Annotated in this window: 61 protein-coding genes (2 of these 61 cut by a window edge); 25 read left to right on the forward strand and 36 right to left on the reverse strand. The window is 46.6% G+C overall.

Annotated features, from left to right (window positions below; translation table 11 throughout):
- A protein-coding gene (locus tag AZH43_RS03820) for a TetR/AcrR family transcriptional regulator (protein ID WP_067666781.1) crosses the window boundary here: on the reverse strand, window positions 1-659 show its 5' portion. It extends 49 nt beyond the left edge of the window; the window shows 659 of its 708 coding nt (coding positions 1-659); it begins with the start codon at window positions 657-659; its stop codon lies beyond the left edge, outside the window.
- Between the two features lie 115 nt (window positions 660-774).
- Between AZH43_RS03820 and AZH43_RS03825 the strand changes: the two genes are divergently transcribed.
- The 5 genes from AZH43_RS03825 (at window position 775) to AZH43_RS03845 (ending at window position 5085) form a co-directional block, all read left to right on the forward strand.
- On the forward strand, window positions 775-2223 hold the full coding sequence (locus AZH43_RS03825; RefSeq protein ID WP_067666783.1) for a coniferyl aldehyde dehydrogenase: 1449 nt from the start codon (window positions 775-777) through the stop codon (window positions 2221-2223).
- 163 nt (window positions 2224-2386) lie between these two features.
- Window positions 2387-2623, forward strand: a complete 237-nt coding sequence (gene rpmB / locus AZH43_RS03830; protein ID WP_000048256.1) for a 50S ribosomal protein L28 — start codon at window positions 2387-2389, stop codon at window positions 2621-2623.
- 12 nt (window positions 2624-2635) lie between these two features.
- Entirely contained in the window at window positions 2636-2791 is a 156-nt protein-coding gene (gene rpmG, locus AZH43_RS03835) for a 50S ribosomal protein L33 (RefSeq protein WP_003654787.1), read from the forward strand.
- Between the two features lie 140 nt (window positions 2792-2931).
- Window positions 2932-4650: a cation:proton antiporter gene (locus tag AZH43_RS03840; protein ID WP_067666785.1), complete on the forward strand. Its 1719-nt coding sequence runs from the start codon at window positions 2932-2934 to the stop codon at window positions 4648-4650.
- A 192-nt stretch (window positions 4651-4842) separates the two neighbouring features.
- The gene (locus AZH43_RS03845; RefSeq protein WP_067666787.1) at window positions 4843-5085 is read left to right on the forward strand and encodes a hypothetical protein; all 243 of its coding nucleotides are present in this window, start codon (window positions 4843-4845) and stop codon (window positions 5083-5085) included.
- Between the two features lie 63 nt (window positions 5086-5148).
- Here AZH43_RS03845 and AZH43_RS03850 read toward each other — a convergent pair whose 3' ends face one another.
- From AZH43_RS03850 to AZH43_RS03880, 7 genes are all read right to left on the reverse strand, one after another.
- The gene (locus AZH43_RS03850; protein ID WP_067666789.1) at window positions 5149-5427 is read right to left on the reverse strand and encodes a hypothetical protein; all 279 of its coding nucleotides are present in this window, start codon (window positions 5425-5427) and stop codon (window positions 5149-5151) included.
- A gap of 104 nt (window positions 5428-5531) precedes the next feature.
- Window positions 5532-6035 carry a DUF6586 family protein gene (locus AZH43_RS03855; protein ID WP_067666791.1) on the reverse strand — a complete coding sequence of 168 codons (504 nt, stop codon included), beginning with the start codon at window positions 6033-6035 and terminating at the stop codon, window positions 5532-5534.
- Window positions 6036-6110: 75 nt separating this feature from the next.
- A complete protein-coding gene (locus AZH43_RS03860) occupies window positions 6111-6473 on the reverse strand; it encodes an ASCH domain-containing protein (RefSeq protein ID WP_067666960.1) in 363 nt (120 codons plus the stop codon).
- 103 nt (window positions 6474-6576) lie between these two features.
- Window positions 6577-6828: an RNA recognition motif domain-containing protein gene (locus AZH43_RS03865; protein ID WP_067666962.1), complete on the reverse strand. Its 252-nt coding sequence runs from the start codon at window positions 6826-6828 to the stop codon at window positions 6577-6579.
- 92 nt (window positions 6829-6920) lie between these two features.
- Window positions 6921-8909, reverse strand: coding sequence for an ATP-dependent helicase (locus tag AZH43_RS03870; RefSeq protein WP_067666793.1), 1989 nt, complete (start codon window positions 8907-8909; stop codon window positions 6921-6923).
- Window positions 8910-9259: 350 nt separating this feature from the next.
- Entirely contained in the window at window positions 9260-9589 is a 330-nt protein-coding gene (locus AZH43_RS03875; protein ID WP_067666795.1) for a hypothetical protein, read from the reverse strand.
- An 18-nt stretch (window positions 9590-9607) separates the two neighbouring features.
- A complete protein-coding gene (locus AZH43_RS03880; RefSeq protein WP_067666964.1) occupies window positions 9608-10738 on the reverse strand; it encodes a glycerate kinase family protein in 1131 nt (376 codons plus the stop codon).
- A gap of 92 nt (window positions 10739-10830) precedes the next feature.
- Between AZH43_RS03880 and AZH43_RS03885 the strand changes: the two genes are divergently transcribed.
- A complete protein-coding gene (locus AZH43_RS03885; protein ID WP_067666796.1) occupies window positions 10831-11280 on the forward strand; it encodes a carboxymuconolactone decarboxylase family protein in 450 nt (149 codons plus the stop codon).
- Window positions 11281-11334: 54 nt separating this feature from the next.
- Here the strand turns inward: AZH43_RS03885 and AZH43_RS03890 are convergent, their stop codons facing one another.
- The 7 genes from AZH43_RS03890 to AZH43_RS03920 all read right to left on the reverse strand — a co-directional run bounded on the left by AZH43_RS03890 (window position 11335) and on the right by AZH43_RS03920 (window position 17930).
- Window positions 11335-11904: an HdeD family acid-resistance protein gene (locus AZH43_RS03890; RefSeq protein WP_067666798.1), complete on the reverse strand. Its 570-nt coding sequence runs from the start codon at window positions 11902-11904 to the stop codon at window positions 11335-11337.
- Between the two features lie 126 nt (window positions 11905-12030).
- Window positions 12031-12789, reverse strand: coding sequence for a hypothetical protein (locus AZH43_RS03895; RefSeq protein ID WP_067666800.1), 759 nt, complete (start codon window positions 12787-12789; stop codon window positions 12031-12033).
- Between the two features lie 23 nt (window positions 12790-12812).
- Window positions 12813-13265, reverse strand: coding sequence for an NUDIX hydrolase (locus tag AZH43_RS03900; protein ID WP_067666802.1), 453 nt, complete (start codon window positions 13263-13265; stop codon window positions 12813-12815).
- 94 nt (window positions 13266-13359) lie between these two features.
- The gene (topA, locus tag AZH43_RS03905) at window positions 13360-15999 is read right to left on the reverse strand and encodes a type I DNA topoisomerase (RefSeq protein WP_067666804.1); all 2640 of its coding nucleotides are present in this window, start codon (window positions 15997-15999) and stop codon (window positions 13360-13362) included.
- Between the two features lie 37 nt (window positions 16000-16036).
- On the reverse strand, window positions 16037-16486 hold the full coding sequence (locus AZH43_RS03910; RefSeq protein WP_067666806.1) for an ammonium transporter: 450 nt from the start codon (window positions 16484-16486) through the stop codon (window positions 16037-16039).
- A 71-nt stretch (window positions 16487-16557) separates the two neighbouring features.
- Window positions 16558-17553: a hypothetical protein gene (locus AZH43_RS03915; protein ID WP_067666808.1), complete on the reverse strand. Its 996-nt coding sequence runs from the start codon at window positions 17551-17553 to the stop codon at window positions 16558-16560.
- 131 nt (window positions 17554-17684) lie between these two features.
- The gene (locus AZH43_RS03920) at window positions 17685-17930 is read right to left on the reverse strand and encodes a SlyX family protein (protein ID WP_067666810.1); all 246 of its coding nucleotides are present in this window, start codon (window positions 17928-17930) and stop codon (window positions 17685-17687) included.
- Window positions 17931-17965: 35 nt separating this feature from the next.
- On the opposite strand from AZH43_RS03920, the gene AZH43_RS03925 reads away from it, so the two are divergent.
- From AZH43_RS03925 to AZH43_RS03940, 4 genes are all read left to right on the forward strand, one after another.
- Entirely contained in the window at window positions 17966-19870 is a 1905-nt protein-coding gene (locus AZH43_RS03925; RefSeq protein ID WP_067666812.1) for an ATP-binding cassette domain-containing protein, read from the forward strand.
- Window positions 19871-20083: 213 nt separating this feature from the next.
- Complete coding sequence (locus tag AZH43_RS03930; protein ID WP_067666966.1) at window positions 20084-20845, forward strand: 3-oxoacyl-ACP reductase; 762 nt, start codon at window positions 20084-20086, stop codon at window positions 20843-20845.
- A gap of 98 nt (window positions 20846-20943) precedes the next feature.
- Entirely contained in the window at window positions 20944-21879 is a 936-nt protein-coding gene (gene lpxL / locus AZH43_RS03935; RefSeq protein ID WP_067666813.1) for an LpxL/LpxP family Kdo(2)-lipid IV(A) lauroyl/palmitoleoyl acyltransferase, read from the forward strand.
- A gap of 51 nt (window positions 21880-21930) precedes the next feature.
- On the forward strand, window positions 21931-23031 hold the full coding sequence (locus tag AZH43_RS03940; RefSeq protein ID WP_067666816.1) for a glycosyltransferase family 4 protein: 1101 nt from the start codon (window positions 21931-21933) through the stop codon (window positions 23029-23031).
- 321 nt (window positions 23032-23352) lie between these two features.
- On the opposite strand, the gene AZH43_RS18530 is transcribed toward AZH43_RS03940, so the two are convergent.
- The 3 genes from AZH43_RS18530 to AZH43_RS03955 form a co-directional block, all read right to left on the reverse strand.
- A complete protein-coding gene (locus AZH43_RS18530; RefSeq protein WP_161485905.1) occupies window positions 23353-23502 on the reverse strand; it encodes a hypothetical protein in 150 nt (49 codons plus the stop codon).
- Window positions 23502-23819, reverse strand: a complete 318-nt coding sequence (locus tag AZH43_RS03945; protein WP_067666819.1) for a hypothetical protein — start codon at window positions 23817-23819, stop codon at window positions 23502-23504. The genes AZH43_RS18530 and AZH43_RS03945 overlap by 1 nt, the downstream gene beginning before the upstream one ends.
- Before the next feature lie 359 nt (window positions 23820-24178).
- Window positions 24179-25306 carry an endonuclease/exonuclease/phosphatase family protein gene (locus AZH43_RS03955; protein WP_067666822.1) on the reverse strand — a complete coding sequence of 376 codons (1128 nt, stop codon included), beginning with the start codon at window positions 25304-25306 and terminating at the stop codon, window positions 24179-24181.
- Between the two features lie 187 nt (window positions 25307-25493).
- Here AZH43_RS03955 and asd point away from each other — a divergent pair, with 187 nt between their 5' ends.
- From asd to truA, 5 genes are all read left to right on the forward strand, one after another.
- Entirely contained in the window at window positions 25494-26612 is a 1119-nt protein-coding gene (asd, locus tag AZH43_RS03960) for an aspartate-semialdehyde dehydrogenase (RefSeq protein ID WP_067666824.1), read from the forward strand.
- A gap of 161 nt (window positions 26613-26773) precedes the next feature.
- The gene (locus AZH43_RS03965; protein WP_067666968.1) at window positions 26774-28168 is read left to right on the forward strand and encodes a FimV/HubP-related protein; all 1395 of its coding nucleotides are present in this window, start codon (window positions 26774-26776) and stop codon (window positions 28166-28168) included.
- 70 nt (window positions 28169-28238) lie between these two features.
- A complete protein-coding gene (locus AZH43_RS03970; protein WP_067666826.1) occupies window positions 28239-29555 on the forward strand; it encodes a fimbrial protein FimV in 1317 nt (438 codons plus the stop codon).
- A 46-nt stretch (window positions 29556-29601) separates the two neighbouring features.
- Window positions 29602-30567 carry an asparaginase domain-containing protein gene (locus AZH43_RS03975; RefSeq protein WP_067666828.1) on the forward strand — a complete coding sequence of 322 codons (966 nt, stop codon included), beginning with the start codon at window positions 29602-29604 and terminating at the stop codon, window positions 30565-30567.
- A gap of 16 nt (window positions 30568-30583) precedes the next feature.
- On the forward strand, window positions 30584-31381 hold the full coding sequence (gene truA / locus AZH43_RS03980) for a tRNA pseudouridine(38-40) synthase TruA (RefSeq protein ID WP_067666970.1): 798 nt from the start codon (window positions 30584-30586) through the stop codon (window positions 31379-31381).
- Window positions 31382-31504: 123 nt separating this feature from the next.
- Here the strand turns inward: truA and AZH43_RS03985 are convergent, their stop codons facing one another.
- Window positions 31505-32512: an AraC family transcriptional regulator gene (locus tag AZH43_RS03985; protein WP_067666830.1), complete on the reverse strand. Its 1008-nt coding sequence runs from the start codon at window positions 32510-32512 to the stop codon at window positions 31505-31507.
- Between the two features lie 231 nt (window positions 32513-32743).
- On the opposite strand from AZH43_RS03985, the gene infA reads away from it, so the two are divergent.
- The 3 genes from infA to AZH43_RS04000 all read left to right on the forward strand — a co-directional run bounded on the left by infA (window position 32744) and on the right by AZH43_RS04000 (window position 34036).
- Complete coding sequence (infA, locus tag AZH43_RS03990) at window positions 32744-32965, forward strand: translation initiation factor IF-1 (protein WP_001284370.1); 222 nt, start codon at window positions 32744-32746, stop codon at window positions 32963-32965.
- Window positions 32966-33106: 141 nt separating this feature from the next.
- Window positions 33107-33466, forward strand: coding sequence for a hypothetical protein (locus AZH43_RS03995; RefSeq protein ID WP_227509781.1), 360 nt, complete (start codon window positions 33107-33109; stop codon window positions 33464-33466).
- Window positions 33467-33613: 147 nt separating this feature from the next.
- Window positions 33614-34036 (forward strand): hypothetical protein, encoded by a 423-nt coding sequence (locus AZH43_RS04000; RefSeq protein WP_227509782.1) that lies wholly within the window; start codon window positions 33614-33616, stop codon window positions 34034-34036.
- A 74-nt stretch (window positions 34037-34110) separates the two neighbouring features.
- Here AZH43_RS04000 and leuB read toward each other — a convergent pair whose 3' ends face one another.
- The 5 genes from leuB to AZH43_RS04025 form a co-directional block, all read right to left on the reverse strand.
- Entirely contained in the window at window positions 34111-35190 is a 1080-nt protein-coding gene (gene leuB / locus AZH43_RS04005; RefSeq protein WP_067666832.1) for a 3-isopropylmalate dehydrogenase, read from the reverse strand.
- A gap of 46 nt (window positions 35191-35236) precedes the next feature.
- Entirely contained in the window at window positions 35237-35800 is a 564-nt protein-coding gene (locus tag AZH43_RS04010) for a hypothetical protein (protein WP_067666834.1), read from the reverse strand.
- 103 nt (window positions 35801-35903) lie between these two features.
- Window positions 35904-36554: a 3-isopropylmalate dehydratase small subunit gene (leuD, locus tag AZH43_RS04015; protein ID WP_067666836.1), complete on the reverse strand. Its 651-nt coding sequence runs from the start codon at window positions 36552-36554 to the stop codon at window positions 35904-35906.
- 99 nt (window positions 36555-36653) lie between these two features.
- Complete coding sequence (gene leuC / locus AZH43_RS04020) at window positions 36654-38102, reverse strand: 3-isopropylmalate dehydratase large subunit (protein ID WP_067666838.1); 1449 nt, start codon at window positions 38100-38102, stop codon at window positions 36654-36656.
- A gap of 512 nt (window positions 38103-38614) precedes the next feature.
- Window positions 38615-38806: a hypothetical protein gene (locus AZH43_RS04025; RefSeq protein WP_067666840.1), complete on the reverse strand. Its 192-nt coding sequence runs from the start codon at window positions 38804-38806 to the stop codon at window positions 38615-38617.
- Window positions 38807-38980: 174 nt separating this feature from the next.
- On the opposite strand from AZH43_RS04025, the gene AZH43_RS04030 reads away from it, so the two are divergent.
- Window positions 38981-39196 (forward strand): DUF2061 domain-containing protein, encoded by a 216-nt coding sequence (locus tag AZH43_RS04030; protein ID WP_067666842.1) that lies wholly within the window; start codon window positions 38981-38983, stop codon window positions 39194-39196.
- A gap of 371 nt (window positions 39197-39567) precedes the next feature.
- Window positions 39568-40434 (forward strand): LysR family transcriptional regulator, encoded by an 867-nt coding sequence (locus tag AZH43_RS04040; RefSeq protein WP_067666846.1) that lies wholly within the window; start codon window positions 39568-39570, stop codon window positions 40432-40434.
- Window positions 40435-40544: 110 nt separating this feature from the next.
- Here the strand turns inward: AZH43_RS04040 and AZH43_RS04045 are convergent, their stop codons facing one another.
- From AZH43_RS04045 to AZH43_RS04055, 3 genes are all read right to left on the reverse strand, one after another.
- The gene (locus tag AZH43_RS04045) at window positions 40545-40787 is read right to left on the reverse strand and encodes a DUF2789 domain-containing protein (RefSeq protein WP_067666848.1); all 243 of its coding nucleotides are present in this window, start codon (window positions 40785-40787) and stop codon (window positions 40545-40547) included.
- A 101-nt stretch (window positions 40788-40888) separates the two neighbouring features.
- Entirely contained in the window at window positions 40889-41359 is a 471-nt protein-coding gene (locus tag AZH43_RS04050) for a DUF2628 domain-containing protein (RefSeq protein ID WP_067666850.1), read from the reverse strand.
- 91 nt (window positions 41360-41450) lie between these two features.
- The gene (locus AZH43_RS04055; RefSeq protein WP_067666851.1) at window positions 41451-42101 is read right to left on the reverse strand and encodes an HAD family hydrolase; all 651 of its coding nucleotides are present in this window, start codon (window positions 42099-42101) and stop codon (window positions 41451-41453) included.
- Window positions 42102-42284: 183 nt separating this feature from the next.
- Between AZH43_RS04055 and AZH43_RS04060 the strand changes: the two genes are divergently transcribed.
- The 3 genes from AZH43_RS04060 (at window position 42285) to AZH43_RS04070 (ending at window position 45679) form a co-directional block, all read left to right on the forward strand.
- Window positions 42285-42764 (forward strand): RNA pyrophosphohydrolase, encoded by a 480-nt coding sequence (locus AZH43_RS04060; protein WP_067666852.1) that lies wholly within the window; start codon window positions 42285-42287, stop codon window positions 42762-42764.
- An 86-nt stretch (window positions 42765-42850) separates the two neighbouring features.
- Complete coding sequence (gene ptsP, locus AZH43_RS04065; protein WP_067666853.1) at window positions 42851-45148, forward strand: phosphoenolpyruvate--protein phosphotransferase; 2298 nt, start codon at window positions 42851-42853, stop codon at window positions 45146-45148.
- A 117-nt stretch (window positions 45149-45265) separates the two neighbouring features.
- Entirely contained in the window at window positions 45266-45679 is a 414-nt protein-coding gene (locus AZH43_RS04070; RefSeq protein ID WP_067666855.1) for a hypothetical protein, read from the forward strand.
- Window positions 45680-45691: 12 nt separating this feature from the next.
- On the opposite strand, the gene AZH43_RS04075 is transcribed toward AZH43_RS04070, so the two are convergent.
- Window positions 45692-45871, reverse strand: coding sequence for a DUF7230 family protein (locus AZH43_RS04075; RefSeq protein WP_067666974.1), 180 nt, complete (start codon window positions 45869-45871; stop codon window positions 45692-45694).
- Between the two features lie 146 nt (window positions 45872-46017).
- Window positions 46018-46155, reverse strand: coding sequence for a hypothetical protein (locus tag AZH43_RS18645; RefSeq protein ID WP_162840075.1), 138 nt, complete (start codon window positions 46153-46155; stop codon window positions 46018-46020).
- Between the two features lie 101 nt (window positions 46156-46256).
- On the opposite strand from AZH43_RS18645, the gene AZH43_RS04080 reads away from it, so the two are divergent.
- Window positions 46257-47162, forward strand: coding sequence for a LysR family transcriptional regulator (locus AZH43_RS04080; RefSeq protein ID WP_067666857.1), 906 nt, complete (start codon window positions 46257-46259; stop codon window positions 47160-47162).
- A 9-nt stretch (window positions 47163-47171) separates the two neighbouring features.
- Here AZH43_RS04080 and AZH43_RS04085 read toward each other — a convergent pair whose 3' ends face one another.
- Window positions 47172-48824: an acyl-CoA dehydrogenase family protein gene (locus AZH43_RS04085; protein ID WP_067666859.1), complete on the reverse strand. Its 1653-nt coding sequence runs from the start codon at window positions 48822-48824 to the stop codon at window positions 47172-47174.
- Between the two features lie 90 nt (window positions 48825-48914).
- On the opposite strand from AZH43_RS04085, the gene AZH43_RS04090 reads away from it, so the two are divergent.
- Window positions 48915-49535: a TetR/AcrR family transcriptional regulator gene (locus AZH43_RS04090; protein WP_067666976.1), complete on the forward strand. Its 621-nt coding sequence runs from the start codon at window positions 48915-48917 to the stop codon at window positions 49533-49535.
- A gap of 217 nt (window positions 49536-49752) precedes the next feature.
- Here the strand turns inward: AZH43_RS04090 and AZH43_RS04095 are convergent, their stop codons facing one another.
- The 6 genes from AZH43_RS04095 to hcaD form a co-directional block, all read right to left on the reverse strand.
- The gene (locus AZH43_RS04095; protein ID WP_067666861.1) at window positions 49753-50085 is read right to left on the reverse strand and encodes a hypothetical protein; all 333 of its coding nucleotides are present in this window, start codon (window positions 50083-50085) and stop codon (window positions 49753-49755) included.
- A gap of 534 nt (window positions 50086-50619) precedes the next feature.
- The gene (gene katG / locus AZH43_RS04100) at window positions 50620-52809 is read right to left on the reverse strand and encodes a catalase/peroxidase HPI (RefSeq protein WP_067666863.1); all 2190 of its coding nucleotides are present in this window, start codon (window positions 52807-52809) and stop codon (window positions 50620-50622) included.
- A gap of 492 nt (window positions 52810-53301) precedes the next feature.
- Window positions 53302-54357 (reverse strand): MBL fold metallo-hydrolase, encoded by a 1056-nt coding sequence (locus tag AZH43_RS04105; RefSeq protein ID WP_067666865.1) that lies wholly within the window; start codon window positions 54355-54357, stop codon window positions 53302-53304.
- Window positions 54358-54419: 62 nt separating this feature from the next.
- A complete protein-coding gene (locus AZH43_RS04110) occupies window positions 54420-55358 on the reverse strand; it encodes a cation diffusion facilitator family transporter (RefSeq protein ID WP_067666867.1) in 939 nt (312 codons plus the stop codon).
- A 336-nt stretch (window positions 55359-55694) separates the two neighbouring features.
- A complete protein-coding gene (locus tag AZH43_RS04115; RefSeq protein ID WP_067666869.1) occupies window positions 55695-56609 on the reverse strand; it encodes a DMT family transporter in 915 nt (304 codons plus the stop codon).
- 283 nt (window positions 56610-56892) lie between these two features.
- A protein-coding gene (gene hcaD, locus AZH43_RS04120) for a 3-phenylpropionate/cinnamic acid dioxygenase ferredoxin--NAD(+) reductase subunit (protein WP_067666871.1) crosses the window boundary here: on the reverse strand, window positions 56893-56951 show its end. Its footprint extends 1171 nt past the window's final position; the window shows 59 of its 1230 coding nt (coding positions 1172-1230); the start codon falls outside the window, past its right edge — the gene reads right to left on this strand; its stop codon occupies window positions 56893-56895.

Genomic DNA, 56951 nt, shown 5'->3' on the forward strand with positions numbered 1-56951 from the left:
AGCTCTGACTCTCCCATCGTTTCCAGCAAGTGCTCATAGGTCTGGCGGCTTTCACCCCGCAGATAAGCCCCTTCCAAAAACACCATTTGACGCAGCGCCTGCCAAACCCATTTCTCTTCCAAATGGTTAGAGTCAGTAATATGGCCGGACATATACAGGAAGTTCGTCCAGTTGGTCAGCACAATCCATAAGTTGATCGTCAAGGCTTCAATTTCAGAATTGGTCATTTCCATTAAGCCTGCGCTGACAAAGGCTTTATAGATTTTTTGCCCCTGCTGCATCACCTGCCCTGCAAAACGCGGATACATTTTGCGGAAATCGATATTATTTTCAACTAAATGATAAACATCACGGTGCAAGAAACGGTATGCCCAAAGCTGGCTACTCAGGACTTGGAAATAACGGATTTTATCATTGGCATCCAGCTGGCGGTCATCCGGCAGCGCAAGCATTTCCAAAGTTTCCTTTTGGTACTGCTCCATCAGCTCTTTAATAATTTCGTTCTTATTTCTAAAATGATAATACAGATTCCCAGGGCTCATCCCCAATTCAGCTGCAATATGATTGGTTGTAACAGAACGCTCTCCGCGCTCATTGAACAGCTGGAGGCTGAGCTGCAAAATGCGTTCTTTTGTTTTCAGCGTCTTTGTCTGGGACATCCTAAAATAACCATGATTTTAATGTGATAAATGATTAACACATAAAGTAACTTGACTATTTAGAGTAAATACTCTAAAAATTATTTAATCGCTTATTCAACAATGGCAGCGCGGCATGAATAGTCAAACAAAAACAAATTCGATGACACCTCATACTTTTGAAATTCAGCACTTGAATGAAATGCTGGAACAGCAAAAACACGCTTACTTGCGCTACCCTTTGCCAACTGCAAAAGAGCGCATTGACCGTTTAGCGCGACTTAAGCGTATCTTAGTTAAGTACCAAGATCAATTTGCCGAAGCAATTAATCAAGATTACGGCAATCGTTCCATCAGTGAAACCAAAATTGGTGAACTGCTGACCTGTTTAGAACACATTAAATATTATAGCAAGCATTTAACCGGATGGATGAAGCCGTCCAAGCGCCATGTCGGCATTATTCACCAGCCGGCAAAAGCCTGGGTGCAATACCAGCCGCTTGGAGTCGTCGGCATTATTACCCCTTGGAATTATCCGCTGCTACTGTCCATTGGGCCGCTGATTTGCGCATTGGCCGCCGGAAATCACGCCATGATTAAAATTTCCAGCGCATCTGCCGCATTTGGCGCTGTGCTGGAAAAAGCCTTAGCTGAGGCTTTCCCTCAGGAACTGGTGGCCGTGGTCAATGGCGGCGGCGCAATTTCTGACGCATTCAGCCATTTGGCTTTTGATAAAATGATTTTTACAGGCTCTACCAATGTCGGCAAAACCGTCATGGCGGCAGCCTCTGAAAATCTGGTGCCGGTTATTTTAGAGCTGGGCGGAAAATCTCCTGCGCTAGTGCACCCTTCTATAGACCTGCAGGATGTCGCAGAGCGTTTGGCGGTCGGCAAGCTCTGGAACGCAGGTCAAACCTGTGTCGCGCCAGACTATCTGTTCCTGCCGCGCGGAAAAACAGCAGAATTTATTGACCGCTTCAAGGAATGCGCTGAGAGCATGTATCCACGCTTTGCTGACAATCAAGACTACACCTCTATTATTAATGATAAGCAATACAACCGCCTGCAAGGCTATTTAGATGATGCCCGCGAACAGGGCGCGCAAATCATCGAAATTAATCCTCAGCATGAAGATATGGCATCTGTACGTAAAATTGCGCCAACACTGCTGACCGGCGTCCGTCCAGAAATGCAGATTATGCAGCATGAAATCTTTGGTCCGATCCTGCCCATCATGGAATATGATCAAATTGACGATGTTATTGAGTTTATTAATAGCCGTCCGCGTCCACTTGCTTTATACTATTTCGACTTTGATCAGGCGCGTGCAGATTATGTCGCACAGCGTACCCATTCAGGGCATTTTGGACAAAATACTGTACTCACCCACGTTGCACAGGACGATCTGCCGTTTGGCGGTGTCGGAGCATCCGGGATGGGGAAATATCATGGTCCCGAAGGTTTCTTCAGTTTATCGCATGAACGTTCAGTCATGTCGAATCCAAAGCTGTACAGCTTGAGATTCATTCTGCCGCCGTTCAATAAGCCGATTCATAAGCTGATTTCAAAGACTCTTCTTCGTTAAATGATCAAGGCATGAGCGATCACACTTATTGATGCTTCGTTTTAGATTAAATCGCTTGTCTTTTAAGCGTATTTTTGATATAAAACGCCCCTTGAATGAATTCATCCGTTTATTTTGACTGGCCATACAGGTTTGCTGTTGGCTAAATCAATGGAGTTACACCATGTCTAAGGTTTGCCAAGTTACCGGCAAGCGTCCAGTCGTTGGTAACAACGTCTCACACGCCAACAACAAAACTAAACGCCGGTTCGAGCCGAACCTGCACCACCACCGTTTCTGGTTAGAAAGCGAAAAACGTTTCGTACGTCTTCGCCTAACTACAAAAGGTATGCGTATTATCGACAAATTGGGCATTGAAAAGGTTGTTGCTGACCTTCGTGCTCAAGGTCAAAAGATCTAAGGAGTCTGAACCATGCGTGATAAAATTCGCCTAGTTTCTACTGCTGGTACAGGTTATTTCTATACCACAACTAAGAACAAACGTACTATGCCGGAAAAAATGGAAATCAAAAAATTTGATCCAAAAATCCGTCAACACGTAATCTTCAAAGAAGCTAAAATCAAATAATTTTAGTTTTTTGAAAAAAACGGTCTACTCAGGCCGTTTTTTTTTGCATTTTTTTTGCTCTGCTTGCTACACTTTCTCAAGATTTTGGCATTTTTTATGCTTATTTTTATTACCCTTAACTTTGGCTTAAGGAGTTTTTAGTGCCCCATGATGTAGAACTTATAATATTACTTGCCGTCGGCTTCGGCTTGGCTCTAGTTTTTGGCTATGTAGCTGCCCGTTTACGCTTACCTCCCCTTATTGGCTATTTAGTCGCCGGGATCATCATCAGCCCGAATACGCCCGGCATTGTGGCGGATATCCATCTTGCCAACCAGCTGGCTGAACTGGGCGTCATGTTTCTGATGTTTGGTGTCGGCATGCATTTCTCCCTGAATGATTTAATGCAGGTGCGGCGCATTGCCCTGCCCGGCGCAATCCTGCAGATTGCAGTCGCCAGCTTGCTGGGAATTGGCGTGTCGATGATGTGGGGCTGGAGTTTCGGCTCAGCGCTGATCTTCGGTCTAAGCTTGTCGTGCGCCAGCACCGTAGTTTTACTCAAAGCTTTAGGTGACCGAGGGCTATTGAATTCAGTCAACGGTAAAATTGCCGTCGGCTGGCTGCTGGTCGAAGATTTGGTCATGGTTTTAGCCCTAGTCTTACTGCCGGCCACTGCCGTGCTTTTAGGCGGGCAGGCACTGGAAGGCTCGGCCAACAATGAAAATATTTGGCTGACACTCGGCACGACACTGCTGAAAGTCGCAGGCTTTATTGCCTTTATGCTGATTATCGGCAAACGCCTCGTACCCATGATTATGCAAATTGTCGCGCGCTTAGGCTCTCGGGAATTGTTCACCCTCACTGTGGTCGCGGCTGCTGTCTCTATTGCTTTTGGCGCATATAAATTTTTCGGCGTATCCATGGCCTTAGGCGCATTTTTTGCCGGCATGGTCGTTAAAGAGTCTGACTTCAGCCATCGCGCAGAAGAAGAAACCCTGCCGTTGCGTGAAATTTTTGCCATTCTGTTCTTTGTCTCTGTCGGCATGCTGTTTGATCCCCGCATTTTGATTGAACAGCCGCTGCATGTTCTCGCCGTGGTCGCCATCATCATGATCGGCAAAACCATCGCAGCCATGGCCTTGGTGCTGTTTTTCCGCTATCCAGTCAATACAGCGCTGACCGTCGGCGCAAGCTTGGCGCAAATTGGCGAATTCTCCTTTATTTTAGCCGCGCTGGGCGTTTCGCTGAATTTGCTGTCCATTGAAGGGCAAAACTTGATTCTGGCAGGCGCACTCATCTCTATCACGCTCAATTCTTTTGTCTTTTCAGCCGTGGAGCCTATTCAAAAATGGATTCGTGAGCGCTCGAATTTGGCCCGTTTGCTGGAGCGGAGCGGTGATCCCCTGGCCATGCTTCCAGATGAAGTCTCACAGGATTATCTGCGCGATCAGGTGGTGATTGTCGGTCATGGTGAGGTCGGCCGGCGCATTACCCGCAGCCTGATGGATAAAAGCATTAAAGTGGTCATTGCAGAAGAAAACCGTGAGATTGTGGAAAATCTACGTGAAAAAGGCATTGCCGCCGTGTGCGGCATGGCAACTGAACCGAGTGTGCTCATTCAGGCGCATATACAGCATGCCCGCTTGCTGGTGCTGTCTCCAATGGATATTCTGGATATCCATAAAATTGTGGACATTGCCAAAACGCTCAATCCCAAAATTCAAGTTTTGGTGTGCGCGGAAAGCAAGGAAGAAGCTGAAGTGATTCGCCGTGACAATATCGGCGAAGTTTATTTTGCTAAAGAAGAAATGGCGAAGAATATGAGCAATCATATTTTGAATCAAATTCAGATTGCGCATCATGAAGCGCCGACGCATTAATCTATCAATGTGCGCTATCAATAAGGCTGTGCTGTTTGGCATCAGCCTTATTTTTTATCTGAGATTGGCTGGCAGCCTGCCCATTCACGCTGCCTGAATTCAATCACTTAAAGCTCAAAATATTGAATTTATTCTATAATTTAATACAATAAATAAAAAAACAGCATATTCAGTGCGCTCAAGAGAGAAAAAATGTTCATTATCTATGTGGGGTTTGCCGTTATTTTGATCGGCGCCATTGGTTTTTTAATTACTGCCTTTAAAAACAGCATTTTATGGGGATTGGGCTGTTTGCTGTTTTCTCCAATATCCATCGTGTTTTTAGTTTTGTACTGGCAAGATGCGAAGAATCCATTTTTCTTGCAGCTGATTGGTATTTTGATTGTTTTTTTAGGGGCTATGTTTATTTCCCCTTCGCAAATCAGCGGCGGCTAAAGCTGCGATTTCTTTATGGCATATAGTAAAAAACGCGCCCGATGACGCGTTTTTATTGAATTTCTAACTCATGAACTGCGGTTTTTCATCCACGACTTCAGCTTGCCATTCATTGACTTGTTTTTCCAGCAGGCTAAATAAGGCTGCTTGAATCATATGCTGTGCAACCACAGGAGTTTCCTCCCCCAATAATGCCTTCACTTCTTCATTAAATTGAATAGTGACCAAAGGCTCTTTTTCAGACCCAGCATTACGCAATGCCAATTCACCGCCTTCGAGCTGAACCAGTTCCAAAACCGCTTCCTGATTTCCAAATAATTCTTTCAATTGTTCTATAGACATAGTTCCTCCATGTGCAACATGGTGGCAAAGGCACAAGCGCTTTGCATTGCTTAGACTATTATATATCGGGATCGATTGCTTAAATTCAAGCGCCGGACATCAGATTAAAATTCAACCATCTCGTTGCGAAAACCGTCAATCAGCTGCGTCAGATCACGATGCCATTCGCGCAGAATTTCAGTATCCGGCAGCCACGCTTGCGGTGTTTGCGTCACTTTAATGATGAGATTCGAAGATGTTTCATCTTCCGGCTCTGGCGCAGCAGGTTCCGGCGCATACTGGCACATGCGGTAAGCGCGTTTCAATTCAGCAATAAAACCGCGCTGCGCCAGCTGCTGCATGACCATGACTTCAGGTGAAACCTGACCTTTCGCCGCCATATTTTCTTCAATGGACTTAAGCGTTGGGGCAGCATCATTCAGGCGGTAATAGCGCACCAGTTCCTGTAAAAACGCCAAAACTGCCCCCTGCAAATGAAAGACAGCCGATTCACGCAATGCCTGCGCTTGCTGAACATGGTCTACCTGCTCAGCCTGCTGGCAAGCAAGGCGGGCAAAATACAGTTTTTGGTTGGTGCGGTCAGCATGAAAACGGGCAACGCGGGACATGATTCAATTTCCTAAATTTTGGCTTTTAGTCTGCTATGTAGCTTAATCGCAATAATCAGCAATTCACAATAAATATTATGGATGATCGATTTCAATTAAATAGATTTTACGCCTTGCGGGCACGGCTATTGGCGGGTCAATTGGCCGGCATTGTCCAGCACCCCACGCAAAATAGCCCYCAGCCCAATAGGTTGCGCAAGCGGCCTCAAACTCATCCTTACCGCCCGGATGCGCTGCAAGAATATCTGCGACCGCCACAGCCATTCCTTGCTCTTCATCACCGTCATGATTCAAATAGTGCTGATTTTCGACAATGATGACATCTTTTAACGGCAGCTGCTCAGGAGTCCATGATCGGACTTCCAGAGTTTTAATGCCGTGTGCAATACGGCTGCCATTCGGAGCGACAATAGATAAAGCAAAATGACGGCGCTTCATATCCACATTCACCATAAAAGGATTAAACCGCTTTTCAAGCTTTTGGCCGGCGTATTGAATTTTCCGGTAAATAAAAAGGAGCATTGCCTGCTCCTTTTTAAATTTACGCGCTTGGCTTGTCTTCCGCGGCTTTTACACGGATGCCCATGCCTTTCACTTTTAGCGTATTCAAGCCCTTAATCGCTTTGATCGCTTCTCGGCCATTCGGCATTTCCACAAAGCCGAAACCTTTAGACTTGCCTGTGTCCTTATCCATTACCACAGCAGCAGATTCCACCTTGCCGAATGGCTTGAATAACTCCGCCAGCTCAGCCTCTGTAATTGAGCGCTCTAAGTTACGTACTAAAATATTCATTCGTTTTTCCAAATAGGCAACATCATCAAAAAGCATTTGCCTATTTTTTGCTTTTTGAACTTGCGTGCAAAATATCACGTCAATGCATCATTTTAATCGAGATCGATGCCAAAATCTAAATTAATCGACTTGCGTTCAATTAAAGCGCTTTTCACGGTTTGTTCTCGCTGCCTGTAATGCGTTTCTGAGGTGCATAAATTTCGGGTTAAATCATTCAGGAAATAGCTTTTCACGGTACGGCCCAGCTCATCTACCGTATCGCGCGCCCACATGTTTAAATTCTGCTTGGTTAAAATCAATTCGTTTTGCGCACGGGTCAACGCCACATACAGCACGCGGCGCTCCTCCTCCACATCATCGAAGTTGCCCTGCGCGCGCGCATGCGGATACTGCCCTGCGGAAACATTCGCCACGTAGCAAACCTTCTGCTCAATTCCCTTGGCGGAATGGATGGTTATCAAAGTCACCACATCGTCTTCAGACTGGCGCTCAATTTCGCTGATAGACACCGGATCCAGCACGTATTCTTCTAGAAATTCACCCAGCTGCCCATGTTTGGATGCCAGCTGCTTCACCAGTTCAAAATCGCCTTGGCGGCGGTGCCAATCTTTTTTATAGTTTTCAGCCAGCTGTTCTTCTATGGCTTGAATCGCCAGGCTGACGCATTCTTTGACTTCATGGCGGATCACCATCATCTGCTTCATCATCAAAATGGCCTGATCCGGCACTTTTCCGAATTTTTCCAGCTTCTGGCCAATGGCCTCCATTTCAGGTTCCAGCAGCAGCTGATGCGACAGCTTGCTCGCGCCGACATCACCCACGCCATTCCACAATGTCAAAAAGCGCATCCAGGCAATATCATCCAGCGGATTCGCCACCACACGCAGCAGGCTGAGCAGATCTTTCACATGCGCAGTTTCCAGCAGCTTCATACCGCCAATAAAACGGTACGGCACATTGCCGGCTATACAGGCGGCTTCAATATGACGGGCAGCAAAGCTGGAGCGCACCAGCACCATGTGATCTTTCCATTTAGCGCCTTCAAGGTAATGCCGCTCTTTAATATCCACCGCAATCCATTTGGCTTCATCAAATTCATTCGGAAAAATATGCATTTTGGGCTTGATACCGTCACCGCGGTAAGCCTCTAAATGCTTATCATATTTAATTGGGCTTTGATCCAGCAGCCAGTTCGACAGGTCTAAAATTTCCTGCGTCGAACGGTAGTTTTTTTCCAATTTAAAGATCTGCGCATTCGGAACCCGCTCTTTAAAATGATGGATATTTTCAAAGTCTGCACCGCGGAAACCGTAGATTGATTGTGCATCATCCCCCACACAGAACAAATGCACTTTGTCTTTTAAAGGCTCGAGCAGCGCCCACTGCAAGGGGTTGGTGTCCTGCATTTCGTCCACCAGCATGTGCTGGCAAATCGATGATACATAATCGACCAAGCCTTCAGATTGCGCTAAAGCGGATGCCACCACCGCTAAAATATCGTCATAGTCCAAGAAGCTGCGCGCACGTTTGCGGTTTTCATATTCTTTCATGATCTCCGCAATTTCATCTTTCATGTCCAAAAATTCAGGCAGCTGTTTTTCCAAAGCCAAACTGAGCTTTTGACGGGTATTGCGCGCGAAAGAATACAGGTCACAGAGCTCTTTCGGTTTCGGCAGCTGATTCGGATTTTTCTTGTCATCTTTGCCGCGGATCAGGCGGAACAGCATCATCTGATCATCACGGTCAATGATCGAAAACTGATCCAGTCCAAACGCATTCGGAATACGGCGCAGCAGGTACATGCAGAATGTATGGAACGTCGAAGCACGCAGGCCTTTGGCCTGATCGCCTAAAGCCAATTCCACCCGCGCCACAATTTCGCTGGCAGCACGGCGGGTAAAGGTTAAAATTTGGATTTGATTGGCAGGTACACCTTGATCAATTAAATAAGCCGCCCGCGCCACGATGGTTTTGGTTTTGCCGCAGCCCGCGCCGGCCAAGACCAGACTATGCTGGGTTTCTGTAATGGCGGCTTGTCGTTGTTGAGGATTTAATTCATCAATCAGGCTGGCTAAACTCATGGTGTCTCATCGTGCTGGGGAGGTGGCTAGTTTAACAGAGCTGATAACAGAAAACTTGATGAACAAAACACCGCTCAAATCTGAGCAAAAAGGCAATGACTGTAAGAAAATTTGGCTGAATTCCAATTCATGTGCTGGATGGCAGGGATGCCGTCCGCTGAGTTGGATATAGTGATATTCAATTCAACACAGAGTTTTTGTAAGCTTGCGAAGCCGTGCATCTGATCCCTGAAAAGTAAAAATGCCTGCACTTAAACATGCATGGTTCATTTCATTTTGCATAAGCCGATTCGACAGACAGATGTCATAGCCCAATAGGTTCATACTTATTTTTCAATACGCACAAAATATTATTGATACACCCTGATGGTTTTAGTATCTAAAACTTCATACCTCAGCCCCAATCTCTGAGTGGTAACATCAAGATAGGTTAAAAAATCTTGATCTCTTAAATTGATGGGAAAGCTCATTTTAGTATCTACATTTTTATCAATTATGATTTTAATCCCTTTTTCATGCTGAATAAGATTTGCAGCCGTTTGAATTGAATTTTCTTTAAATCGAAAAGAAATTTTATGTCCTTGTTTTAAATTATCTTTGACATCATGAGTGACATCCGCCAAAGCAAAGCCAAAACTTTGCATACCCAACAGCGCAGCTAGAAAGATTATTTTTTTCATATTTGATCTCAATAAACATCATTTCAATAATTTAGCTATATTCTCACAAGCTTTCTGTAAATTCCCTTCTGCATTTTTCAGCGCATCCTGCAAAGTACAATCAGGTGGGTTTATCCCGATGATTTGGCTAAAGCCTAAATCATACAGCCCCTCGATACCCTCTCCCTCCAATCCGGCAAAAGCAATCACAGGCTTATTTAAACCTTTCGCAACCTGCGCCACGCCAAACGGCGTTTTGCCAAACTTAGTTTGAAAATCAATTTTCCCTTCACCCGTCAGCACATAATCCGCCTGCGCAATTTTCTCTGCCAGCTGTGTTTGCTCAATGACCAGCTCAACGCCAGATTGAATTTTCGCACCTGCAAACGCCATAAGACCAAAACCTAAACCGCCGGCAGCGCCCGCCCCAGCAATATATTGGAATGTCTGGCCAATCGCTTTTTCTGCAAGATCTGCAAAATGATTTAAATTCTGATCTAAAATCTTCACCATTTCACGCGTTGCACCTTTTTGCGGGCCAAAAACCGCCGATGCGCCATTCTCGCCGCAGAGCGGATTATTCACATCCGATGCAATGACGATCTCAACCGTATTTAAGCGCGGATCCAGGCGGCTCAAATCAATCTTGTGAATCCGATTCAATTGACCGCCGCTGACTGGCACTGCTTGATCATTTTTATCCAAAAATTGTGCGCCCAAAGCTTTCGCCATCCCTGCGCCGGCATCATTGGTCACACTGCCGCCGATGCCTAAGATGATTTTACTCACGCCTAAATCCAAGGCGGCCTGAATCATTTCGCCAGTACCGAAGGTCGACGTCAATAGCGGATTGCGCGCTGAACTTTCCAGCAGATGAATGCCATTGGCTTTTGCCATTTCAATCACGGCTGTTTTGCCGCCATCAATCAAACCCCAATAGGTCTTAATGCGCTGATGCGGCAAAGGCCCGGTCACTTCACAGTTCACCCGCTGCCCAGCGAGGGCCGCAATCAATGCATCCACTGTGCCTTCACCGCCATCGGCCATAGGAACCCAAATGCACCGCGCATCCGGAATGGCTTTCAGAATGCCGCGCTGCATGGCAGAGCAGGCCTGTTCAGCAGTCAGGCTTTCTTTAAATGAATCAGGGGCAAGGACAAATGTTTTCATGCTGAATTTTTTTAAGAGGCTCAACAAAGTTAAGCATGTTTTGCTGTGTTTTTCCTTTAGACTAAATAAAATTTATTGCCAGAAGAAAGCCCATGTCTCGAATCAATTTAGGCCAGTCCGCTCCCGATCTATACAAAAAAGTTGCCGAGCTGGATGCGCTTGCCATGCAGAAAATTCAGGAAGCGAATATCAGCGAAGGTTTTGCGCATTTGCTGAAACTGCGCGCTTCGCAAATTAACGCCTGCGCCTTTTGCATCCGCATGCACACGCAAGATGCCCTAAAAACAGGTGAAACAGCCGAACGCATTGCTTTGCTGAATGCCTGGCGTGAAACTGAATACTACGATGAAGCTGAACGCGCAGCGCTTTCCTTAGTCGAAGCCATCACCTTAATTGCAGAGGATCAAGTGCCTGATGCTGTTTACGAAGACGCGCTGCCCTTTCTTACCGATGCGCAAATCAGCGCAATTGAGTGGCTGGCAATCGTGATTAATGCATGGAACCGGATTGCCGTCAGCAGCCGTTATAGCGTCAAGCCTTAAAATAAAAAAGCGCCGCAGCAAATGCTTCGGCGCTTTTTTATTTATGCCGGAAAATCAGTCTGCTGAACTTTTTGGCACTTCATGCTTAATATAAGATGCAAACGTCAGATAGTTGATGCCTTGGAACAGAATATCGATGGCCAAGAACAGACCCAGCACCCAAAATGGCGCATCGGGCGATTTTAAAATAATAATGCCGGTCACCAGCGTCAGCAGCCCTGAAAACAGGGTCCAGCCCCAGCCTGGCAACGCGCGGAATAATACCGCATTAAAAATGCGGATGACGCCAGCAATAATCAATACAATGGCTAAAAGATTGGTCAGCACAATGGCTGTTTTAACAGGCGTGTTAAATGCATAATAGCCTGCCGCCAAATACAGCACGCCAAATAATGCCCAGAGCCAGCGGAATCCGCCCTCAAAAATTTTAAACGCCGCAATAAAGTGCAATACGCCGCCCACCATCATCAGCACACCGAAAATAAATACGGCAGACAAGGTCGCAAAGGGTAATGAAGCCAATAAAATAATGCCGAAGATGATCAGCAAAATACCCAAGCCGATGTACCACTTGCGGTTTTGATGCAGCTGGCTGCGCACTAAATCATTTCCTACAGTTTTCATACTTATTCTCAAGTCTAGCATAGGGATAAATTAGTTTTAACACGAACAGACACTAAGCTAAAGTGCAAAAGTTATGCACTTTCACAGGCTGAACTGTGGATAAGTTTCAAGTTATCCTCAGCGGCTTTATTTTAGCCAGCCCACTTCTTTTGCCGTCTGCGCATTGATTAATGTTTGCTCCAAACTCTCCGGCATCTTGCTTTGAGTTTGGGAGACTGGAATATGCCCTGCCATCAGCTCAGCTTTGGCTTGCGGAAATAACGGTTTCTGATCTGGGAAAGCATAGCCAGCCGGATATACCGGCTGTCCTGTAGCCAAATCATACTTATCGCTTGCACCAAAGGCATGCAGCAGCTCATGCACCAGCACAATTTTATTCTGCGCCGCCTGCTTTTTAGATGCGAATAAATTTACCGAGCCAATCCTGCCATTTTCCAGCGCAGTGGAATGCTTGAGTTCACGGGTTTTCGCAGGATCATAATAGTTTAAAAACAGAGTCAGGCTTGGAGCGCCATCCGCTTTTTGATGCTGCTTCCATGCATAATAGCGGAATTTCAGGCTCCACAGCATGACATCCCACAATTGCGCATGGTCAGGTACCTTCGGCGGCAAGACTTTCAGCTCCCGTCCAATCGTGAAATAAAAATACGTCGGCTGGCCGCGGTACTGCTGGGCATAATCTTGCAAATATGCCTGCGCGCCTTGCAAATCCTGCACCGAAAGCTGCTGAATATAGCGCTGTGTTGTCGCTAAACCGTCGGCATTGATGGGATGCAGCAGCACAAAAACCGGCTTGCTCCAATCCTGATTTTTATCTTTCCATGCATTGACTGCGACAATCAGCAAAATAACCAGCAGGCACAGAATTCTAATTTTTTTCCACATAGCTGAAACTCGGATCTATTTATTTAATAAGTATTTATTTTCAATAATGCAGAGGGCTGCCGATTTACAAAATTTTCCCAAAGATACTGGTAAAGCAAACGCTGACCGCCAAATTCCGCCTTTTCAACCGCTTCATCCAAACTGAACCAATCATATTCTGCATGTTCGTCATTTAAAATCACTGTTTGATTCTTATCGCAATACGCCGTAAACACAGGGATCAATTCAATAACATTGGCGCTGGCTTCATAAAACTGCTCTAAATAATCCGCACTGTACAGCTGCTGAACCTGAATCCCCGTTTCTTCACAAATTTTACGGACAATCGCTTGGCTGGCCGTTTCATTGTTTTCAATTTTTCCTGCAATATGGCTCCAAAACTGGCCTTTAACACGCTTCATTAATAAAATTTTTAATTGCCCGTCAATTTCTGAGAATAAAACGGCTGAGACGATAATTGAACGGACCGGAACCATAAAAGACTGCATAAAATGGGATAAGTATTTGCCATCTTATAAAAAATGCCGGCATCCGCCAGCATTTTTATCTTCATTTTTTACATTTTAACAGCTAGGCTTCTACCCATTTGCCATCTTGGTAAACCATCGACCATTTAGTCTGCTTGCCTTCCGCATTTTCAGAACCAATATATTGCGCTTGGTTTTTACGGCTGAATTTCACTAAAGATGGGTTGCCATCAGGGTCTGTATCCGGCGCCTGCAAAATAAACTGATATTTTGGATCCAGCTGATCCGCCACAGAACGCAGTTCAGCCACTTTCGGGGCACGGGTTTCACGGATTTTCGGAAATTTGCTGGCAGCCAGGAATAAACCGGCAGCGCCGTCACGCAGCACGAAGAAATCATCATGCTTGGTTGAACGCAAATGTTCCATTTTAATCGGGTCTACACGCGGCGGCGCAGGCTGGCCATTCTTCAGGACTTTACGGGTATTTTCACAGCTGGTGCAGGCAAAGTAAGGACCAAAGCGGCCAGTCTTCAGCTGCATTTCGCCATCACACTTATCGCAAGGAATAGTCGGGCCGTCATACCCCTTGATTTTAAACTCGCCTTCTTCCACTTCGAAGCCGCTGCAGTCCGGATTATTGCCGCAGATATGCAGCTTCCGCCCGCCGTCAATCACATAGCTGTCCATTGCTGTACCGCAAATTGGACAGCGTTTTTTTGACATCAGGTCAGCTGTTTCGGCAGCATCATCATCTGAAAATGCAGCCAAAGACTCGACTGGGGTTAAGTTCAGTGTGCCTTTACAGCGCTCTTTCGGCGGCAGGTTGTAACCTGAGCAGCCCAAGAACACACCTGTTGTCCCTGTACGGATCTGCATCGGACGGTCGCATTCTTTACAGTGCACATCCGCCACTTCAACCGGCAGATTGCGGCGCATGCCGCTCTCACCCTGCGCATTGGTCAAGCGCTTCTTGAAATCGCCGTAGAAGCTGTTCAGCAAGTCTTTCCAATTGCGCTCACCTTCTGCGACTTTATCCAGCTGGCCTTCAAGGTCTGCGGTAAAGTCGTAGTTCATCAGGTTATTGAAGCTTTCATCAAGACGGTCAGTGACAATTTCACCCATTTTCTCCGCATATAAGCGGCGGTTTTCCAGCTTCACATAACCGCGGTCTTGAATGGTCGAAATAATGGCAGCATACGTCGAAGGACGGCCGATGCCTTTTTTCTCAAGCTCTTTTACCAATGAGGCTTCGGTAAAACGCGCTGGCGGCTTGGTGAAGTGCTGCGAAGGATCGAGCTTTTCAAGCTTCAGCACTTCGCCAACTTTCACTGCCGGCAGCAATACATCATCATCTGACTTATTTTGGCCACGGACTTTGGTGAATCCGTCAAAAACCAAAGTACGTCCTTTGGCTTTGAGTTCCACGCCGTTCGCATTGACTAAAATGGTAGATGACAAATATTCAGCCGGCGTCATTTGACACGCAACGAATTGGCGCCAAATCAAGTCATAAAGGCGCTGTGCATCACGCTCGACACCGACCAGACTGTCGCCTTTTAAAGCCACATTTGACGGACGGATCGCTTCGTGGGCTTCTTGCGCACCCGCTTTATTGCCATAGCGGTTTGGTTTTGCCGGCAGGTACTTCGCGCCAAATTCAGTTTCAATGTGATGGCGCACCATCGTTACAGCATCATCACTCAAGAAAGTTGAGTCGGTACGCATATACGTGATGAAACCGGCTTCATACAGGCGCTGCGCCAGCATCATGGTTTTCTTTACAGAATAACCTAAACGTGTGCTGGCCGCCTGCTGCAGGGTCGAGGTGATATACGGCGCGCTCGGATTGACCTTGGTCGGTTTATCTTCGCGTGCAGATACGGTATAAGCGGCGTCTTTGATTAAATTCAATAACGCATCGGTTTCCGCCTTATTGCGCAATTTAAGCGCTTTACCGCCCTGTTTGACAGCTTCTAAGCGGATATCATCTTTAGCCGATTTAGTATCGGCAAAGACTTGCCAGTATTCTTCGGGAATAAACGCGCGGATTTCACGCTCACGCTCAACGACCAGCTTCACCGCAACCGACTGCACACGGCCAGCCGATAGGCCGCGGGCAATTTTTTCCCACAGTAAAGGCGAAATCATGAAGCCGACTACGCGGTCCAAGAACCGGCGCGCCTGCTGCGCATTGACTTTATTGGTATCTAAGCGCGACGGATGCTTGAACGCTTCCTGAATCGCATTTTTGGTAATTTCGTTAAACACCACGCGCTGGTAGCGGGAATCATCACCGCCGATCACTTCTTTCAAGTGCCAAGCGATGGCTTCCCCTTCCCTGTCCATATCCGTTGCGAGATAGACCTCGTCAACCTGCGAAGCAAGCTTTTTCAGTTCTGATACGACGTTTTCTTTGCCAGGAAGAACCTCATATTTGGCCTTCCAGTCATGCTCGGGATCAACCCCCATGCGGTTGACCAACGCTGATTGGGCTTTTTCAGCCTTCTGCTCATCGGTCAATTTGGTGCGGGTTGCTGGTTTCTTTTCTGCAGTTTTACTGGAACCGCCTGTAGGCAAGTCACGGACGTGACCCACGGACGATTTTACAATGTAGTCAGAACCAAGGTATTTATTGATTGTTTTCGCTTTTGCAGGCGACTCCACAATCACTAAGGCACGTTTTTTCCCAGCATCAGATTTTGCTGCCGCGCTTTTGGATGTGGACCGAGGAGCGTTCGCCATAATTAACCGTTAATCCTGTTTTTTAATGGGTCTAAAATTAAAGTTCAGCCAAAGAATTCAAATAGGCTTTGATATCATCCAACTGAGTGGCTCTCAAATCGGATTCTTCGTCCCAATAGAGTCCTACACAGTTTGCCTGCATATCAATAGCATAAATGCCCTTTAATGCAATCGGCAAATCTTTGAACTTGTCATCACCATGCACAAGCTGCAATTTTTGATCTGCCACACGCGCTCGCATCAACGGCAAGCGGGCTTCTGGAAGCAAAATGCTGTAATACGCCACCATGCTGGCGCGCTTTTCAGAAGCCATTGGAATTTTTGTCCAGTCCGGCGCAACCACTAAGCGCGGATGCAATCCCATCTTTCGCGCATTATCGCGCATGATGCCTAACGCCTTTTCTCTTGGGCTGACACGAAGTCCTAAAATAGAGCCCAAAACAAAAATGATAATGAAGACTGCTACCCAAATTCCAGTATTTTCCATAGTACAACCTTAATGTTCCTTTATTAGAGTTGCATAAGCTCAATATAAAAGGCAAGTTGTGGCGATAAAAATTAATTCAAGAACATCTCGTGGCTGTACAGCACTTCGTGACCATTCCAATAAATATAACCTTTATCAATCAACTCTTTCAGCAGCAGGCGAATGTCTGACTTGGGGAATAACTGTTCAAGCAAATCCCGCAGCTCATAAATATCTTTGGGCTTTTCCTGTTTTAATTCATGCAGTTTCTTAATCACTTCCAGCTGTACAGGATCAATTTTCTGAAAATTGGCATATAAGCCCTGCTGCGGATTATGTGCGGAAACTGCGGTATGTTCAGAGCTTGGCTGCGGCAAATCCAGAAGCGTCAATGCATCCTGTATATTGTGCGCAGCTGGTGCGGCATCATGCTCTAAATTCAGCTGCGCCCATTGTTTCAGCACTTTTTTACGGAAATTCACCTGATCATCATCGCGTTTGACAATTTTCAGATTAATCAGCATGCCGACCACCTGCTGCGCATGGTCGGGCAGCAGCTGCAGAATATTCGCCACAGAATTCTTTAATGATGCCAGCGTATTCGGTTTTCCTGCCGCTTTGGCCATGGCGTCGCAATACTTTTTGACCATTTGCAGATAGGGTGTGGCTTTAATTTTTTCTAAGCTGGGAATTTTATATTTCGGACGCTCAAATGCAGTGTCCTGCTCAGGCTGTATTTGAATCAGGCTGCAGCGTATATTCGAACCTTGCATCATGTCCAGCAGCATTTGACTGCTGGACATCGCAGAAATCACGTCGACATGCGTCCCATCTTCCAGCAACGCCATCAGCTGCCCCACTACCACCGCGTACTCGAATTCTTTTTGCGCTGTTTCAGGTATGTCCAGAATGACGATTTGACCGCTGCTGATCCAGCTTGAAAATTCAGTTAAATCTTCGAGAGAATATTCAAATTTCCCTTGGCAATTAAATAGATAAAGCACAGGATAATGTTCAACAATATCTCTGAACAGCTGCGCAGGCGGCATATTGTTTTCAAGATCGAGCAGTACGGCTTTAGCGGTCATAAAGGGTAAACTGTTTGGCGAATATGCAATTGCTGTGCATTACAGCGTTATCGCCTTGAAAGGTCAATGACTAAAAAGCATTTTTCCCCTATTGCGCCTGCGCCATATATAGCCTTGCACGCTGTTCAGCATTAATAATGCGGCGGGCGGTTGGTCATCGGATCAAACGCGGCTATGCCTTCAGATAAATCCGCAGATTCGATACGCTGGTAAATGAGCTGCATTTGCGCCTTTAAATCAGCAATTTCAACACTCTGGCGCGCAACCTGATCATTCAGCTGATCAACTAAATCATCTAAAAATGCAATTCGGACTTGCAAATCTTCAATGGGTGCGGACAATGGCGCTTGATTATCGATATTCTGTTGTTTAGACACTTCAAGTCCTCATTTGAGATTTTTCAGGAAACATTATGGCCTATATTACTTTAAGGGATGTCCAACTTGCGTTTGGTGGACCTGCCCTGCTCGACGGCGCGAGTTTTAGCTTAGAACGCGGCGAACGGGTGTGTTTGATCGGCCGTAATGGTGAAGGTAAGTCTACTTTACTTAAACTGATTGAGGGAAGCTTATTGCCCGATTCAGGCGAAGTATCGCTGCAAAACGGCATCACGATCGCCATGCTGGCGCAGGATGTGCCGATGGATTCAGGCAAAGTCGCAGACATTGTTGCAGATGGTGCCGGCGAAGCTGCCGAAGTGCTTAGAGCCTATCACGAAGCCAGTGACGCTTGCGTGCTGGGCGATATGGACGCATGCGACCGCATGGGTGAGCTGCAGCATAAATTAGATCAGCTGGATGGCTGGGCTTTAGAAACCAAAGTGAATTCGATCCTCAGCAAAATGGGCTTAGACCCGGATGCGGATCTGGCCGATTTATCAGGCGGCCGTAAGCGCCGTGTGCTTTTGGCGCGCGCGCTGCTTACCCAGCCGGATGTCTTGCTTCTTGACGAACCAACCAACCATTTGGACGTTGAAAGTATTGAATGGCTGGAAAAATTCCTGCTGGATCAGAACAATTTAACCCTCTTGTTTATTTCGCATGACCGTTCATTTGTCGACAGCATTGCCACACGTATTGTTGAACTTGACCGCGGCACATTGCGCAGCTATGAAGGCAACTATTCACGTTACCTAGAGCTCAAAGCGCAACAAATGGAAGCGGAAGAAAAGCAGAATGCGCTGTTTGATAAACGCTTAGCCGAGGAAGAAGTCTGGATTCGCCAAGGCATCAAAGCCCGCCGTACCCGCAACGAAGGCCGTGTCCGCGCGCTCAAAGAATTGCGTGAAGAATCCCGTGCGCGCCGTTCACAGCAAGGCAAAGTCAGCATGGCGACGCAAGATGCCAACCGTTCCGGCAAAGTCGTCTTTGAGATTGACAACCTGAGTGTGAAATTCGGCGATAATCCCCCAATTATCAAAGGCTTTTCCGCTTTGGTTTTACGCGGCGACCGTATTGGCCTCGTCGGCGACAATGGTGTCGGTAAAACCACCCTGATTAAAGCCATTCTGGGAGAACTTGAGCATGGCGGAACGGTAAAAACCGGTACACAGCTTGAAGTGGCTTATTTTGACCAGCTGCGCAATGCGCTTGACCTTGAAAAATCAGTGAAAGATAACGTTTCGGAAGGCTCGGATTTTGTCGATGTAAATGGCGGCCGCCGTCACATCTACAGCTATCTGCAAGATTTCCTATTCTCTCCTGAACGCGCGCGTACCCCGGTAAAAGCTTTATCCGGCGGTGAACGCAACCGTATTTTGCTGGCTAAATTATTGCTGAAACCTTCAAACCTCATTGTTATGGATGAGCCAACCAATGACTTGGATATGGTGACGCTAGAGCTGCTTGAGGAAATGCTGGGCGGATACAAAGGCACTTTGCTGCTGATTTCACATGACCGCGCATTTATGGACAACGTTGTGACATCGACTTGGGTCTTTGACGGCAAAGGCAATATTGATGAATACATCGGCGGCTACCAAGACTATCTGGAACAGCGTCCGGATCAAACTGCAGTCGACCAAAAAAGCGATGTAAAAAAAGCCCTTGCTAAAGCAGAAGCGGCGCAAGCGCCGGCACAGGCCAAAAAGGTAAAACTCAGCTATAAAGATCAGCGGACTCTGGATCAGCTGCCCGCAGAAATTGAAGCGCTGGAAAAAGAGCAGGCCCAGCTGTCAGAAAAACTGGCGGATGGTTCATGGTTTGTCAGCGATGCAGATGCCGCTTCGAAAGCCTCACAGCGCCTTGCAGAAATTGATGATCAAATGCTGGAAAAAATGGAGCGTTTGGAAACGCTAGAGAACATGATCAAAGGCTGATTCTTCTAAATTTCAAAAAATGCCGTAATTAATTACGGCATTTTTTATGTCTAAGTGTCTAATACAGCTTTCTCCTTCCCCGTTTTTTGAGTCACCTGAAAAGCCCATCGCCTTGCAAAAAAGCCGCATCGGACTGTGCTTAAAATTTATTTTTGGCATTTGTTTTAAATGCTTGCTAAGGTTTCAAAACAAATACCTTATCAGGCTGAAAATATGCAAATTCGTGATCAGATTGTCTTAGTCACAGGCGGCGCACGCGGTTTAGGCTTGGCCATTACTCAAGCGCTCATTGCAGAAGGCGCAAAGGTGGTGGTGAATTATTATGCCAGCAAAGCGCAAGCTGAACAGTTAGCGCTACAGCATCCTCAGCAGGTCTTTGCCTGCCAAGCCGATGTCACGGACAAAGCACAGGTGATCCAATTATTTGCAGCCGCTAAAGCGCATTTTGGAACAGCGATAACCTCGGTAGTCAATAATGCCCTGATCAGTTTTGAATTTAATGGCGATGCCCGCCCTAAAATCGAAGATTTAACCGCTGAAACCATGCTGCAGCAGTTTGACGGCGCAGTACTGGCCGCCATCAATACCACACAGGCTGCGCTAGGCGATATGAAACAGGCGGGCTTTGGGCGCATCGTCAATATTGGGACAAATTTAGTGCAGAATCCTGTCGTTCCGTATCATGACTACACGGCGGCCAAAGCGGCATTACTGGCCTTTACCCGTACCGCCGCGCATGACCTTGGGCCATACGGCATCAACATCAATATGCTGTCAGGCGGCCTGCTGCAGACCACGGATGCCAGCAAAGCGACTCCGGATGCAGTATTTGATTTAATCGCCGCGTCTACGCCGCTGCGCCGCGTTACGACACCGGAGGAATTCGCTTCCGCCATCATGATGTTTTTGTCCCCGTATTCACGCGCAGTCACAGGACAAAATTTAATTGTGGATGGCGGTCTGGTCAAAGGCTGAATGAACAGCGTTGACTCGGTGGATACAGCCTGCACTTTTTCTTTCAATTCAGCTTCATGCTAGACTGAGCGCTATTTTTAAAATTTGATTTAGTTCTTATGAGTCAAAAGCCTGATTATCAGCCTGGTGCATTTCAATGGTCTTTCTTGCTGCCTCAATATTGGGGTATTTGGATTGGGATTGTTTTCCTGATGATTTTGGCGATCTTGCCGTGGGCTATTCAGCACCGTTTGGCGGCGCTTATAGGCAATACTGCATTCAAATATTTAAAGTCACGCCGCAAAACCGCTGTGCGCAACTTGGAAGTGTGTTTTCCTGAGTGGACAGCGGAACAGGTGCAGCAGAATGCGCGCCAAGTTTTTGTCGATCAGATGATTGGCATTTTTGAAACTTTAAATGCGTGGTATAGCCCTCAATGGTTTAAAAATCGCTTTAGTGTTGAAGGCTTAGAACACCTTGAAAAAGCGCAAACTGAAGGCCGCGGTGTATTGCTTTTAGGTACGCATTCGACTCTTTTAGATGCAGGCGGTTATCTCTGTGATCAGTTTTTTAAATTAGGCGTGGTTTACCGTCCACAGAATAATCCACTATTGGACATGCTGATTTACCGCTGCCGCGCAACCATTTATGAACATCAGGTTGACCACGATGATATGCGTGGACTGATTCGTCAGTTAAAACATGGGCAAGCCATTTGGTACAGCCCAGATCAGGATTTTGGCCTTAAGCAAGGCGTCATGGCGCCATTTTTTGGTGTTCCCGCCGCCACTGTAACAGCGCACCGCCGGCTCATGAAAATATCGAAAGCCGCCGCTGTGCCGCTGTATTTTTACCGTGACGGAGATATCCGCAATCCTCAATATCATGTGCTCCTTGAACCCGCTTTGGATCACTTTCCCAGCGAAGATGAAGTTGCTGATGCCATACGCGTTAATCAGATTATTGAAAGACAGCTGCGCATTGCCCCTACGCAATACATGTGGTTCCACCGCCGTTTTAAAACCCGCCCAAACGGTTATGAAAAGATTTACTAAATTCCATCCAACAAAATCATAGATCTAACAAAAATCATAGAGAGATGTGCGATGAAAGTGATGCAGCTTTTGCCTGAACTGAACAGCGGCGGTGTGGAACGCGGTACATTAGAAATCGCCCGCGCGCTGATCGCCGGTGGACATGAATCCCTTGTGGTCTCCAATGGCGGCCGCATGGTGACACAGCTGGAAGCCGAAGGTTCAACGCATTTAACCTTGCCTGTGCATAAAAAAGCCCTGTCCAGCCTGTGGCAGATCCGTCCGCTGCGCAAATTGATTCTGCAGCATCGTCCCGACATTGTGCATGTCCGCTCACGGGTTCCGGCATGGCTGACCCATTTTGCGCTCAAAGGCATTCCTGCACATCAGCGCCCGCATCTCATCACTACGGTACATGGTTTTTATTCCATCAACCGTTACAGCCAAATTATGACGCAGGCAGAGAAAGTCATTGCCGTATCCGACAGTGTGGTGAAATACATTACCGACAATTATAAAAATTGCCCGCCTGAAGATATCGTGCGTATTTACCGCGGCATCGATCCAAACGCCTTTCCGCATGGCTATCAGCCATCGGCGCAGTGGCAGAATCAAACTTTCAAAGATTTTCCTGAATTGGAAAATAAGTTTCTCATCTGCCTGCCAGGACGCATTACCCGCCTCAAAGGCCACGAAACTTTGATTGCCCTCGTTCAGCAGCTGCAGCAGCATTATCCGCAGCTGCATGCTGTGGTGGTGGGCGGTGCAGACCCAAAGAAAGCCGCGTATTTAAAAGAAATGCAGGACAGCATTCAAGCCAAAGGCCTGAGTGAAAAAATCACTTTTGCAGGCCACCGTTCAGATATCCGCGAATGGCTGGCATTCAGCGATGTGGTGCTGTCCCTGTCTAATCAGGCGGAAACTTTTGGCCGTACGGCTTTAGAAGCGCTGTCAGTGGGAACGCCGGTGATTGGATGGAACCGCGGCGGTGTCGCGGAAATTCTATCCCATGTTTATCCGCAAGGCTTAATTGCTGTGGATGACCAAAGCGCCTTGCTGAGTGCTGTGAAAAAGCATATTGATGCGCCGAAGCAGGTCGAGCCTGTCAATATGTTCAGTTTAAAAGACATGTGCGATCAGACGCTGGATCTATATCAACAGCTTTTAAATTAAAGGCGCTTATTTTCCCAAATCGCTTTGCATGGTCTGAGCCAGTGTTTAATGTGGCTGAGTAAATGCAAGGCCGATTTTTTCCTGACCAAATCCATCTATTTATAAAAGTTAATGGCTTGATGCTCTATCGCTAAAACTTTTGATGGGCGTTTTCATCTTTAAAACAACATGGCTTGCGTCATTAAGCTGCCAGCACAGAAAGGCAGGAAATTGGGATAAGCCAGCTAATGTGGAGGACATACAGCTCAATATCCAGCTGAAATTGCATTTTCCCAAGCAATGAAAAGTTTCTAGTATCTTGCTGTGGCTCGACTATGCGGCTCAACTATGTAAAGAATGCAAGAAATCCACCGGCCGAATTGGCTTTTGCGCTAATGAGCCATTCGCTCGATAAATACTGATATCTAAAGCTTCGCTGGGATGATCCTGCAGCAATATTTCCACGGCCGTCATTGCATCCGCGCTTTGCATCATCCCTTCCATACCCGGTATTTTACACTCAGCCATAGAATCAAAGGCAGTAAAACCATATTCACAATATCGCGCAGGCTGGCGCCAATCCGCCAATAGCCTTTATCAAAAATGTCATGGCGCGCGCCGAACAGCTCTACAGCTAAAGCGACAATGACCACAGACCAAATCGCATAATTGGATTTCAATTGCCGCTGATGAATCAAAGCTGCAAGCAAATAAACCAGCAGCCCTGTATAAATCAGCCAAGCATCATGGGACAAATGCGCCGATTGAAGAACGGCGCTGCGCCATTCATACAGTATGGAGGTGTTCATAAAACTCTCTTATTTTTTTCTTTCATTGTTCTGCGCATACTCTAAATTGAATAGTGCCAAATGCAAAATAAAAAACGCAGCCTGCAGATAGACCAAACCCGAGTTCTGCATCCTGCAAAACTCGGGTTGATGAGGTTGTGCTTTCACAAGTCTTGTTATTCTTTTCGGGTGGCTTTCCTTTCCTGCATCATATCCATGATGATTGCCATCAGCGTCGTCTTCCTTAGGGGATAATCCATTCCCAGTTCCATTTGCCGATGAATGTAGAATAGGCGGTTTTCTAAAGCTTGCCTATGCGCCATCAACCGAAATCAATGTAAGCCATTTCTTACACTTTTCTCTTAAAATCACTTAAAGATCTATTGCGCCTTTCCGCCGCCTTTATAATCCTGTGCAATTTCATCCGTCACTGTTTTTTCCTCTTTCTCTGCTTTTTCAATGCCTTCCTGAATCGCCTCTTGCGCTTCCTGCTCATCGGCATCGGTTTGCTCCAGCTCGTCCTGTATTTGCTCAAAAACCCTTCCGGTCTGAAGCGATACATAGACAGGGAAATGGTCTGAACCGATATGCCGCAAGCGTTTCATCTTCACCAAAGCAAAGTCGGTGCTGTGAAAAACATGATCCAGCGACCAGCGCAATAAAGGGTAGTCCGCATGAAAAGTATTTACATAGTGCCGCCCCACCCGAGGGTCAAGCAGCCCGCTGATCCGCTGAAACAGGCGCGTCGTCCGCGACCAGGCCACATCATTCAGGTCGCCCATAACAATGCAACTTTCATCTAAATCTTTGATCTGATCGCCGACAATCAGCAGTTCTGCATCACGCAAAGTTGAATCTTTGGCTTCTGTTGGGCTGGGCGGCTTGGGATGCAGGCAATACAGCTGTACCGCTTCTCCTGAACGCAGCATGACCGTGGTATGAATTGAAGGAATTTCATCGCTTAAAATAAATTTAACTTCAGTCTCCTGCAGCGGCAGGCGGCTGTACAAATGCATGCCGTATAGATTATCCAGCGGCACCGGCACACGGTATAAATAGTCTTTTTCGATAACGGACAAGGCATTTTGCCAAGTTTGATCTGTTTCCAAAGTCAGTACCAAATCCGGCTGATATTTTTCAATTTCTGCAATCAGCAAATGATATTTATCATTCGGTGTCAGCACATTCGAGACAATTAACGAAATCTGGCGTTCAGGATTCAGCTGCTCATTTTTGACTTTTTTGACCTGTTTTTTCCATAAAAATGTATACGGCAGCACCATCTTTAATTGGTAAGCCAAAGCGGCTATCAGCATGACTAAAATAACTTCACGCACCATATCCCAAGGCTGCGGCCAAACCAGCAGCAAGGCAAATGCAATAAAGCCCAAAGCTAAAATTTGCAGCCGTGGAAAATCTGCACCGCGAAACCACCATTCATCCCGTGGAATCAGCGACCAAAATGTCAGCCAAACGGCAATCAGCGCTAAAACCTCAATCCAAATCATTTCAGCCTCCGTTTTATATTCTTAATTTTTTATTGATTCATAAATTTATATCAATTTTGCATGTAACATAAACAAGATATATTGCACAATATAATTGGTGTTTTCATTCTGCAGCGCTTGCAGTTATACGCTCTTTTGATACACTCGAACCCCCTTTTTATTTTTTAACGCACCGAGGCAAAGTGACATGAAAGTAGGTCTGGTCGGTTGGCGCGGGATGGTTGGTTCTGTCCTGATGCAACGTATGGTTGAAGAAAATGATTTCGCTCATTTTGAGCCATTTTATTTTTCTACCAGTAATGCTGGCGGTGAAGCGCCTGCGTTTTGCGGCAAGACCGCCCCAGCACTTATGGATGCGTCAGACATTAACAGTCTGAAGCAAATGGATGTCATTATTACCTGCCAAGGCGGCGACTACACGACTGACGTTTTCCCTAAATTGAAAGCTGAAGGCTGGAAAGGCTACTGGATTGACGCCGCATCTACCCTGCGTATGGATGATGAAGCGATTATCGTGCTTGATCCAGTCAATATGAACGTGATTAAAGACGGTTTGGTGAAAGGCACGAAAACTTTCGTGGGCGGCAACTGCACTGTGTCTTTAATGCTGATGGGTCTCGGCGGCCTCTTCCAAAACAATTTGGTGGAATGGGCAACTTCAATGACTTATCAGGCCGCTTCAGGCGCCGGCGCGCAAAACATGCGTGAGCTGATCAACGGCATGGGTTATTTATATAACAATACCAAAGATCTGCTGGATGACCCGCGTTCTCCAATCTTAGATATTGACTCTAAAATTGCCGCGCTGCAGCGCAGTGAAGGTTTCCCGTCTGCAAACTTTGGCGTGCCTTTAGCCGGTTCACTCATTCCTTATATCGACAAACAGCTGGAAAGCGGTCAATCGAAAGAAGAATGGAAAGGCCAGGTTGAAACCAACAAAATCTTAGGCAATCAGCAAATTGTGCCAATTGACGGCCACTGTGTGCGTATCGGCGCAATGCGCTGCCATTCACAAGCCTTGACGCTGAAACTTCGCAAAGACGTTCCATTGGATGAAATCGAAGATATCATCGCAAGCGCCAATGACTGGTCAAAAGTTGTTCCGAATACCCGCGAAGCGTCTATGACCGATCTGACCCCAGTGGCGGTTACAGGCACGTTATCTGTTCCGGTTGGCCGTCTGCGCAAACTGAATATGGGTAAAGAATATCTGGGCGCATTCACTGTCGGCGACCAGTTGCTTTGGGGCGCAGCTGAACCGCTTCGCCGCATGCTACGCATCTTAATTGACTTTAAGAACGCCTAAATTTGCATGCTTAAGCGCATATAAATAATTTAGAAATATGAAAAGCCGATCTCAATTGATCGGCTTTTTTGTGTAGCAGTCTTGTAAATATTTTACAATTCTTCAACATGCCGTTAATCTATCATTTTCGCTATGCGGCATCGCCTGAGCTAAAGATTAAGATGAATGTATATAACAAATTAAAGATTGCCATTTTAGCCATTATTGCGTCGCAGAACATTCATGCAATTACGCTGGACCCGATTCAAATTCAGTCAGCGCCTGGGGAACTTCTGTATGCAGAAATCAATTTCCGCAATGCAGATCCGAATGCATCCATCCGCGCAGGCTTAGCCTCTGCAGAAGATCTCATCGCTATAGGTGCGGGGCATCAGCCCCCTGGACATTTAAACTTCTTTACCCGCAAAGACAGCTCAGGCGCTGGGGTGATTACCATTACCTCTTCTCGCCCGCTGACTGATGCAGAGCTGAATATTATTGTCAAAGTTTCTGAAGGCGAATCATCCCGCCTGCAGCAGATAAAAACACCGCTCAAGCGCAGCATGCCGCTTAGCCAGCAAATCAATACCGCGCGGAATGAACGAACCCTTGCGCCCATTATTATCAGCAATGAAAATGACATTGCCCTGAACCTGCCAGTCAGCACCCAATACACCGCATTAAAGACAGAAGCTACCGGCAAACTCAAAGAAGCGCCTTTGGCGATCAGCGCAGCCTTACCGCCAAGCTTAGAAAAAATGACGGCATCTATGCCTATTTCTGCGCCTGCTGCTGTTTCTATCCCTGCACCGGTCACTGCCGCGGCTTCATCCGCAGCGCCTGCCCCGCTGAACACAAAAAATATGCCGGCAGCAAGACCCGAAGCCACTGAGAAAAACCAAATTTCCAGCGACCCGCTGGCGCAAAAATTTGCAGCTCAACAAGCCGCTCAGCGGACAGCAGCCCCAGCCCCTCAGGCGGCAAGACCTCAGCCTGAAACTGCATCTGTAGCAAAAGCCGTACAACCTGCCGCTACACAAAGCTATGTGGTCCGTTCGAATGAGTCGCTGTGGGGAATTGCAGCGCGCATTGCCGCTGGGGAAAACCGTTCAGTGGGCGACGTCATGAAGCAAATTAAAGCCAACAATGAACACGCGTTCATTCAGGGTGACTCCAACCGCTTAAAGCGCGGCGCCGCATTAAATTTGAATGGCTCGGCGCCATCAAAAGAGCATCCGAAAATTTCTGCAGCGGCCTTGAAGCAAATGCCGTCAACTCAATCAGGCAAGACCAAATACCGCCTGAATGAAGCTGAAATGAGCCTGATCGCGGAGAAAACGCAAGATTCGGCGCATGCTTCTGCAAATAGAAACACAGAAAAAAATCAAACTTCGAACGAGTTATCATTAAAAGTTATGACATCTCGTGAAAAAACCGTTAAATTACAGAGAAACGTAACCCAATTAGAATTGGCGCTAAATCAAAAGGATCATAGAATTCAATTATTAAACACTCGTCTTGCACAGCTTGAGCAGCAGCTGAAAGCGCGCCAGACAGAGAAAAAGCCAATCAACTAAAATGTTACATATGACGATTTAAAAAGGATGAGCACACCTTCTCTACGCTCTGTCCTCAAGGGGTAATAACATGCTGTATGTGATTCCATTTATAATCTTGCTGATTGTTTTGGTGGTCTTGAAAAAACGCCAAGATGCTCAAGGTTCTGAAAAATCTAATGCAACCGCGGCAACGCAAAAAAGCAAAGCCAAGAAAACCAGCTCATCAGCTAAAGTTGCCCCAAATAAAACGCAAGCTGTTCAAAATTCAGTTGTCGAAAAGAAGCAGACCACTCCGCTGACGGCTGATACACGCAATAAAATTGAAAGCTTAATTCAAGAGCGTAATTTTTTCTCTGCAGAAGCGCAAATTAATCAGGCGCTGAAAAAAGACAATTCACAGCATGAGCTGTATTTGTATCTTTTAGATATTCATGTGCTGCAAAAAGATGAATTTGCAATCAGCCAATTGCTCAATCATTTACGTTCATTAGAGCTGGATGATATTTTAGCGCAGGCGGAAGCCAAACAGTCCGAATTTGAAAAATCTCAGCACAATGCTGATGAAGCAATTGCGTTTATCAGTCCAACAATTAGCGCAGAGCCTGCCCCTGCCGCTAAGGTGCAGAATACTGCTGATTTTGATGCATTAATGACAGGCTCTTCGGCTGCAGCTGAGCCCAAAGCTGATCTGAGCTTTGAAACGCTTGCTCCAAGCACTGCGCCTAAACCGACTGAACCCGCACAACCGGCAACTGAAGAAATCAAGCCGCTGGAGTTTAACTTATCTTTTGAGAGCGCACCTAAAGCGGAAACGCCTGCACCCGCTGTAGAAGCTGTGCCCTTGGTCGATTTCGGTTCTTTTTCCATCGAAGAAACAGCACCGGAATCTAAAGCTGTACCTGAGGCGCCAGTACATAAAGAAATCAAACCCTTAGATTTTTCTTTAAACCTATCTCCAGAAAGCAAAGCAGTGCCTGAAGCGCCAGCTCAGGAAGAAATTCAGCCTTTAGATTTTTCTTTCTCGCTCGATACACCGGAAGCAGCCGAAGATCCAAAAGCTCCATCAGCGCTGAATTTTGACCTTGGCTCATTGGAGCCTGCCGCAGCAGAACCTGCAGTTGCAGACACACTGACTGCTGCAGCGCCTTCCGCCGGCGTCAACTTTGACATCAGCAATGTCAGCTCACCTGCGGCTGTACCCGCAGACAGCAGCGATCCGCTGATTCAATCATTCCCGGAATTAGCCGCAAGCAGCGAAATTGAAATCAATCTTGAGCTTGCACAGCAATATATTAAATTGGGCGCATTTGATGCGGCACGCGAATTGCTGGCAGAAAAAGAAACTGAATTTTCTACCGCACAGCGCCAGCAGGCAGATCTGTTACTGAATCAAATCGCATCTTAAAGCGTTTCGATTTAAACTAAAGCAGTCATCCTCGACTGCTTTTTTTATGATGAAAAAAATAGCCTTGATTTATATGGGCGGCACCTTTGGCTGCACGGGTGAACCCTTAAGCCCAATGCCGGCAGAACAGTTTATTCCTAAACTTCTGCATGTCCTGCCGCTTGATCTTGAAATTGAATGCTTTACTGCACCCGTCATCCGTGACAGCAGCGCCTGCATTGCCAGTGACTGGCTGCAGCTGCTGGCGCAAATTCAGCATCTTCAGCTGCAGCAGTATCAGCATTTTGTCATTATCCATGGCACAGATACCCTGAGCTATGCCAGCGCGGTGCTGTCGCGCTTTATCGGGCAATCCGCGCATGTCATCCTGACGGGCAGCCAGTATCCTTTACTGAATGTGCAAGGCACCGACAGCCGCGAATTTACAGATGCCATCGACAACCTGAATTTTGCGCTGGAGTCTGCAGTCAAAGCGCCTGCTGGTGTATATTTGGCCTTTCATCATCAGCTGATTCATGCATCCTCAGCCTTAAAAATACATACCACTGCACTGAATGCTTTTGCCGGCACATCCGCCGAGAATGAGCTGCATACCGGATGGGTACCGCTGATTGTGCATGAAACGCATATCGAGAAAGCCCGCCATTTTAACTGCATGAGCTTGATGATGCAGCCGATCGCGCCAGAACTGCTCTGCAGCAATTTGCAAGCCATCTTTGACCGGCCGCCCCATGTTCTTATTTTACAAGGCTTCGGCACAGGCAATATTGCAGTCAGCACAGATGCTGTCTTGCTCCTGCAAAAGCTGATGCAGCGCGGATGCGCCGTAATTGTTACAACGCAAGTGCCTTTTGGCGGCATCGATCAGCGCTACGCCATCAGTCAATGGATTGCTGATGGAAATTTTCTGGTCAGCAATTGCCACAGCCATGCAGATCTTTATGCAAAAGCCTTAAAAATGTATTTACAATACGACGCTGTAGACCAATGGCATCTGCATTGGCAAGATTAGAATGACTGAGGTAAATATGCAGCGTTTTGCAATTGGTATAGAGTTTTGCGGCATGCAGTACAAAGGCTGGCAAACACAGCAGCCCGGCGTACCGAGCGTGCAGGAAACTCTAGAAAAAGTCCTAAGCAAAATTGCCAATGAACCGGTGATACTGCATGGGGCCGGCCGTACCGATGCAGGCGTGCATGCGACCAACATGGTCGCGCATTTTGATACAGAAGCTATCCGCCCAATCCGCGGCTGGCTGATGGGCGCCAACAGCATTCTGCCGAAAGATATTGCGATCCAATGGATTAAACCTATGGAAAGTGACTTTCATGCACGGTTTAAAGCGCAAGCGCGCCGCTACCGCTATGTCGTCTACAATAACCCTCAGCGCCCAGCCTTGCTGCATAAGCAGGTCACGCATGCTTACTATCCGCTGGATGTGGATAAAATGATTGAAGCGGCGAAAAAGTTTGAAGGCACGCATAATTTCGAAAGCTTCCGCGCAGCCGCCTGCCAATCCAATCAGCCTGTACGCCATGTCAGCCATTGCCGATTAATCCGCCACGGCTGCTATTTGGTCTTAGATATTCAGGCCGACGGTTTTTTGCATCATATGGTGCGCAATATCATGGGATGCCTGCTGGAAATCGGCCAAGGCATGTATGAAATTGACCAAATTGACAGAATTTTTGCTGCCGAAGACCGCAAAGCGGCTGGAGTGACTGCTCCGCCGGATGGCCTATATTTTATTCATGCAGATTATCCGGAACAGTTCGAATTACCCAAAATGCCTTTGGGTCCGCATTGGCTGAATATGCCAGAATAATTCAATTTTAATTATATTTACCTCCCCCTAACCCCTCCTAAAAGGAGGGGGAATTCCTCCCTGAGCAAGACTTAAGCATTGCTTTAGGCCGTAGCGCAAGAAGGGAAGTTGGGAGGATTAAAACTAACGCTGCTTCCGCTTCCTATACTCAACGGGTGTTTCATTGGTCCAGCGTTTGAATGCACGGTAAAAGGTGCTAGGTTCAGAAAATCCAGTTAAATAGACAATGCGTTCAACACTTTCCGCTGTATTGGCTAAAAGCTTTTTCGCTAAACGGCAACGATAGTCAGAAAGAATTTGCTGAAAACTGGTATTGGCTTCCGACAGCTGCGTGCGTAGGCGGCGTGGCGTAATATTCAGCTGAGCCGCCACTGTTTCCAGCGTGGTTTCACCGCTTTCCAGCGTGGAGCCAATCGCGCGGCGCACCTCACCGACCAAATCATAACGCGCCAGCTCCTGCAATTTCTCAATGGCCAGCTGTTCATGCAGCTGCAGCAGCTCCGGCTCTGCCTGCCACAGCGGATATTCTAAGATGCTGGGATCAAAATACAGCCGCGTTTCTTTCTGCCCCAAGCTTACAGGGCATTCATATATGCGGAAATACTCGTCATCCGGCGCGCCCTGACTGAAGTTAAAGTCAATATAAATCGGCTGAAAACGCCCTTCAGTAATGAATTTAAAAAAGCGCAGCACGCCTGACATGGCGCATTCCGAAAAATGGCGATTCACCAAATTTTCGGCCCACGGCTGCACACCGTTGCTCAGATAGCAGCGGTCATCTTCAACCACCAATTTGGCATGGAAGGCGTCACTGATCAAACGCTGATAGGCCAAAGCGCGTTTTAGCCCTTCGCCAAAATTATCAGATGAAACAAATAAATGCTCAATGACCTGTCCGCGGTAAAGCGGCAGGTTTTCACCCAAATGCAAGCCGATATCCGGATCTTTGCTGACTTCTTCAGCCGCAACCCAAAACGCATATTGCGCATTTAAAGGTGTACGGTCATTGGCTTCGACCTGTCCCAAGGCAACACCGGCTTTTGTTAATATTTCTTCTGTTGGCAAACCAGCTCGACGAATCGCCTGGTAACCCAATCGCAGTACTACGGATGCATCGGTTAGCTGACTCACTCAAAAACCTTCCTTGTATGTACTTAATTTTTACCCGAAAAGACTCAAATTAGATTAACTGCGATTGACCGAACTGACAACATGCTTAAGTACTTTTTTGTAGAAAATTTTTAACGTCCAAGTTCGCCTAATTAACTGGCAGATGATTATTCTGACGCCCATTTCATCTTGTTTTTAGCAAAAAAATTGACTATAATTTGCGCCTTTCCAATTTATTCATTCAGGTAGGCTATGGCCAATAAAGAGGAACTCATCGAGTTCGAAGGCGTTGTCACCGAGACGCTTCCTAATACTATGTTCCGTGTACGTTTAGAAAACGGTCATGAAGTGATTGCTCACATCTCTGGTAAAATGCGTAAACACTATATCCGTATTTTGACTGGCGACAGTGTAAAGGTTGAAATGACACCTTACGACTTAACGAAAGGTCGTATCACTTACCGTGCGCGTTAAGTTTTAGCGAAAGCGGAAAAGCCACAAATCTGTGGCTTTTTTTATATCCGGCCTCATAGAATCATGAAAATTTGACTCTAAATCTGCTTTCTTTAACATTTTAAAATTATAAAAATTCAATGTATTAAAGACTAAATAATAATGAAATTTAACAGTATAAAAGCCCTAATTTTAGTAGTTCCAATGCTTTGTCTTGCCTGTGCCGCCACCAGTCAAAATAAACTCAACCAATCGCTGCAGCACTATGTCGGACAATCAGCAGATCACGTTAGACAACAGCTCAATTTAGATCAGTTCGGCTATAAAGTTTCGGGCATCCCGGTAGAAACGCAAGGAAAGCTCAGCTACACCATTTTACGCAATATGCCCATCCCAATGGGAACACCCAATTTAGGTACAAGTATCGCAATGGGTGCGCCTAATTCCATGCAATCCAAAGGTAATCTGAATATTCAGATGAAATGCCAAATCGATTTCATACTCCGTGATGATCACGGTTGAATCGATTGAATATGCTGGCAAGGCCTGTTAAACCAACGGCATTTAAAATATTGAATTGATCATATTGGCTTTACCGTGTATCAAATGACTACAGTGTTACAAATGAATATCTGACTAAACTGGATTTATTTCGTGAGGAACTCGCCCATGAAATTAAGCCCAGTTCATTTCAGCCTTAATTGGGGTTTTGTATGCATGCTCAGCATCATGGCATTGGCTGGCTGCACAACTACACCCACAAGCTCTATAGCTGAGCGTGAACGCTATTTAGAATCTTTTATCGGCAAATCCAGCCAGACCATTCAATCACAGCTAAATCTAAGCAAAATAGGCTATCAGTATGCTTATCCTGCTGAACTCAGCCCTGATTACCTCAGCTACCGCGTAGCGCGCCCTATCAGCATTCCATTACCGATGGCGGACAATCCTGCAATGGGCTTAGGCGGCGGTTCAGCTGTGCCGATTCCAACTGGAAACTCGCGCTATGATGTGAATTTGACATGCCTCATTCAATTCCGCTTAAAAGATAATATTGCGACAGCAGTCCGTTTAACTGGACGCACCTGTTAGCGCGCAACTTTTAATTGATGTGCAAACATAAAAAAACGCAGCCTTTGGCTGCGTTTTTTTATGTCCAGCTGAACTTAGTTCAACGCGGCAACTACCGCCTGACCCATTTCGACTGTACCCACTTTGCTCATACCCTCTGACATGATGTCTGCTGTACGTAAGCCCTGATCCAAGACATTGCCGACTGCATCTTCAATCGCTTTAGCCGCTTCTTCTGCCCGGAAGGTATAGCGCAGCATCATCGCAACAGAAAGAATGGTTGCTAATGGGTTCGCCAAGTTTTGACCGGCGATATCCGGCGCTGAGCCATGGCACGGCTCATACATGCCTTTGCCGTTTTCATCCAGTGACGCAGAAGGAAGCATGCCGATCGAACCTGTCAGCATAGCGGCTTCGTCAGACAGAATGTCGCCGAACAAGTTGCCCGTTACAATGACATCAAACTGTTTCGGCGCACGCACCAACTGCATGGCAGCATTGTCCACATACATGTGTGACAAATTGATTTCAGGGTATTTTTCTTCTTTTAGCGCAGTAACCGTCTGCTTCCACAGCTCAGTCACTTCAAGAACGTTGGCTTTGTCGACTGAACAGACCTTGCCGCCGCGCAGATTCGCCATTTCAAAAGCCACTTTGGCAATGCGCTTGATTTCAGACTCTGCATAAACGTCAGTGTTGAAACCTTGCTTTTCGCCGTTTTCCAGCTCACGGATACCGCGAGGCTGGCCAAAGTAAATACCGCCAGTCAATTCACGTACAATCAAAATATCCAAGCCAGCAACAATTTCAGGCTTTAAGCTTGAAGCATCGGCCAGTTGCGGATATAGAATGGCTGGACGCAAGTTTGCAAACAGATTCAGTTCACTGCGCAATTTCAGCAAACCGCGCTCTGGGCGGATTGAGCGCTCAATGGTATCCCATTTTGGACCGCCCACCGCGCCAAGCAAAATAGCATCAGCTTTTTTCGCCTGCTCAGACGTAACTTCCGGATAGGGCGAACCATGTGCATCAATGGCTGCGCCGCCCAATAAGCCTTGCTCCCAAGCCAAATCTAAATTGAATTTCTCATTGACGCGAGTCAGCACCTGCTCAGCAGCTTTTACAATTTCAGGGCCAATGCCGTCACCGGCTAAAATCAAGATTTGTTTTGACATGAAGGGTTCCATTTATGAAGTCAGTTGTCTTAACCAACAAAGTTTTTTACAATTTTTTTTCTACAAACTCGCCCAGCCCATTCAAGACATTGTACGGTTTGCAGAAACGTCGAATAGTTTTATGTTCCTGCTTCAAATCCACACAGAGCGGATCGGGTGCGGAAACATTCAGCAAGCTGCCTTGCTGCTTGATGCGGTTTCGGTACATTTTGAAGGTATAGCGCTGGCCGGCATTAAATTTGTGAATCACATGCAGCTGTTCTGCCTTATCTTTTGAAATAGGATAAAAACGGATCACCACTTCATGCTGCCCAGCCGGTACTGAAAGATACAGTGCATTCGGATCCTGCAATGATTTCGTCCGCATGCGCAAGATGCCGGATTTCACCGCAGATTTCTGCAAACGCTGATTGGCCGCATCTAAAATACGGATTTGATCATACCGTTCAAATTCGCAATCATCTGTTCCTGCACAATAAATCAGTGCATTATTCTTTGTGCTTTCAGTTTCCTTCACATTCTTCAATTGTGCAGTATTTATACTTTGACATGCTGTCAATGCAGCAGCAAAAGCCCCGAGCAAAGCAAGTCGTCCAAAAAGCTTATTCATGACCCGAATCCAACCTGACAAAATCTGGCAATATGTGACTATAATTATTCACTGATATTAACAAGTCTTCATCGGCATGACTATAGCCCAATGCGGCGAATGCTTAGCCTTTAATTTCTGCAAAAACCCAAGGGCGGGACTTTTGCGTTTTTTCTTCATATGCGCGGATATCATCCGCGGCCTGCAACGTTAAGCCAATGTCATCCAAACCGTTCAACAGGCAATGCTTACGGAACGGATCGACTTCAAATTTAAACGCTTCACCGCTTGGTGTACGCACTTCTTGCGCTTCCAAATCAATTGCCAGCTGATAGCCTTCCGCTGCGGCGCATTCTTTAAATAACTGATCGACAATTTCTTCCGGCAAAATAACCGGCAGCATGCCGTTTTTAAAGCTGTTATTAAAGAAAATATCTGCATAGCTCGGCGCAATTACCGTACGGAAGCCATATTCTTCCAATGCCCACGGCGCATGTTCACGGCTTGAGCCGCAGCCGAAATTTGCGCGCGAAATTAAAATTGAGGCGCCTTGATAGCGTGCCTGATTCAAGACAAAATCAGGATTTTTGGGACGCTTTGAAATATCCTGACCTAAATAGCCTTCATCTAAATAGCGCAATTCATCAAATAAGTTGTCGCCAAAACCCGTACGTTTAATGGATTTCAAAAACTGTTTCGGAATGATCAAATCTGTATCGACATTGGCACGGTCTAATGGTGCAACGATACCTTGTTCAACGGTATATTTTTTCATGTTTATTTCCCAATAAATCCGTAACCTCTCCCTAACCCTCTCCTAAAATGAGAGGGGGCTCCTTCTCCCGCTGGGAGAAGGCTAGGATGAGGGTTTAAACTAGAACGTACGTACATCAACAAAGTGACCGGCAATTGCCGCCGCCGCCGCCATGGCTGGGCTCACCAAGTGCGTCCGGCCGCCATTGCCCTGACGGCCTTCAAAGTTGCGGTTAGATGTTGAAGCGCAATGCTCACCCGGCTGCAATTTATCCGCATTCATGGCCAAGCACATTGAGCAGCCCGGTTCACGCCATTCAAAACCGGCTTCGATTAAGATTTTATCCAAACCTTCAGCTTCAGCCTGCGCTTTTACCAAGCCCGAACCCGGAACGACCATCGCTTGCTTGATCGAGCCTGCAACTTTTTTGCCTCTAGCCACTTCAGCTGCCGCACGGATGTCTTCAATGCGCGAGTTGGTGCAAGAACCGATGAATACGCGGTCCAATTGAATATCCGCCAAGGCCTGACCCGCAGTTAAGCCCATATATTGATAAGCGCGTGTCCAGTCATTGCGCTGTACATCATCTTTGGCCTGTTCTAACGTCGGCACTGCCTGAGACACCGGAATCACCATTTCAGGAGAGGTTCCCCAAGACACTTGCGGTTCAATCTCTTCACCCTGCAAGACCACGACCGTATCAAAATGCGCATCATCATCTGAATGCAAGGTATTCCAATATTCAACCGCGGCATCCCACTGTTCGCCTTTTGGCGCGTAAGGACGGCCTTTCACATATTCAATGGTTTTTTCATCAACAGCGACCATGCCGACACGGGCGCCGCCTTCAATTGCCATATTGCATACCGTCATGCGGCCTTCAATCGACATATCACGGAATACCTGACCGCCAAATTCAATGGCATGCCCTGTGCCGCCAGCCGTGCCAATTTTACCGATAATAGCCAACACTACGTCTTTAGACGTCACGCCTTGGCCCAATTTACCGTCAACACGCACCAGCATGTTTTTCATTTTCTTTTGAACCAAGCACTGGGTTGCCAAGACATGCTCAACTTCAGATGTTCCGATACCATGCGCCAAGCAGCCAAATGCGCCATGCGTTGCCGTATGCGAGTCACCGCAGACAACCGTCATGCCCGGTAAAGTCAAACCCTGTTCAGGGCCCACCACATGCGCGATCCCTTGACGGACATCATTGATGTCAAACTGAACAACATGAAAAGTTTTACAGTTATCATCCAAGGTTTGCACTTGAATGCGTGAAGTATCATCTTCAATGCCGGCAATGCCTTCAGAACGTTCTTTTTTAGACGTTGGCACATTATGGTCCGGTGTCGCCACATTCGCGCTTAAACGCCAAGGCTTGCGCCCGGCAAGCTGCAAGCCCTCAAACGCTTGCGGAGATGTCACTTCATGCAATAAGTGACGGTCGATATAAAGCAGGCTGGAACCGTCATCACGCTGTTTTACCAAGTGATCGTCCCACAATTTGTCATACAAAGTTTTTGCAGATTGTGTTTTTACTTTTTGGGTCTCGCCTGCCATGTCGATATGCTCCACTGGACTGGGTAATTCTGTCATTAAATTGATTATAACCACGTATTCACATAAATCTAATTTATCATTTTTATTAGTTCAAAAACTTTTAGGAATTATTTTCTAAGTCTGCAGAACCCGCTTTTATGCTGTCAATTTAGTGATCAAATCAAAGGATTAATGAAGCCAGAATTCAATATGAAGCGGTACGTTAAGACCGGATGCGGCGAAGATAGCGATGCTATACACAAGCCAATCCAACAGATTGATTAACCAACCTGATCACGCAACAGGCCTTTATTCATTGCAGCCTTGCAAACGCACAGTTCAGTCATTCCTTGCAATCATGGCAATCACCAAGCTCAAGTATAAATAAGCAGCCGCATTTCTCCCGCAAAGCGCTAAGCGATGTATCTGTTTGCAAACACCCGATCAAGCGCCAGAAGATTGAGTTTCTGTAGCTAAGCACTTGAAAGGCGCGGCCTGCCTGCGGATTTGCATCCGAATATAAGGCCTATGCCCTAAGCCGATGAATCTTCCTTGTGCTGCACCAGCTGTTCAATAGCGCGAATCAGTTCCGCTTTGGCTGCACCGCATTCGGCGGCGGCTCTGTTTTCGTCATCTTCATCATCGGCAATCTCATAGATTGCACAGCGGCGTTCGACTGTGCCTTCAAAAATATCCAGAAGATTTTTTATATGCTTAATATCCATTGCATTCACCCTATGGGAAAAGTATTCCTCATTGACACCCTTCCCCCTTCATCAAGAGCTTTTAATTTATCATCTGTAAAAACGATATTAAATAAAATAAAATCCGCTTTTACATTTTAAATGATAATGATTATTATTTAAAAATATTCAAAAGCAAAGATCGAGGAATCCCCCATGGCTAACATCCAAAAGTTTGTAGACTGCAACCAGAAAACCTTAAAAAAGACTTTCAGTTATTACATTATGCACATCACGGTGGCTATGTTGGTGGGCTACTTTGTAACAGGCAGTTTAGCAATGGCGATTGCTTTAAGCTTGCTGGAACCGACGGTTCAGGCCGTAGCATTCTTCTTTCATGAAAAATTCTGGGAAAAGAAATCGGCGCAGTAAAATCAAGACATCTCTGCCGGATTGTTTGCCAAAATTCCTCTCAAGCCGCCCTCAGGCGGTTTTGCTTTTCCGGCGCAAAAAACCGCTCTATCCAGTACAGGCCAATGCAATGCATCATCAAGTCAATACATCGCCAAACTGAGTGATTTTCAACCGGATACCGCAACCTCTCCTGTTGATAAAGTCATTCCGCTTTTTATCTTGATATTATTCTGTTCTTCTACCCGCCAGCATCAGCCGCCTGCCTCTGCATGCATGACTTTTTTATAAATGCTTATATTTAAATCAATAGATACAACTTTTCCTTTGATTAATTCTTAAAATTTCTAAATAATAAAATTAGCATAAAAAATCTTTATAGGTAATTTAAGATGAATCTCGCCGCCTTTGAAGCCTTTGTTAAAGTCATGGAAACAGGATCTATTTCTCTGGCCGCTGATCAGCTTTTTATTACCCAGCCTGCAGTCACCAAGCGCATACACAGCCTAGAAGAATATTTCGGCGTGAAGCTGTTTGAATCCGCCGGACGCGGTGTTCAGGCGACACATGCTGCGCATTCCCTGCTGCCTAAAGTCAAAAACTGGCTCAATGAGCTGGGCGATATTCACAACACCCTCAGCCATGAGCAAGGGCAAGTGCAAGGCAAGCTCAAAGTCGGCACCAGCCACCATATTGGCCTGCACCATTTGCCCAGCCATTTGCGCAACTATGTGCAGCATTATCCTGATGTCACGCTGGATGTTCATTTTGTTGATTCAGAGCAGGCGCATGAACAAGTGCTTGCTGGCGATCTAGAACTGGCCTTTCTTACCCTTCCGCCGCAGCTGGATGCCCGCCTGAGCTATGTCAACATTTGGAATGACCCGCTGGTATTTGTGGCGGCGCCTTTTCACCCTTTAGCGCAGCAGCAGAATTTGAGCTTAGAAGATCTCATCCAGTATCCAAGCCTGCTGCCTGCATCGCAGACCTATACCAGCCAAATTACTTTGGCGGAATTTGAAAAACAGGGTGTAAAGCCTAAAGTCACTATGAGCAATAACCCGCTGGAATCTATCCGCATGCTGGTTTCAATTGGCCTTGGCTGGTCTGTGCTGCCCAAAACCCTCTTGAATCAGGATCTGCAGCAGCTGGATATCAATTTAGACATGAACCGGCAGCTGGGCATGGTTTGGCATCCGGGACGCACCCAGTCCAAAGCAGCCGAAGCGCTGGTCCATATCATGAAGCAGCTTCCATAAAACCCATCCTGTCTGAAAAACAGCATTAAAAAACCGCCCAACTGGCAGTTTTTTAATGCTGAGAGTTAAAGCTTCCCGCATCGGCTGCAGGCTGTCCCTGCTATGCCTGGCTATTTTTCTACTGAGTCTTCATGCAAAGACTCATTCAGCTGATCCACAATAATTGCCCAACTGCCGTCCGATTTTATTTTTTCCGCTAAAAATTGACGCTGCCCTTCTGTCCAATAATCGGCTTCAGTAATTTTAGTTTTCGCGTTCAGCTGATGAGTCGCAATAAACAGCTCAATCGCTTCTTCGCTTGAATCTAAACCCAGCTGCTCAAAAAGATTGGTCATTCTTGGACGTACACTCATTGCTTTTTCTCCTTATTGATTATTCATGATTGCTTGGCAATTATTTTCTCTCTAAGGATATAACATGGATGTACCCGGTACTCAATTCCCCAAATTGACGCTTAATATTTCAAGAAAGGCGTCGTCAGCATCATCACCAAACCAATCTGAGTAAAGAGCCACAGCAGCGGCATACTCAGCGCTGTGCCTCCAGCTTCGGCAAAGATGCTTGCTTTGTACTGCGTATTTTTCCGATAGGCTTTTACTTTATCCGCGGCAAATTCAGCATACAGACGCTTGCCTATGCAGCCCAGAACAAGGTTGGGAATCAGTCCCAGACCAAGCGCATATTGCGGCTCCAAGCCAATAATCTGTGAAATCAGCCCAAGAAAAAGCCCGCAAGCCAGTGTTAAGAAAAAGTACGCATACATTTTCCGGTACAGCAGCCAATAAATGCCGAAGATCAAGCCCGCCCAGCTGAAAGCCGCGGTTCGTCCCTGCGCAAGATTTAAATAAGACCGCGCGCGCGGGCCCATAAATATCTCTAATAATTCCGCCTGAGAACGTTCTGAGGCTAATAATTCACTCGTCATCTGCAATTTAATCTTGGAGTATTTTCATGTTAAAGCAGCATCCTGAAATGCCGCATCCTAGTGTTCTACAGCGCAGCTAAGGCGGCAAAAGCTAAATTGACCAGTCCTGAATTGCCCAGCCCTGTTCTTTGGCCAGCGCTTCTAAACGCTCATCAGGATTCACAGCAACGGCATGATCGGCATATTCCAGCAAGAAGCGGTCATTGATTGAATCTGAATATGCCCAAGATTCAGCCACTTCACGCCCTTCCAGCCATTGATCCAGACGCGCCAGCTTGCCTTTTTGATAGCAGGGAATATTGATCACTTTACCCGTATATTTTCCATCCGCGACTTCCGCATTGGTGGCAATAATTTCTGTAATGCCGAATTCACGGAAAATCGGTGCAGTAATAAAATCTGAAGTTGCGGTAATGCCCACCAAAGCATGGCCGGCATCTTTATGGCGCTGAATGGCCTTAAAGCCTTCAGGGCGCATTTTCGGGCGGATCACTTTTTGCATGAATTGCTCATGCAATTCAGTTAAATAAGCATTGTCATGCTGGGTCAGAAATTCAAAAACAAATTCGTTGTAGGCAATCGGATCCAGCTGGCCGGCTTTGTAGTCTTCATAAAATTTATCGTTCATGGCGCGGTGCCGAATCGGATCCACCAAGCCTTCATTGACCAAGAACTCCCCCCACGAATGGTCAGAATCTGTATTTAATAAGGTGTGGTCTAAATCAAACAGCGCCAATTTCATGAAAATTCTCGTAAAAGCTTAAATTTAAGAAAAAATTTGTAAATCTATCTCCGCTAGTCGATAGAAATTCGTTAAGATCATAGCAATTTTAACATTATTTACACTTTGCTTTATCCGAGTTGGATGCAGAAATAACAATCCCCGGACGCAAAGTTATAAATTACACAATATTTAGGTAGCCAAATGATCGACTCAGAAGGTTTCCGACCCAATGTCGGGATCATTTTGGCAAACGAATCCGGTCAAGTTTTATGGGCAAAACGCATTGGTCACAATGCATGGCAATTTCCGCAAGGAGGTATTCAGTATGGTGAAACCCCCGAACAGGCACTTTTCCGTGAACTGAGAGAAGAAGTTGGCTTATTGCCCGAACACGTCCAGATTATCGCGCAAACTAAAGGTTGGCTGCGCTACCGTTTGCCAAATCGATATATACGCCCAGATTCAGACCCCGTATGTATTGGTCAAAAGCAGAAGTGGTTTTTGCTGAAGCTGACCGCTTCGGTACAGCATATTCAGCTGGATTTAGCCGATCCGCCTGAATTTGACCAGTGGCAGTGGGTAAGCTATTGGTATCCGCTGGGTCAGGTCGTGAACTTTAAACGCGATGTGTACCGCAAAGCGATGGTGGAGCTGTGCGGACAGTTGCCGCAAAAACCTTAAAAATCACAGAAAGATGCAGATTTTTAAGATAACTCTTGTTATAAATTAAGTGATATTAAGCGGAACATTTTTTAGGAGCAGGCCCGATGTCGAATATGCAGCTGGATACCTTAAGGCGCATTGTCCAAGAGATTAATGCGTCCACCAGCCTGCATGAATCTTTAGACATCATGGTCAAGCAGGTTGCAGAGGCCATGCATGTCGATGTCTGCTCCATTTATCTGCTGGATGAACGCAATCACCGTTATCTGCTCATGGCCTCAAAAGGCCTGAATGCTGAATCGGTCGGTAATGTGTCCCTGCATACCAGCGAAGGCTTAGTCGGCCTCGTCGGGCAGCGGGAAGAAATCGTCAATTTAGACAATGCACCGAAACATGAACGCTTTATGTACCTGCCGGAAACCGGGGAAGAAATTTACAACTCTTTTCTTGGTGTTCCAGTCATGTACCGCCGCAAAGTCATGGGCGTTTTGGTGGTGCAGAATAAAGAGTCGCAGGATTTCAGCGAAGCGGCCGAATCCTTTTTGGTCACCCTCTGCGCGCAGCTGTCAGGCGTCATTGCGCATGCGCATGCCGTCGGCAATATTGATGTATTCCGCAAGCCGAATAATTTACCCGCCTATAAAACTTTCCAAGGGGTTTCCGGTTCTGGCGGCATTGCGCTCGGCCGCGCCGTAATTCTCTACCCGCCAGCCGACTTAGCCGCTGTGCCGGACCGCGAAGCGGATGACATCAGTGAAGAACTGGAGCTGCTGGACAACGCCCTCAATTCAGTGCGTCTGGAAATTCAGTCGCTGGATGACAAAATGCAGGATGCCTTAATGGCAGAAGAACGCGCTTTATTCAGCGTGTTCTTGCGCATGCTGGATGAAAACGCCCTGCCTGCAGAAATCAAGGCTGAAATCCGTGACGGCAACTGGGCGCAAGGCGCTGTACGCAACGTCATCGACAAGCACATTGCGCTGTTTGCCCAAATGGAAGATGACTATCTGCGTGAGCGCGTGTCTGACCTGAAAGATTTAGGGCGCCGTATTTTAGCTTCCTTGCAGGAAGCCGATGCCAGCCACCGTGAAATCACCAATGAAAGCATTTTAATTGGCGATGAAATTTCCACAGCGGCACTGGTAGAATTGCCTGTCGACAAAATTGCCGCCATTGTCACCACTGAAGGCGCAATGAACTCGCATATGGTGATTGTGGCGCGGGCGCTTGGCATTCCAACCGTTGTCGGTGTCACAGAGTTGCCAATCAACAGCCTTGATGATGTCGAGATGATCGTGGATGCGCATCAAGGCCGGGTTTTCATTAACCCGCCGCGCCGCCTGCGGACCCGCTATAAAGAAATTCAAAAAGAAGAAGAACTGCTCGCTAAAGACTTAAAGCAGTACGAAACCAAAGACGCCATTACGCCTGACGGCGTTGCAGTCAAGCTGTATGTGAATACCGGTTTAATGATTGATGTAGTCCGCGGCGTGCAGCGCGGCGCCAAAGGGGTTGGCCTGTACCGTTCTGAAATTCCATTCATGCTGCGCGACCGTTTCCCAGGCGAAGAAGAGCAGCGCCTGATTTACCGCCAGCAGCTGAGCCACTTTGCCAACAAGCCCGTGGTCATGCGTACGCTGGATATTGGCGCTGACAAAGACTTGCCGTATTTTTCGATTGAAGAAGAAAACTCAGCGCTGGGCTGGCGCGGCATCCGCTTTACACTGGATCACCCTGAAATTTTTTCTTCGCAAATCCGCGCCATGCTCAAAGCCAGCATAGGCCTGAACAATTTGCATATTCTGCTGCCTATGGTCACCAGTGTCAGCGAAGTGGAAGAAGCGCTGTATTTGCTGGACCGTGACTGGCAAGCCGTTCAGGAAGAAGAGCAGGTCAAAATCACCAAACCGAAAATCGGCATTATGGTCGAAGTGCCCAGCGTGCTGCTGCAGATTGAAGAATTTTCTGAGCTGGTGGATTTTTTCTCGGTCGGCTCTAACGATTTAACCCAATATCTTCTGGCGGTTGACCGCAACAATCCGCGTGTAGCCAACGTCTATTCACACCTGCACCCCGCTGTTTTGCGCGCTCTGACACGTTTGGTGCAGGAATGCCACAAATACGACAAGCCGATCAGCATTTGCGGAGAAATGGCAGGCGATCCGCTGTCTGCAGTATTGCTGATGGCCATGGGCTTCAATACCCTGTCGATGAGTTCAAGTAATATTTTGCGCGTCCGTAAAGCCATTTGCCATGTCCCTATGACTGAAGCGCAAGAACAGCTGGAGCGTGTGCTGAAAATGAGCAATCCGCTGATGGTGAAAAGCTGGATGGAATATTACTTTAAGACCCATGGTCTGGGTGACATGGTAAAAGCGTCAACCCGTATTGTGAGCGCTTAATTTCAGCGTTCAAAGAGCATTCTAGCCATACCGCTTCAGCCGAATTAAAAAAGACGGAGCGGTATCCATCGCAGTGCATGCCATGCGCTGTACGCCACTGCCCTTGATGAGGTGCGTATGGATTTTATTCTGTTCCTTGTCTTTGCAGGGATCATCTTTGTAATCAGCGCGAAGCCGTTTAAACAATTCAAATTAAAACCGCAGACATCAGCGCGTTCAGCCAAAGCAGCGGCGGTGCAAAGCTTCAGCCATGGCCCTGTACGGGCATCGGTTCCAGCGCTTTTAGGCATTGAAATCACCCGCATTCAGCAGCGGCGCTTAGGCAAAGATGATCCATCCGTACTGGCAGCCAATCTTGCAAAGCGGCATACAGCGCAGGCTACGCCAGATTTATTCAGGCAAAGGGCTAAGAAACTTGAAAAGGCAGTGCATCATAGAAATGAAAGCGCGCAGAGAAAAACTGCAGCCGCACCTTTAAGAAAAGAAGATTTAGCGAAACTTTTAAGTGACTTGTTTTCAAATAAAAGATAACTGTATCTGCTGTTAAGCGGCCATTAAAAAAGGGAGATACTCATTGGAATATCCCCCTTTTTTGTGCTTGCTGTAGCCGCGTTTTGCATTTTTCTTCCGGTCTACAAACACTTGGCTTTTATTGACCTCATGCATATGTTTCGCCACAAAGTTGTTGATCACAACCTCTGGCGCAGCTTTTCTCTTTGCCATTTTTCCACCTGTTTTTTTAGCTTGCACATCTGACGCATGCAGTGCATATATTGCGCTGTTTTATAAAAAATTCAAGCCTTAGCCTCAAATAATTGATCAAGCCATGCATTCAGCCTACAGGCAAAAAACTGCAGTTTTTTAAAGGCCTAATCCATATGCTGATGTAAATTCTCCTGTGCTGCTCCCCCTAAAATCAGCGTATCCACATGCGACAGCCCGCTGGCGCAAGCTGCTGAAAAAAACAAAATCAACAATAACTTGCCCGCACTAAAAACATGATCCATAACACGCTCCTCTGCCGTTAAATGCAGTGAAATTAAAACAGCCGCGAGCTATCATGTATAATGATTTAAAGAGATACCTACTATCTTAAAAAGAGATAATAATGCAAATTAAGTCTTTGGAAATATTTACTGCTGTCATCAACCTGCAGAGTTTTTCCGCTGCTGCCCAGCATCTGCATACTGTTCAGTCCAATGTCACTGCGCATATCAAGAAGCTTGAAACGGAGCTGCAGGCTGAGCTTTTGCATCGGCAGCACCCCATCCGTCCGACACGTGCCGGCATGCAGCTTTTGTGCGCTGCAGAACAAATGCTGCAGCTTCATCAGGAGGTTCTCAATCAATTCAATCATTCAAGTTCAGATTCGAACCTTCCTTTAGAAATTGGCAGCATGGAAACCACCGCCGCAATTCGCTTGCCGGCGCTTTTCCAAAATCTGCAAAAACAGGATCTGCAATTTCCTTATACCTTAACCACCGGCCCAACGCGTGAGCTGATTGATTCAGTTCAGGCTGGACAGCTCGATTGCGCTTTTATCGCCAATCATGCTCCAATTCCAGGTTTGTTTAATTTTCATGTCTGGACGGAAGAACTGGTGCTGATTACTGCGAAAGGTTCGCCAAATCCCTTATCCCCAGAATATTTAAGCCATAAAAAATTCATCAGTTTCAAGCAAGGCTGCAGCTACAGGAAAGCCATTGATCATTACCTCTCTATCCAGCAGCTCCCCGCAGCCAATATTCTTGAAATGGGCAGTCTGGATGGCATTGTCAGCTGTGTCAGCTTAGATGTCGGCATTGCTATTTTGCCGCTGAAATATGTGCAGCAATCGCATTTTTATCCGCAAATACAAATCCACGCGCTTGAAGCGCCGCTTGCCCGCATGCCGACCTATTTAATTGCCGAAGATCAAAATAAATGGAGTTCGAATATGCATTTATTTTTTAAATATTTACACATCGGCCAATCCTCTTCTCCGCTGCCATTGCCTGCCGTACTGGAAACTTAAAGCTTGAATTTAAACCGCAAAAGCCCTTTCCAGCAAACGCTCCGCATCCGCCATTTTGGCGTCCAGCATGCCAGCAACACGGCCATGAAATGCGTTATAGCGGCTGTGAATAAATGCATCCGCCACATACTCGGGCGCATGGCGCTTTAATAAAACCGCTTGCGCCAAAAGGGTCAAACGGCTGACCAAGCTGCGCCCCATAAATTGCAGATCTTCAGGCCGTTGATGAAACAATTTAAACAGACTTTGCAGTTCATTCTGCAATATTTCATCTTTTTGCGCAGTAGCCGCTAAATCATTAAACAGCAATTGGATAGATTCAGGCTCACGGCTGATTGCGCGCAGCACATCCAAGCACATGACATTGCCTGAACCCTCCCAAATGGTATTGACTGGCGCTTCTTTAAAAATGCGCGCCATGATGCCATTGTCGACATAGCCATTGCCGCCGAAGACTTCTATCATCTCGCCGCTCAGTTCTACCGCGCGCTTGCAAATCCAGAACTTGGATGCAGGAGTCATAATCCGTTTCCATGCCAGTGACAGCACATCATCTGTTTCATAGCACTGCGCCAAATGAAAACTTAAATGCATAGCCGCTTCCGTTTCCAAGGCTAAATCCGCCAAGACCGCCTGCATCAGCGGCTGTTCGGCCAGATGCTTACCGAACGCTTTGCGTTGACGGGTATAGGCAATGCATTGCACCAGCGCCTGACGCAGCATGGCTGTACTGCCCACGGAGCAGGTTAAGCGGGTGTAGTTCGCCATTTCAATAATGGTCGGAATGCCGCGTCCGGCTTCTCCGATCATGATGCCCCACGCATTCTTAAATTCGACTTCAGAACTGGAGTTGCTGCGGTTGCCGACTTTGTCTTTCAGCCGCTGCACCTGTATGCTGTTCTTGCTGCCATCATCCAGCCAGCGCGGGACAAAGAAACAGGCCAAGCCATCCTGTTCAGTTTTCGCCACCACCAAATGCGCATCGCACATCGGCGCAGAGAAAAACCATTTATGCCCTGTCAGCAAATACGCTTTGCCGCGGCCTGAATCCCCCACAGGTACAGCAGCGGTTTCATTGGCGCGCACATCTGAGCCGCCCTGCTTTTCGGTCATGCCCATGCCCAGCCAGATCGACTTTTTCTGCGCAATCGGCAGATCGCGTTCATCGTATTCATTTGACAGCAATTTATCGCCAATTTTTGCCCAAAGTTCCGGTTCACGCTGAATTAAAGGAATACTGCCCAAAGTCATGGAATTTGGACAAAGATTGCCGCATTCCACCTGCCCAGCCAGATAAAAGCGGCTCGCCCAATCTACCCATTTACTGCCGGATGCAGTCATGACAAAAGGATGTGCATGGGTATTAAACTGGCGGTTAAGCGCCATCCATTTATGCCAAGCCGGATGAAATTCAATATAGTCTTTACGGCGGCCGCGCGCGTCAAAAGCATGCAGAATCGGTGCATGCCTATTGGCAAGATCGGCATATTCATAGTATTCGCTTGAACCCGCCGCTTTAGCCATTTGACTTAAAGCTGCCTGATCCTGACTGCCATAACGCGCTAAAATTTCCTGCAAAACTGTGTCGGTTTCAAACAGGTTATAGTCCTGCAATTCATCAAATTGATTGCTGATGGTGTGGGTCATCCATGTTTGCATCATTTTTATTTCCTGCTTGTTGTTCTTGGCGTTTCACTTCAGTATAAAGAAAATTTTGCCGCAGGATGTTCGGCTTTATTCGGCGCTATAAATATGAAAAATCCTGAGATTCAAGTCCGGCGCAAGCCCCGTCAGTCCCGCGCGAAACTCACCCAAGAGGCCTTGCAGGAAAGTTTTGTTCGGCTTTTGCATGATCGCCCTGCCAGCCAAATCACCATTCGGGAAATGACCGATGTCGCAGGTGTCGGCTTGGGAACCTTTTATGAGTATTTTTCCAGAAAGGAAGATTTAATTGCGCTGACCATTCATCTGCATGTCAAACACAATGCCGAGAGCTTAAAAAGTTATGCACAAAGCTTAATCAAGTTATCCACAGATTTGGATTTTCAGGCTTATTTACAGCAAATCATTCACTTTCAGCTTGAACAAATTCAGGCGCAGCAGTTTTTATGGTCACAGGTATTTTTGCTGGAACGGCAGATTTCAAATATTGAAAGTTACCGGAAAAGCTATGCCATGATGGTTGAAATGTGGCGCAGTATTCTTGCGCCGTTTATCAAAGATGAAGAATCACTCAGACAGATGGCTTTAAATATGCAACGGGTGTGTTATGGCTTTGTTTCGCAGGCACTTTTGATTGAGCCTGAGTTTAATGACTGGACGGCTTTGGCAGAAGACATTTGCCAAACTTTGGAGCAGTTTAATCTGCAATAATTCTCTTATAAATAGTTCAAACTTCGGCTTGATTGCTCAATATTTCTAAATCTACCCATAAAAATGAATGTGTAAAAACGTTACACCTGTTTGATTGGCCTATATAAAACAGCTATATAAGATAAAGATAAATGCATTGAAACTTTAAAAGACATTGAGTAAAAAAGCGGGAAATTCCCGCTTTTTATGACTTATTATTACCTATAACCGCAGATAATTATGCCTTAGGCGGCTGCGGATGGTCTTTAGCATTCACATCTTTTGGCGGCATTGGGCAGCCGTTCCCATCTTTTGGCGGCATTGGACGGTCTTTGCCATTTGCATCTTTTGGCGGCATCGGACGGTCTTTGCCATTCGCATCTTTCGGCGGCATCGGATGGTCTTTGCCATTCGTACCTTTCAGCGGTTGCGGGCAACCTTTGCCATTCATATCTTTATGCTGAGCAGCAGCTTGCGGTTTTTTTGCATCGGCAGTATTGGCAGCCAAAGCTGTGCCTGCAATTGCCAGTGAACCCACGCTTAAGATTAAGCCAGTTAAAAATCTTTTCATTATCATGCATCTCTATCATTTAATTTTGCGTTTTAAATCTTATAAATAAATTATGGATGAATAATGAAGTTCAGGCCTTCAAGAGAGCTCTTTTTTCTGCACAATATATAGCTTAAAAATTATTCCAGCATTAGGGGTTCAAACACCGTAAATTAAAGAGCGAATTTATAAAAAACGAAGCAAATAATTTCACAAAACACCTGATGTCTTATCACTATCAAGAAATTGCTGTAGGTATTGGCGAATACAAAAGCTATGTAATATATAGCTTTCACCATAAAGATATTTCTGTACTCGAATCAGATAGTCCTAATAATGCAGCTTATATTTTTAAATATTCAAATTGGGAAACACTTTCTAGGAAAACTAGAACAGGAATTATTCCAGACAGCTGAGATCTGCAAAGAATTTTTATGATCAAAGCTGGAATTTATCCATTGATAAACACCTAAGAAACAAACTCCACCTTTAATTAATCTCAATAAAAAAAACCGCCTCTCAAGGCGGTTTTTTCTAACCTAAATCAGTGATAGCTTACTTCACATCAAAACGGTCCGCATTCATCACTTTAGTCCAAGCGGCAACAAAGTCTTTCACAAATTTATCTTTGTTGTCATCTTGCGCATACACTTCTGCATACGAACGTAAAATTGAGTTCGAACCGAACACAAGATCAACACGTGTTGCTGTCCATTTTGGAGTGCCTGTGCTGCGCTCAACAATGTTGTATGAGTTTTTGCCTGTTGGCTTCCAGTTGTAGGCCATATCAGTCAAATTCACAAAGAAATCGTTGCTGAGTACGCCAACACGGTCAGTCAGAACACCATCCGTATTGCCAGCGTAATTCGCGCCAAGAACACGCAAACCGCCAACCAGCACCGTCATTTCAGGTGCAGTTAAACCAAGCAGTTGCGCACGGTCTAACAGCATTTCTTCTGGCTGTACAGCGTAATCCGCTTTCACATAGTTGCGGAAGCCGTCGGCTTTCGGTTCAAAATCTTCAAATGAGTAAGCATCTGTTTGCTCTTGCGTCGCATCGCCGCGGCCTGCAAGGAACGGAACATTCGCATCCACACCCGCTGCATGCGCAGCTTGCTCAACTGCAGCAGTACCGCCCAATACGATCAAGTCTGCAATGCTGACTTTCTTTGCAAAGCCAGCTTGAATTTCTGCAAGTTTTGCCAAAACTTTAGCTAAACGCGCAGGCTCATTGCCTTCCCAGGCTTTTTGCGGTGCAAGGCGGATACGTGCGCCATTGGCGCCGCCGCGGTAATCAGACCCGCGGAAAGTACGCGCGCTGTCCCAGGCAGTGGCAATCAATTCAGCTGAGCTTAAGCCGCTGTTTAACAGTTTTGATTTCAGATCCGCCACTTCAGCATCAGACAGAGTGTAATCTGCAGCTGGAATCGGGTCTTGCCAGATTAAATCTTCAGCAGGCACATCCGCACCTAAGTAGCGTGATTTAGGCCCCATGTCACGGTGCGTCAATTTAAACCAGCCGCGGGCAAACGCATCATTTAATTGCTCAGGGTTATGGTAGAAACGCTCTGCAATTTTGCGGTATTCCGGGTCGAACTTCAGCGCCATATCAGCATCAGTCATCATCGGGTTACGGCGTACATTCGGGTTGTGCGCATCAACAGGCTTGTCTTCTTCTTTGATGTTCACCGGTTCCCATTGCTTCGCGCCAGCAGGGCTTAACGTTTTTTCCCACTCATAAGTGAACAGCAGGTATAGAAACTCATTGTCCCACTTGGTTGGATGGGTAGTCCATGCACCTTCCAAACCGCTGACCATGGTATTGCCGGCATTGCCTGTGCCTTCAGAGTTGTGCCAGCCTAAGCCTTGGAATTCAACATCTGCGCCTTCAACATCTGCGCCTAAGTTTTCAGCTTTACCGTTACCGTGCGCTTTACCGACGGTATGGCCGCCAATTGTTAATGCTACAGTTTCTTCGTCATCCATACCCATGCGGTCAAAAGTCACCCGCATATCCTGCGCAGTACGCAGCGGATCTTGAACGCCGTCTACCCCTTCTGGGTTCACATAGATCAAGCCCATTTGCACAGCCGCTAATGGGTTTTCTAGAGATGAACGGTCTTCGTCACTAGCATAGCGCTCTTTAGTCGGCGCCAGCCACTGGCGCTCTTCACCCCAGTAAATATCTTTTTCAGGCGCCCAGATATCTGTACGCCCGCCGCCGAAACCAAAAGTTTTCAAGCCAGCCACATCATAAGCGACTGTGCCGGCCAAAACGATTAAATCGCCCCAAGAAATTTTGTTGCCGTATTTACGCTTAATAGGCCAAAGCAAACGGCGGCCTTTGTCTGTATTGACGTTATCTGGCCAGCTGTTCAGCGGCGCAAAGCGCTGGTTGCCTGTGTTGGCGCCGCCGCGGCCGTCCTGCTTACGGTATGAGCCGGCTAAATGCCATGCTGTACGCACGAACATGCCGATATAGCTGCCATAATCAGATGGCCACCAGTCTTGACTGCTGTTGATGAGTTCACGGAGGTCTGCTTTTACCGCTTCCAGATCCAATGATTTGAATGCTTCAGCATAATCAAAATCAGGATCCATCGGGTTAACTTTTTTATCGTGCTGAGAAAGGATGTCTAAATTGAGGGCATTTGGCCACCAAGAAGCGTTATTGGTGCTGGCTAAACTGGTCTGTCCACCGGCTTGATGAAATGGGCAGCCTGATGCTTGCGAATTCTGTGTCATTTTATGGCTCCAAGATAATTATGAAGTGAATAGCTGAACCGTATAAATATTTTTACTTCATCGTTAAGTTAGCTGGTTTTAATGACAATATGAAGCGACTTTTACGAATGAACACAATCGGTTATCCCTATATAATTATTTAATAATGAATACTTTATTTTAATGCTTATATTCTGATTCAAAATACGCGCCGGCTATTCATTTATCAGCCATCCATTTCATCAAAAAAGATGTGAAAGCCGAATTCAGCTCGGCATATTCTGCGGCACGGGCTGACTGTTTCACCCGATAAATAATGAATATGAATGCATAAGAAGCAAACCGCGTCATGGCTTCGGCTTCCGGCTTTATCAGCGGCCATCAAATCTTTAATTGGCTCATGCCGCAATAAATCCGCTGGATTGCCTCAAGCATCCAATCATCTGGCCGGCATTCTGAGCCAGCCTGATTTTTAATTGCAGCAATAGAGCAATTCAAACCGATACCGCATCATTAAACAGTCAGGCGCTTGCCTTCACGTATGCAGATGAATGGGCTCATCAATTTTGATGATTTGCTCCGCGCTTTCTGCAAATCCTCTTCCGGCTGTTCACGGCTTTCATCCGTCAATTGGAAGGTGCGGTAATGGATGGCCAGCGAACATTTGGCATGCAGATCTTTATGCGCCTGAAACGCTTCATCCGGATTCATGTGCAGATAACGCATCAGCAAGCGCGGCTCATAAGCGCCAATCGGCAGCAAGGCGATGCGCGGCGCGCCGAATTTTGCATAAATTTCTTTAAAATGGGGAGAATAACCCGTGTCTCCGGCAAAGAAGCAATGATCTGTACCATTCAAGACTGAAAAACCACCCCAGAGCGCGCGGTTCTGATCGCGCAGGCCGCGGCCTGAGCCATGCTGCGCAGGCGTATAAATCAGTTTCAAATCGCCCAGAAGCGCAGACTGCCACCAGTCCAGCTCATAAACCTGAAACTGATCCGGCAGGTAGTAACTGTTGCCCAGCCCGGTATAAATAGGCATAGCGAACCGCTCATGCAGCCAATTCAGGGTGTTTAAGTCCATATGGTCATAATGGTTATGACTCAGCAATACTGCGTGAATATCTGGCAGCTCTTCCAAGGCGATGCCGGCTGGGCAGGCGCGGCGCGGCCCCCGGCCTTGGCTCGGTCCAGCATATTCTGCCCAGACAGGATCTGTCAGCAGATTATAGGGGCCAATCTGAATCAGCACAGTCGCATGCCCGACAAACCACACTTGCCAATCATCCAATTTGGCATTTGGCCGGTTTTGCGGCAACGAGCGTGAAGCATGCGCAAACTGCTGATATTCCTGCTTGCGGTCGACATGCCATGTCGATGAACGCCGTTTCAGCATCCATTTGATAAAGTTAGAACGTTTATGGCTTTCAGGCGGACGCAGCGCATTAAAAAAATGTTCGCCATTAAAATGTTCTGAGGCAAGAAAATCAAACACAGGCTGGCGCCACGTATGTGACCAGCATGCCTCTGCTGGCAATTGAAAATGCTTTTGTTCCGACTCGTGCTTCATGGACATTCAAAATTCTTCAAAAATTTTTAGCAAAACAATATCAGCTGAATATGCAGCTGAAATTAATCCAAACGGCCTTTCATCCGTTCCATCCAAACCTGCTGGGATTGCGGTTTGACAAAGAGTGCCACAATTTCAGGATGAATCTGTTTAATTTGTGATTCAATTCGATTCACACAGGACTCAATTTCATCCGAGCTCAGGTGATCTTTAAATTCCAAGCTTAATGATGCGATAACCTGATGCGCCCCGATCTGCTCTGTCAGCACGCCATTGGCAAACAGCACAGCAGGATCTTTCTGCGCAATCTTCAGCACATTGTGCCGAAGCAGCGGATCGGCGGTTTCTCCCATCAGCAGACCTTTGGTTTCACGCGCCAAAAGAAATGCCGAAACAGCCAAAACTGCACCAATCATTACAGATGCTACACCATCCAGCACAGGCATATTCAATGCATGCGCCAAATAAATCCCAATTAAGGCGATAAATAGACCAATCAATGCCGCGGTATCTTCAAATAATACCGTAAACGTCGTGGGGTCTTTGCTGCGCCGGAAGGCTTGAAAATACCCCTGCTTGCCTTTTACTTTTTTAAACGCCTTTAAAGCCACCAGCCAGGATGCGCCTTCACAGACAATGGCAAAACCCAGTACGGCATAATTCACCATCGGGTTCTGCATCTCTTCCGGATGGCGGATATGCTGCACACCTTGATAGACAGATACTATTGCACCTAAGGCGAATACCAGCAAAGAAACAATGAAGGCCCAAAAATACAGTTCACGGCCATAGCCAAAGGGATGTCTGGCATTGGCTGGCTGCTGGGATTTTTTCATGCCGTACAGCAGCAATATTTCATTCAAGGTGTCCACGACCGAATGCACCGCCTCACTCAGCATGGCCGAACTGTTGGTCACATACGCTGCCGCAAACTTCACCAAGGCAATGGCGAGATTGCCCAGCAATGCTGCATACACCACGGCCTTATTTGCACTAGACATTGCATACGGTCCTAAAGGCTGCTTTGAATGATTATCATCGGCAGAACATTTGCTGTTCAGCCGCTTATATCTAGCATCTTAACGAATGCCTTGGGTGAAATAGGTGTATTTTTTGTTGTATTTCAATCTCTTTTTATATATCCGCAGCACCCGGAAAGGCCTTCATTTTATGTCCCTGACGGCTGAAGCGTTCCATGTGGAACATAAATTATTATTTCATAAATATATGCTGCCGCACACGGCGTCACTGAAAATCAAACAAACAGCGTCACTTAAACCAAGACGCATGCAACAGGCAGAAAAAAGAGAAGCGATGCTTCTCTTTACCTTGAAATGCTATTTTCTGGCTTTAGCAAAATACTGTTGCCGCCACTCTTTCCAAAAGTACATCACAATCCCCAGCATCACCACCACAATGCCTAAAAATGCATTAGGACTGATATGTTCATGATTTAAAGTTGCACCTAACACCAGTGCAATCAGCGGCGTCATCACATTGCTCAATGAAACCGTTGAGGCCGCCAAACGCTTGATGAGCCAAAAGTAACAGAGCATCGCCACAATTGATGACAAAATCATGGTAAATACAAACCCGATGATTGCCTGCTGGCTCGGTATTTGCGCAGGGAAATACTGCCAGATGAACGGAATCAGCAAGAGCGAGCCCAAGGCAGAAATCATCAGGGAACCTGTGGCCTGCGACATGGGTTTTAACGGCGCATCAATCTGCTTCACCCAAAAAATAGAGCTGATATACGACACCATGCTGATCAGCATCAGCACAATGCCAATCGGGTTAATTTTACTGTCCGCCGAATCGGTAAAAACAAAACTTAGGCCCGCCACGGCAATGCCCATTCCCAGCCATTGCAACCCGATTAATTTATGCGTTTTTAAAACCACATGGCCAATAAGACCAGCAATGAGCGGTGAAAAGCCAAAAATCAGCGCCATCAGCCCCGAAGTCAAATAGTTGGCCGCCAGATAAATAAACAGCTGTGCGCCAATCAGATTCAAACTGCCCGCCAGATAGCTTTTCATTGAAACCGCATCCAGCGGCAACGGAGCCCGCATGAATTTCAGCAGACACAGCGCAATCAGCGAGGCGCCAAAATAACGGATGATCAGCACCCACATCGGGTGCACTTCCGCCACACTCCAGACAATCGCCAGCGGTGTTGCGGCCCAAATCAGAACCAGCAAAGCATAAATACTTGCCGTGACCATCATGGAAGATGAATTTGAGTTCATAAACTGCTCAATAAAAATGTATTAGAAAGAATCGAACCAAATTTATGTTCAAACCCGCAATCAACAATACTGATGGCGGCATGGATGCCGCCCGATCGTTTGGGTATAAAAACCTACCCTCAAACGATCAAAAGATTTTTGTTGCTTTTAATCTTTTAAAAGTAACAACTGCCTGCACGAAAACTTTCTAAATCTTCGGGTAAAATGTGGTCATTACAATAAACCATACGCATAAAAAAGCAGACCCACGTTACCATAGGTCTGCCCTTCTTAGAATTTCAGCTTACTTTACAAGTTTACGTAAATCTTGGCTTAAGTCTAAATATTTGTCTGCTTCAAAAG

The organism is Acinetobacter pragensis, assembly GCF_001605895.1.
In the GTDB taxonomy this organism is placed as follows: domain Bacteria; phylum Pseudomonadota; class Gammaproteobacteria; order Pseudomonadales; family Moraxellaceae; genus Acinetobacter; species Acinetobacter pragensis.

Bases quoted from the DNA above. Each gene is read 5' to 3' on its own strand.
- topA (WP_067666804.1), bottom strand. From the start codon at position 15,999: ATGGCGAACGCTCCTCGGTCCACATCCAAAAGCGCGGCAGCAAAATCT.
- AZH43_RS04085 (WP_067666859.1), bottom strand. From the start codon at position 48,824: ATGATGCAAACATGGATGACCCACACCATCAGCAATCAATTTGATGAA.
- AZH43_RS04000 (WP_227509782.1), top strand. From the start codon at position 33,614: ATGAAATTAAGCCCAGTTCATTTCAGCCTTAATTGGGGTTTTGTATGC.
- AZH43_RS04105 (WP_067666865.1), bottom strand. From the start codon at position 54,357: ATGAAGCACGAGTCGGAACAAAAGCATTTTCAATTGCCAGCAGAGGCA.
- truA (WP_067666970.1), top strand. From the start codon at position 30,584: ATGCAGCGTTTTGCAATTGGTATAGAGTTTTGCGGCATGCAGTACAAA.
- AZH43_RS04055 (WP_067666851.1), bottom strand. From the start codon at position 42,101: ATGAAATTGGCGCTGTTTGATTTAGACCACACCTTATTAAATACAGAT.
- AZH43_RS04075 (WP_067666974.1), bottom strand. From the start codon at position 45,871: ATGGCAAAGAGAAAAGCTGCGCCAGAGGTTGTGATCAACAACTTTGTG.
- AZH43_RS03850 (WP_067666789.1), bottom strand. From the start codon at position 5,427: ATGTCTATAGAACAATTGAAAGAATTATTTGGAAATCAGGAAGCGGTT.
- AZH43_RS03915 (WP_067666808.1), bottom strand. From the start codon at position 17,553: ATGACCGCTAAAGCCGTACTGCTCGATCTTGAAAACAATATGCCGCCT.
- AZH43_RS03855 (WP_067666791.1), bottom strand. From the start codon at position 6,035: ATGTCCCGCGTTGCCCGTTTTCATGCTGACCGCACCAACCAAAAACTG.
- ptsP (WP_067666853.1), top strand. From the start codon at position 42,851: ATGTCGAATATGCAGCTGGATACCTTAAGGCGCATTGTCCAAGAGATT.
- AZH43_RS03910 (WP_067666806.1), bottom strand. From the start codon at position 16,486: ATGGAAAATACTGGAATTTGGGTAGCAGTCTTCATTATCATTTTTGTT.
- katG (WP_067666863.1), bottom strand. From the start codon at position 52,809: ATGACACAGAATTCGCAAGCATCAGGCTGCCCATTTCATCAAGCCGGT.
- AZH43_RS04095 (WP_067666861.1), bottom strand. From the start codon at position 50,085: ATGAAAAGATTTTTAACTGGCTTAATCTTAAGCGTGGGTTCACTGGCA.
- lpxL (WP_067666813.1), top strand. From the start codon at position 20,944: ATGAGTCAAAAGCCTGATTATCAGCCTGGTGCATTTCAATGGTCTTTC.
- AZH43_RS03925 (WP_067666812.1), top strand. From the start codon at position 17,966: ATGGCCTATATTACTTTAAGGGATGTCCAACTTGCGTTTGGTGGACCT.
- AZH43_RS04040 (WP_067666846.1), top strand. From the start codon at position 39,568: ATGAATCTCGCCGCCTTTGAAGCCTTTGTTAAAGTCATGGAAACAGGA.
- AZH43_RS03955 (WP_067666822.1), bottom strand. From the start codon at position 25,306: ATGATTTGGATTGAGGTTTTAGCGCTGATTGCCGTTTGGCTGACATTT.
- AZH43_RS03900 (WP_067666802.1), bottom strand. From the start codon at position 13,265: ATGGTTCCGGTCCGTTCAATTATCGTCTCAGCCGTTTTATTCTCAGAA.
- AZH43_RS03870 (WP_067666793.1), bottom strand. From the start codon at position 8,909: ATGAGTTTAGCCAGCCTGATTGATGAATTAAATCCTCAACAACGACAA.
- AZH43_RS03845 (WP_067666787.1), top strand. From the start codon at position 4,843: ATGTTCATTATCTATGTGGGGTTTGCCGTTATTTTGATCGGCGCCATT.
- AZH43_RS03885 (WP_067666796.1), top strand. From the start codon at position 10,831: ATGTCTCGAATCAATTTAGGCCAGTCCGCTCCCGATCTATACAAAAAA.
- AZH43_RS04060 (WP_067666852.1), top strand. From the start codon at position 42,285: ATGATCGACTCAGAAGGTTTCCGACCCAATGTCGGGATCATTTTGGCA.
- AZH43_RS04080 (WP_067666857.1), top strand. From the start codon at position 46,257: ATGCAAATTAAGTCTTTGGAAATATTTACTGCTGTCATCAACCTGCAG.
- AZH43_RS03865 (WP_067666962.1), bottom strand. From the start codon at position 6,828: ATGAATATTTTAGTACGTAACTTAGAGCGCTCAATTACAGAGGCTGAG.
- AZH43_RS03895 (WP_067666800.1), bottom strand. From the start codon at position 12,789: ATGTGGAAAAAAATTAGAATTCTGTGCCTGCTGGTTATTTTGCTGATT.
- AZH43_RS03890 (WP_067666798.1), bottom strand. From the start codon at position 11,904: ATGAAAACTGTAGGAAATGATTTAGTGCGCAGCCAGCTGCATCAAAAC.
- AZH43_RS03945 (WP_067666819.1), bottom strand. From the start codon at position 23,819: ATGAACACCTCCATACTGTATGAATGGCGCAGCGCCGTTCTTCAATCG.
- AZH43_RS03975 (WP_067666828.1), top strand. From the start codon at position 29,602: ATGATGAAAAAAATAGCCTTGATTTATATGGGCGGCACCTTTGGCTGC.
- AZH43_RS04090 (WP_067666976.1), top strand. From the start codon at position 48,915: ATGAAAAATCCTGAGATTCAAGTCCGGCGCAAGCCCCGTCAGTCCCGC.
- AZH43_RS18645 (WP_162840075.1), bottom strand. From the start codon at position 46,155: ATGGATCATGTTTTTAGTGCGGGCAAGTTATTGTTGATTTTGTTTTTT.
- AZH43_RS03930 (WP_067666966.1), top strand. From the start codon at position 20,084: ATGCAAATTCGTGATCAGATTGTCTTAGTCACAGGCGGCGCACGCGGT.
- AZH43_RS03880 (WP_067666964.1), bottom strand. From the start codon at position 10,738: ATGAAAACATTTGTCCTTGCCCCTGATTCATTTAAAGAAAGCCTGACT.
- leuC (WP_067666838.1), bottom strand. From the start codon at position 38,102: ATGGCAGGCGAGACCCAAAAAGTAAAAACACAATCTGCAAAAACTTTG.
- AZH43_RS04030 (WP_067666842.1), top strand. From the start codon at position 38,981: ATGGCTAACATCCAAAAGTTTGTAGACTGCAACCAGAAAACCTTAAAA.
- leuD (WP_067666836.1), bottom strand. From the start codon at position 36,554: ATGAAAAAATATACCGTTGAACAAGGTATCGTTGCACCATTAGACCGT.
- AZH43_RS04070 (WP_067666855.1), top strand. From the start codon at position 45,266: ATGGATTTTATTCTGTTCCTTGTCTTTGCAGGGATCATCTTTGTAATC.
- rpmB (WP_000048256.1), top strand. From the start codon at position 2,387: ATGTCTAAGGTTTGCCAAGTTACCGGCAAGCGTCCAGTCGTTGGTAAC.
- AZH43_RS03970 (WP_067666826.1), top strand. From the start codon at position 28,239: ATGCTGTATGTGATTCCATTTATAATCTTGCTGATTGTTTTGGTGGTC.
- AZH43_RS04025 (WP_067666840.1), bottom strand. From the start codon at position 38,806: ATGGATATTAAGCATATAAAAAATCTTCTGGATATTTTTGAAGGCACA.
- AZH43_RS03875 (WP_067666795.1), bottom strand. From the start codon at position 9,589: ATGAAAAAAATAATCTTTCTAGCTGCGCTGTTGGGTATGCAAAGTTTT.
- AZH43_RS04010 (WP_067666834.1), bottom strand. From the start codon at position 35,800: ATGAATAAGCTTTTTGGACGACTTGCTTTGCTCGGGGCTTTTGCTGCT.
- AZH43_RS03995 (WP_227509781.1), top strand. From the start codon at position 33,107: ATGAAATTTAACAGTATAAAAGCCCTAATTTTAGTAGTTCCAATGCTT.
- AZH43_RS04045 (WP_067666848.1), bottom strand. From the start codon at position 40,787: ATGAGTGTACGTCCAAGAATGACCAATCTTTTTGAGCAGCTGGGTTTA.
- AZH43_RS04050 (WP_067666850.1), bottom strand. From the start codon at position 41,359: ATGACGAGTGAATTATTAGCCTCAGAACGTTCTCAGGCGGAATTATTA.
- AZH43_RS18530 (WP_161485905.1), bottom strand. From the start codon at position 23,502: ATGCAAAGCGCGGATGCAATGACGGCCGTGGAAATATTGCTGCAGGAT.
- asd (WP_067666824.1), top strand. From the start codon at position 25,494: ATGAAAGTAGGTCTGGTCGGTTGGCGCGGGATGGTTGGTTCTGTCCTG.
- leuB (WP_067666832.1), bottom strand. From the start codon at position 35,190: ATGTCAAAACAAATCTTGATTTTAGCCGGTGACGGCATTGGCCCTGAA.
- AZH43_RS03825 (WP_067666783.1), top strand. From the start codon at position 775: ATGAATAGTCAAACAAAAACAAATTCGATGACACCTCATACTTTTGAA.
- AZH43_RS03965 (WP_067666968.1), top strand. From the start codon at position 26,774: ATGAATGTATATAACAAATTAAAGATTGCCATTTTAGCCATTATTGCG.
- infA (WP_001284370.1), top strand. From the start codon at position 32,744: ATGGCCAATAAAGAGGAACTCATCGAGTTCGAAGGCGTTGTCACCGAG.
- AZH43_RS04110 (WP_067666867.1), bottom strand. From the start codon at position 55,358: ATGTCTAGTGCAAATAAGGCCGTGGTGTATGCAGCATTGCTGGGCAAT.
- rpmG (WP_003654787.1), top strand. From the start codon at position 2,636: ATGCGTGATAAAATTCGCCTAGTTTCTACTGCTGGTACAGGTTATTTC.
- AZH43_RS03940 (WP_067666816.1), top strand. From the start codon at position 21,931: ATGAAAGTGATGCAGCTTTTGCCTGAACTGAACAGCGGCGGTGTGGAA.
- AZH43_RS04115 (WP_067666869.1), bottom strand. From the start codon at position 56,609: ATGAACTCAAATTCATCTTCCATGATGGTCACGGCAAGTATTTATGCT.